The sequence below is a fragment of the Salmonella sp. SG203 genome, from assembly GCF_013350575.1.
GTDB classification, from domain to species: domain Bacteria; phylum Pseudomonadota; class Gammaproteobacteria; order Enterobacterales; family Enterobacteriaceae; genus Salmonella; species Salmonella enterica.
In genome coordinates, this window is record NZ_SNMT01000002.1 from 227,715 (window position 1) to 285,385 (window position 57,671).

Genomic DNA, 57,671 nt, shown 5'->3' on the forward strand with positions numbered 1-57,671 from the left:
ATCGACCAGATGGCCTATCGGACGCTCTTTCATACGCGGTTCGCCGGTTAACACTATCTCATTTTGCCCCAGACATAGCGCTGCCGCTAACGGACGCATCGCGGTTCCGGCATTACCGAGAAACAGTTCCAGAGCGCCTGGCGCACGTAATGCGCCGCCATTACCCGTAATGTCACAGCGGGTGCGATCGGCAGAAAGGGTGTAATTGATCCCCAACGCGCTCAGGGCATTGAGCATATGGCGGACGTCATCGCTATCCAGCAGATTCGTCAGAACGGTTTTACCACAAGCTAAAGCCCCCAAGAGCAAAGCACGGTTTGAAACACTTTTGGAGCCAGGTAAATTAATGGCGCCGTCGACCCGCGCGATGGGTTGTAACGTCAGGGATTCCATGAAACTCAACTCTCAAAAAACAGAAATAAAAACCCCACAGACTGGCCGTGGGGATGAAAAAAGAAACGTATTAGCCGTGGCGACGCTCAAAATCGATCATGAAATCGGTCAGCGCTTTCACCCCTTCAATCGGCATGGCGTTATAGATAGAGGCGCGCATACCGCCAACAACACGGTGCCCTTTTAAGGCGTGCAGACCGGCGGCGAAAGACTCTTCCAGAAAGACCTTGTCCAGCGCATTGTCCGCTAACTGGAACGGAACGTTCATCCGCGAACGGTTGGCCTGTGCGACATCGTTACGGTAGAAATCGCTGTTATCAATCACACCGTACAGCAACTCCGCTTTTTGCTGATTGATTTTGTGCATCGCCGCCACGCCGCCCTGCGCTTTCAACCATTTGAACACCAGACCGGAAAGATACCAGGCGAAAGTCGGCGGCGTATTAAACATCGAGTCGTTATCACTCAGGACGGTGTAGTCGAGGATGGACGGGCAGCTCTCATGCGCCTTGCCTAACAGATCCTCCCGGACGATAACCAGCGTCAGTCCTGCCGGACCGATATTCTTCTGCGCGCCAGCATAAATTACGCCATAGCGAGAGACGTCCAGCGGCGCAGACAGGATGGTAGAAGAAAAGTCCGCCGTGACGACCACCTCCGGGCCAAAATCCGGCGTTTCATCGATGGCGATGCCGTCAATGGTCTCATTCGGGCAATAGTGTAAATAAGCGGCGTTATCGGAAAGCTGCCACTCGCGCATCGGTTTCACGGCACGTTTGCCGTCCACGGTGATTTTGGCGTCGATAATCTGCGGCGCACAGTATTTTTTGGCTTCTTTGATGGCGCTCGCCGCCCAGTAACCAGCATCGACATAATCCGCCGTGGTTTTATCGCCCAGCAGATTGAGCGGCACGCCAGCAAACTGCCCGCGACCGCCGCCGTGACAAAATAAAACTTTATAGTTGGAGGGGATATTAAGGAGATCGCGAAAATCCTGCTCCGCCTCTTCAGCGACCTGGATAAACTCTTTGCCTCGATGGCTAATTTCCATTACCGACGTACCAAGACCGTGCCAGTCACGCAGCTCCTGTTGCGCCAGTTTAAGTACTTCCGCCGGTAGCATCGCCGGACCTGAACTAAAATTAAAGACCTGAGCCATTTCCCCTCACCACGCTGCATTGTTTCCTGCCTGATAGACATCAGGCAAACGTTATTCATGTGAATATCGGTTTTATCATTCAGTGACACGCGCCGCAATGGGTAAAACAATGCGAGGAGAAAATGCGGCATGTGTCACACAACAGAATCTTCCGGATTAACCGTATAAATCCGATATTTTCGCTGTTAAACAACGCGTTTAGCCCGGCTTGCCTTCGTCCATTCTGGATTTGCGCAGCGCGGACATAATTGCTTTTCCCCGGCGTTCATGCGTATCACTTCACTGCAACGTACGCAGGCATAGTCGCCAGCCTCCGGCGCCACGATAAAGCGTGGCGTACAGTGCTCAGGAAGAATGCTTAACCCCGGCTTAACGTCTTTATTTTCAAAGAAATAGACGCTGATTTGTCCGTTTGTCTCCAGAATGGCCAGTCTGACCTGCCCCAGTTGCTCAACGCCATTCAAGCGAAGCTCCATAAAAAACTCAAACTCCGTCATGTTCGAGCGCTGCAGTTTTTCCCACGCCAGTTCGCCGTCTTCAACAATGACCACCGACTTGCCTTCCAGCAGATCTTCCAACTTTTCACTATGCGCCATCAGCCACATGACCAGGCGATAGAGCAGCGCCAGGGTGATGAATACCACCAGAACAGGGAGCATCGGAACGTCATCATAAAACGCGACGTCGCCTGCCGCCGATCCCAATGTCAAAATGATCAGCACTTCAAAAAGCGACATTTGCCGTACGCCGCGTCGTCCTGTCACCTTTAAGAAAAGAAACACCAGAACAAAGGTGTAAAAGCTACGCAGCGCCACTTCCCCCAAAAACGCTACCGGCACGTTATCCAGCGCCATTCGTTGCAAATCAAATGCTTTCATTTTTTATGCTCTTCCTGTGAATGCCAGTGTAAAAGCATAGCCAATACTTTTATTTCCGCCGATGTCCCGGCGAGATAGCGCCCGTCACATAAAACCCGTATCATTGCGCGCTTTCCGTACGACAAAAGTGATTTTCATGACGCAAACATTTATTCCCGGCAAAGACGCCGCGCTGGAAGACTCCATCGCCCGCTTCCAGCAAAAGTTACTCGACCTCGGCTTTCACATCGAAGAGGCCTCCTGGCTGAACCCGGTGCCAAACGTCTGGTCAGTGCATATTCGCGATAAAGAGTGCGCGTTATGCTTTACCAACGGAAAAGGCGCGACCAAAAAAGCGGCGCTGGCCTCGGCGCTGGGCGAATACTTCGAGCGTCTGTCAACCAACTACTTCTTTGCTGATTTCTGGCTTGGCGAAACGGTCGCCAATGGGCCATTCGTGCATTACCCGAACGAAAAGTGGTTCCCGCTGACTGAAAATGACGACGTACCGGAAGGCTTGCTTGATGCCCGTCTGCGCGCGTTTTACGATCCGGAAAATGAACTCACCGGAAGCCAGTTAATTGATCTTCAGTCCGGCAATGAAGCTCGCGGCGTCTGCGGCCTGCCATTTACCCGTCAGTCCGATAACCAGACCGTGTATATTCCGATGAATATCATCGGCAACCTGTACGTCTCTAACGGAATGTCCGCCGGCAATACGCGTAATGAAGCCCGCGTTCAGGGACTGTCGGAAGTCTTCGAGCGTTATGTGAAAAATCGCATCATTGCGGAAAGTATCAGTCTGCCGGAGATTCCCGCAGAGGTGATGGCGCGTTATCCGGCGGTAATGGAGTCAATCGCCACGCTGGAAGCCGAGGGTTTCCCGATTTTCGCCTATGACGGCTCGCTGGGCGGTAAGTATCCGGTTATCTGCGTCGTGCTGTTCAACCCGGCTAACGGTACCTGCTTTGCTTCTTTTGGCGCCCATCCTGACTTTGGCGTTGCGCTGGAGCGTACAGTGACCGAGCTACTCCAGGGACGCGGTCTGAAAGATCTTGATGTCTTCACGCCACCAACGTTCGATGATGAAGAAGTCGCGGAGCACACTAATCTGGAGACCCACTTCATCGACTCCAGCGGCCTGATTTCCTGGGATCTGTTCAAACAGGACGCCGATTACCCGTTCACGGACTGGAGTTTTTCCGGCACTACCGAAGAAGAATTCGCCACGCTGATGGCCATCTTCGCTGCTGAAGATAAAGAAGTTTACATTGCCGATTACGAGCATCTCGGCGTATACGCCTGTCGTATTATCGTACCGGGAATGTCTGATATTTATCCTGCCGAAGATCTGTGGCTGGCCAACAACAATATGGGTAGCCATCTTCGTGAGACTCTGCTTTCGCTGCCCGGTAGCGCCTGGAATAAAGAAGATTATCTCAATCTGATTGAACAATTGGATGAAGAAGGTTTTGACGATTTCACCCGCGTGCGTGAACTGTTGGGTCTGGCGACCGGAGCGGACAATGGTTGGTATACACTGCGCGTCGGCGAATTAAAAGCAATGTTAGCGTTAGCGGGCGGCGATTTGGAGCAGGCGCTAATCTGGACAGAATGGACGATGGAGTTCAATTCGTCGGTCTTTAGTCCGGCACGCGCAAACTATTACCGTTGCCTGCAAACTCTGCTGCTCCTGTCGCAAGAAGATGCGCGTCAGCCACTGCAATATCTCAATGCTTTTATAAAAATGTATGGCGCAGAGGCTGTAGAAGCCGCCAGCGCCGCGCTTAGCGGTGAAGCGGCTTTTTATGGACTACCGGCTGTCGACCACGATCTACAAGCGTTCCCGGCGCATCAGTCCTTGTTAAAAGCGTATGATAAATTACAGCGCGCGAAAGCGGCATACTGGTCAAAATAAGGCCATATGAGTGACTTAGGGTAGGTTTACCCTCTCGGCTGCGTTATATTACGGGGCGCCTTTGCGGCCCCGTTTTATTTATTTTCGCTAAACGGCGAAAAATGTAATAACAAGGTTAAATATTGGTTGTTGATATTAAATTAATTGACATAGTGATGTTACTTTATTTGTTGATTACTCCATATTAATTAACCGTGCAGCAGGAGGAGTCAGGAAAAAATTCAACTCTATTTATAATTTTTAAAATTTATTTTTATTAGGATAATCAAAAAGTTACACCGTAATTGCATAAAAGCCATGCGACTTACGGGCCTATAAGCCAGGCGAGATATGATCTATATCAAATTCTCATCTATAATGCTTTGTTAGTATCTCGTCGCCGACTTAATAAAGAGAGAGTTAGTGTGAAAGCTGACAACCCTTTTGACCTTTTACTCCCTGCAGCAATGGCCAAAGTGGCTGAAGAAGCAGGCGTCTATAAAGCAACGAAACATCCGCTTAAGACTTTCTATCTGGCGATTACCGCCGGCGTATTCATTTCAATTGCCTTTGTTTTTTATATTACTGCGACAACCGGTACTGGCGCGATGCCTTATGGCATGGCGAAACTTATCGGGGGTATCTGTTTCTCTTTGGGACTGATTCTCTGTGTTATTTGCGGCGCTGATCTTTTCACCTCTACTGTTCTGATCGTTGTAGCTAAAGCTAGCGGTCGCATCACCTGGGGGCAACTGGCTAAAAACTGGTTAAACGTCTATTTTGGTAACCTGATTGGCGCTCTGCTTTTCGTGTTACTGATGTGGCTTTCCGGCGAGTATATGACTGCCAACGGTCAATGGGGACTTAACGTCCTGCAAACCGCCGACCACAAAATGCACCACACTTTTATTGAAGCTGTCTGCCTCGGTATTCTGGCGAACCTGATGGTTTGTCTGGCCGTGTGGATGAGCTACTCAGGTCGTAGCCTGATGGACAAAGCGTTCATCATGGTACTGCCCGTCGCCATGTTTGTCGCCAGCGGTTTTGAGCACAGTATCGCAAACATGTTTATGATTCCTATGGGTATTGTAATACGCGATTTCGCTACACCGGAGTTTTGGACCGCGGTTGGTTCGTCTCCGGAAAGTTTTTCTCACCTGACCGTGATGAGCTTCATCACTGATAACCTGATTCCGGTCACGATCGGTAATATTATCGGCGGCGGTTTGTTGGTCGGGTTGACATACTGGGTCATTTACCTGCGTGGTAACGAGCATCATTAATCTGTTGATGCCCATTACACGCAGTAAATAAAAAATCCACTTAAGAAGGTAGGTGTTACATGTCCGAGCTTAATGAAAAGTTAGCCACAGCCTGGGAAGGTTTTACCAAAGGTGACTGGCAGAATGAAGTAAACGTCCGTGACTTCATTCAGAAAAACTACACTCCGTATGAGGGTGACGAGTCCTTCCTGGCTGGCGCTACTGACGCGACCACCAAGCTGTGGGACAGCGTAATGGAAGGCGTTAAACAGGAAAACCGCACTCACGCGCCTGTTGACTTTGACACCTCCGTTGCTTCCACCATCACTTCTCACGACGCTGGCTACATCAACAAAGCGCTTGAGAAAATTGTTGGTCTGCAGACTGAAGCTCCGCTGAAGCGTGCGATTATCCCGTTCGGCGGCATCAAAATGGTTGAAGGTTCCTGCAAAGCGTACAATCGCGAGCTGGACCCAATGATCAAAAAAATCTTCACCGAATACCGTAAGACTCACAACCAGGGCGTGTTCGACGTTTATACTCCGGACATCCTGCGTTGCCGTAAATCCGGCGTTCTGACCGGTCTGCCGGATGCGTATGGCCGTGGCCGTATCATCGGTGACTACCGTCGCGTAGCGCTGTACGGTATCGACTACCTGATGAAAGACAAATTCGCACAGTTTACGTCTCTGCAATCCGATCTGGAAAACGGCGTAAATCTGGAAGCGACTATCCGTCTGCGTGAAGAAATCGCTGAACAGCACCGCGCTCTGGGTCAGATCAAAGAAATGGCAGCTAAATACGGCTGCGATATCTCTGGTCCGGCGACTAACGCTCAGGAAGCAATCCAGTGGACTTACTTCGGTTACCTGGCTGCGGTTAAATCTCAGAACGGCGCAGCAATGTCCTTCGGTCGTGTATCCACCTTCCTGGATGCGTACATCGAACGTGACCTGAAAGCAGGCAAAATCACCGAGCAAGACGCACAGGAAATGATTGACCACCTGGTCATGAAACTGCGTATGGTTCGCTTCCTGCGTACTCCTGAATATGATGAACTGTTCTCCGGCGACCCGATTTGGGCAACCGAATCTATCGGCGGTATGGGCGTTGATGGCCGTACTCTGGTCACCAAAAACAGCTTCCGTTTCCTGAACACCCTGTACACCATGGGGCCGTCTCCGGAGCCGAACATCACCGTTCTGTGGTCTGAAAAACTGCCGCTGAACTTCAAGAAATTCGCCGCTAAAGTCTCCATCGACACCTCTTCTCTGCAGTACGAGAACGATGACCTGATGCGTCCGGACTTCAACAACGATGACTACGCTATCGCATGCTGCGTAAGCCCGATGATCGTTGGTAAACAAATGCAGTTCTTCGGCGCGCGTGCAAACCTGGCGAAAACCATGCTGTACGCTATCAACGGCGGCGTTGATGAAAAACTGAAAATGCAGGTTGGTCCGAAATCCGAACCGATCAAAGGCGATGTTCTGAACTTCGACGAAGTGATGGATCGCATGGATCACTTCATGGACTGGCTGGCTAAACAGTATGTCACCGCGCTGAACGTTATCCACTACATGCACGACAAGTACAGCTACGAAGCCTCTCTGATGGCGCTGCACGACCGTGACGTTATCCGCACCATGGCGTGTGGTATCGCAGGTCTGTCCGTTGCTGCTGACTCCCTGTCTGCCATCAAATATGCGAAAGTTAAACCGATTCGTGACGAAGATGGTCTGGCTATCGACTTCGAAATCGAAGGCGAATACCCGCAGTTTGGTAACAACGACGCTCGTGTAGATGACATGGCGGTTGACCTGGTAGAACGTTTCATGAAGAAAATTCAGAAACTGACCACCTACCGTGGCGCTATCCCGACACAGTCTGTTCTGACCATTACTTCTAACGTTGTGTATGGTAAGAAAACCGGTAACACCCCGGATGGTCGTCGCGCTGGCGCGCCGTTCGGACCAGGTGCTAACCCGATGCACGGTCGTGACCAGAAAGGCGCTGTCGCTTCTCTGACCTCCGTTGCTAAACTGCCATTTGCTTACGCGAAAGATGGTATTTCTTATACCTTCTCTATCGTTCCGAACGCACTGGGTAAAGACGACGAAGTTCGTAAGACTAACCTGGCAGGTCTGATGGATGGTTACTTCCACCACGAAGCGTCCATCGAAGGCGGTCAGCACCTGAACGTCAACGTCATGAACCGTGAAATGCTGCTGGACGCGATGGAACATCCGGAAAAATATCCGCAGCTGACCATCCGTGTATCTGGTTACGCAGTACGTTTTAACTCCCTGACGAAAGAACAGCAGCAGGACGTTATTACTCGTACCTTCACGCAGACCATGTAATGGGTTTGACTGAAATTACGCCATAAAAAGCGTACAAAAAAGGCTCCATATCAGTGGGGCCTTTTTAATGACTTTTTATATAAGCATATTGCGACAACTCGACTTTTCACTTATAAATAAAGTGTTATTATGTGATCTATATATTCTTCTTAGAATAGCATCAATTTCTCTTTTATTATTTTGATAATCATCATAATCCTTATTTAATACATCAGAAAACAGCATGGTGTTAGTTTCTATTAAATCAGATGACAATGACGGTTTATATGCTTGTAGCAGATAGCTAAGTGTTGGATGAACCATATCAAACAGGACTTCCCCCTCTAATTCCCAGTAACCTATTTTAAAAAATTGGGTAGTAATATTAAAAGACCCCATTTGAAGACAGCGTAGTTTATTCTTCTCCTCTTCAGTAAGAGTACCATTCCATTCAACACATTCCATTTTTCGATCTTCTCCAGATCGCATAAGCTTATAAACTTCATCCTTAACGTCATCATCCTCATTAACTGCATCTTTAAGTTTATTAGCAAATCCTTCTAATAATTCTGGATAGCGGGCAATTTTTTCTCCATACTTAATACATACTTTAAAAAACAACTCTTCTTCATCTTCTTCCATCACTTTAAAAATACAGTTTTCTGAAACATTGAGGAGACGATGCAAATTACATTTATCAATAACCTTGCCATCAATCTCAAATAAAACTTGTGTCTGATTCATATCAAAACGCATAACAAAGCGGTCTTGTTGAGATGGATTAGCATATTCTTTTAATTGTGTAAAGGCATGTATCTTCTCCATGCCGGTTATATCAACATTAAGTTCAGCTTGATTTTCACGTTCACATCCATGGATGAGTGTATATAATACCTCCAGCACCTCTTGTTTTTTGTGTGTTCTGAAGCAGTCCTTAAATCTATCCCATACCCCCATGTATAGCGCTTCTTCTTTATCAGGACTCATCAAACGGGCTAGCCGTGAATGATTAATTTCATAGTTATGACGATTACCAAAACTTAACGTAACTGGCATAATAACTCCCTTGATTATTTACCGCGAAAGCAAGATCCAATCCGTTGCTCTCATTTTTTGATTAAAACCACACTCTATTTAAGAGATTGAATCAGCCTGGGTTTAGAAATGACATCAGATTTACACCTGATTGCGCGTTGAATGCGACGCCAGGCGCTGGACAGCGCATAACGTTCTTTGGACACATCTGAATTATGTTGAGAATTATTTTCGTTCTGACCACAACAAAACGGCGCCAACCATTCGAAAAAAGAGGCGGATCATAAACAGTAAAACCAAGGCGCTATGGATGATACACTTGCAGTATGTATTGCGGTTGAGGCGTTACGAGCTGATGAATGAGCCAGAATTTCTGGCGGTGCGAGTTATGCAGCATAGATTTGCCGTATATTTTATACTGAATAGAGGTAAAATAGCTCCATTGCAGCACATTCTGGAACAGCCACACATTCTGTAGTCCAAAATTTACGCTCGCAGTACCGCTTTTTTACAGGATGCACCCCCCTTACCAGGGTGCTCAACATGCCCGGAATGTGTCCATAAACCCCATGTTATTTAGAGCTAGCCGAAGCGATATGAGTAACTTAACCAATTGTATTACAAATGAAAGTGTTGCAGTAACTGCTGATAAAAAGCCGGTTATTGGTCGCATTCACTCCTTTGAGTCCTGTGGCACCGTTGATGGCCCAGGCATCCGCTTTATTACCTTTTTTCAGGGCTGCCTGATGCGCTGCCTGTATTGCCATAACCGCGACACATGGGATACGCATGGCGGTAAAGAAATCACCGTTGAAGACTTAATGAAAGAGGTGGTGACCTATCGGCATTTTATGAATGCTTCTGGCGGCGGCGTGACGGCATCCGGCGGCGAGGCCATTTTGCAGGCAGAATTTGTACGCGACTGGTTTCGCGCCTGTAAAAAAGAAGGTATCCACACCTGTCTCGACACCAACGGCTTTGTGCGCCGTTATGACCCGGTGATTGATGAACTGTTGGACGTTACCGATCTGGTGATGCTCGATCTCAAGCAGATGAATGATGAGATCCACCAGAATCTGGTCGGTGTCTCTAATCACCGGACGCTGGAATTCGCGCAGTATTTATCAAAGAAAAATGTGAAGGTCTGGATCCGTTACGTTGTCGTTCCCGGCTGGTCTGACGACGATGATTCCGCGCATCGCCTGGGCGAGTTTACCCGCGATATGGGTAATGTCGAAAAAATCGAACTGTTGCCCTATCATGAGCTGGGCAAACATAAATGGGTGGCAATGGGCGAAGAATATAAACTGGATGGCGTGAAGCCGCCTAAAAAAGAGACCATGGAGCGTGTAAAGGGTATTCTTGAGCAGTATGGTCATAAAGTGATGTATTAATCGCCTGCTATCTTACCGCTTTTAAACGGCTACCCATGACGGTAGCCGTTTTGCTGTCTGGATAACGCTCTTACCGCTAAAATACCCGACCCCGCCATCAGACAGGCATGGTTAACAATATTGCGCTAACCAGGTATTAAATACAGAGTCGCTTATCTGCTGCTGGGTTGAAGGTCTGACAACTATTGCTGCCCCCGGCGCCTGTTAATACCGTGGTCTCCGCCTGGAACCCAGGCACCTGTAACCTTAAAAGGCGCTCGCCTGACAGGAGCGCCGTGGAAAAGAGCGTCGTTATGTGTTTCTACGCGCCAGCAGTGGGAAAATTAATCCCAACCCGACCAGGACAAAAGGCGTCACGATGTTCAACGTCAGCTGGAATGTCCACTCCGGCGTGAACGCCTCCATTTTGGGGAAAATACCGGTAAGGCAGGCAAACGCGGTGAAGGCAAAACACCATATTCCCACAGTTAACGCCAACGCCCTGTTGCGAATAAACACATATTCGGGTTTGTACTTTTGCGCCAGTCGAATGACGGCAATAAAGGCGACGAATACCCACAGATAGCGCAGCGGCATGACGACTGAGTTGAGATTAAGCAGCCATTTGTACAGGTTGTTCATATCGCCGATGCCAAGCGTTGGCAACATAATCAAGATAGCGACCAACACTAATGTCAGCAAATAACCGTTAACAGGCGTACCTGAAGCGTTAGTACGACATAAGCGCTGCGGGATATATTTAGTGTCTGCATCACCCAGTAAAACTTTCAGTGGCGCATCAATAGAAAACACCAGCGCGGCGATTTGCCCCAGAGTATTGGCAATGGCATAAATCACCATTAATGAATTACCCATATGGTAATACTCACCCAATTTCTGGAATGCATAATATTGCCCATTGGTCATTAAATCGTCAGGTATATGCCGGGAATCAAACATCATTCCCATCGCCAACGAACCGAGGATAGCGCAGACCGCAACCATGACGGCTAAAAAGAGCATCCCCTTCGGAAATTCTTTTCCTGGATTCCGCGTCTGGTTGACATAAGGCGAGATCTTCTCTGCCCCACCAACCGCAAAGACCAACATAGAGATGGTGGTGATATAGGTAAAATCGATATGAGGAATAAATGACTGCCAGGTGATGTTAGTGGTCGCAATTTCAACGTTTGTAATTGCTGGCGCGGTCACTGCCATCACAACATATAAAATTGACATGATAAACATGGCAATTCCGGCCACAGACCCAACAACCTTTAGCGATTTCATCCCCCGGGAAGCAACCCACATAAAGAAAACAAACAATGCCAGCGTCAGCCCCTGCAAGGCAACGACGGTATATTCTTTTATCAACGAGCCGTCGCCTTTTAAAGCCCATCCCAATGCAATGAGTATCGCCTGCGGCTTTTGCGCCAGGTAGGGAATATGCACGACCCAATAAGTCCATGCCGCAAGGTAAGCCAACCCCGGCCCCATCGTATGCTTAATCCAGGTACTGACGCCCCCTTTTCCCTCTTTGAAGGTTGAGCCCAGTTGCCCCACGATTAAGGCATAAGGAATAAAATAGAGCGCAAAAATAAACACCCAGGAGAAGACAACCACTAACCCCTGGTTAGCATAGTTATTGACAACATTGCCGAATCCCCAAACGGTAATAAACGACATCAAGGCGATGTTGTACCATCGCAACTGTTTTTCCTGCACATTCGGCATAACGCGATCCTTCGTGAACACAATGCTATTACTATAAATGAAGCGGGGGATTATGCGCGGTAAAGACGAAGAGAGAAAATAGAGGAGCGCAAAATTATAACCTTCGGCACATTTTATTTTTCAGTAAAGCAAGAAAATTATGCAGGTCAATTATTTTACGTAAAACATAAACAAAGAGTATGCAAGACTCACGTCCTGCATACGATTCAGAGAACAGTCAGATGTGGGCGACAGGATTAGGCGTCTGGCCGGCGTTACGTAACAGCATCAGCAGATAAATAAACGATACGCTGGCGATCATAATAAACAGCAGATTATCTGAATAATTCTGCATTAACATCGCAGCAAAAGACGGCCCCAACAGGCTCCCTACCGTATAACTTAACAACAGCGCCTGGTTCATTGCCACAAGCTGGTGGTGTTCGACTTTTTCACAGGCCCAGGCCATTGCAACGGGATAAAGCGTAAAACCCGCCGCCCCCAGAATAAACAGAGCTGGCGCCATCGCCGCCTGGGTTAACATGGCAATACTACCGAGTATGACAACGAATACCTGTACGCGTAACACCAGCAAGCGACCAAATTTGTCCGCCAGACGTCCCATTGGCCATTGCCCCAAAATGCCGGCGCTCACCAGCACCGCCATCCAGAAACCGATGCTGGCGTTAGCCATCCCCTGATGCTTCAGATATAACGGCATCAGGCCATATAATGAACCAAGAACAATGCCGGAAATAATACAACCATTCACGCCAAGACGCGCCTGGCGTAGCTTCAGCATGGCGCTAATGGAAGAGGAATGACGTGTCTGCGTTTGCTGATTTACAATTCGGGTAAAGAGTAGCGGCAGAATTCCCGCCAGAATCATTCCGGTCACCCAGGGAAGGACGTGCAGCAATTCACCAGATACTTTACTGACCAATAATTGTCCAAGGAAGGTCCCCATGTAATAGACCATCATATAGGCAGCCAGCAGGCGCCCGCGATTATGCGAGGTTCCGCTGCACATCAACGCGCTTTCGACAACCACCCAAATCATGGCGCAGCCGATACCGGCAATAAAACGCCAGCTCATCCAGCTCCAGAACCCCACCATCACCCCCAATCCGACACAACCCGCGGCGAAGATCAGCGAGGCAAGATAATAGCTACGGTTAAACCCAATGCGTTTAATTAAATACCCGGTAAATAACGTCCCGACCAGATTGCCGGTAAAATAAGACGAGCTGACCATCCCCACCTGCCAGGTCGGAAGGTTTGCCTGAGCAAGCCACAGCGGCACAAGCGTATTCAGTACCGCAATGGCCAGAGTCAACAAAAGTAGCCCGCACAGCAAAAGCATGACGGGACGGGTATAGGTGGACATGAATAAAAACCGTGAGGAAGTTCAAATTTCATGCGCATCATGCCATCGCCAAAAACATTGTCAATCGGCTCCGCATGGGCGATCCGCAAGTTTTGAGACTATCGATTTGATTTACTTATTCTGCACGTGAATATATTGAAAGGCTAAAAATTCATCCCCTTGTTTTTATTGATCTGACCTGCAAAATCGGCGTTTTGTTCAGTCGAAAAATTTCATGGTTCCTTTAGCTTCGTTTTCTTCTCTATAGATTTATATGCGCCTTCTCCGCCCCGGTTATATTCCTTAGATTGATGGCGGCTAAAGGCGAATTCGGCCTGCACGTTCTGCAGGCCGAATGCGCGTCAACGCGTTAGCTGGCTACCGCCATGCCCACGGTCATATGCAGCCCATAGAATACGCCGCGGCCAATCAATTCCCCCGCCAGCATCAGAATGAAGGCGACAGAGAGCAACGGTACCGCAGGTTGATACCCTTTTAACTGTGGCACAATCCAGCAGCACAACGCCGCCGCAAGCAGCACCATACGCCAGGCCATCAGCGAACCATAATCCGGCACCAGAGCAGACGCCTGCTGAATGGAACTATGAATCGTCGCCAGTTCCGCGCCCTGCATGGCCACCATAATGGCAATAACCACCAGCGCCAGCACCGAAACCGCAGGCAACAAACGCATCGCCCAACCGTTCACGCCCGCGATGCGCAGCAGCAGATAACCCAGTAGCGGGCCACCCATAAAGAGCGTCAGGAAGAAGCCCAGCGGCGTCCAGACGCTATACCAGGTCGGTACTGTATCGATGCTGTTATAGACGCGTACCATCATCCAGACGAAGACGACGCCCAGTACCATCGTGATAATCAGCCAGAGTGTGCGCAGTGCCGGCGGCAGCTTTTTCAGTACCGCCAGCAGCCAGCCAATCCCGCCGACCGCAAAAAACACCGAGCCGCTGGCAATTTCATTGCTCAGTGCGGAAGCACCTACGCGGTTAAGCGAGTTAAACGCGCGCATCGGCGAGCCCAGATGCAGCATCGAGGCGATAAAGCCAATCCCCATCAGCACCCACAGACCAAACATACAGGCGATCACCCGCTGCTGCGTTTCCGCGCGCAGGTCGCCCTTCATCAGCGCCAGAGCCAGAACAATAAAACCACCGGCCACGCACTGACCAAAGACCGTGAAGATCATCAACGGCCATTCATGCCATCCACTTCCCATCTTATACCTCCTTCGGATTGGCCAGATAACCGGTGGTGTCCCCGGTCGGGCGGCTGTTGGCGTTGGGTTTAATCACAATATTCGGCTTCGTGAAATGCGCGCGCGGCAACGGCGCGACGGCAGCCAGCTCACCGTGTTTTTTGCGCAGTTCGTCTATCGGGCCGAAATCCAGCGCCCGCAGCGGGCAGGATTCGACGCAGATCGGCTTTTTGCCTTCCGCCACCCGGTCATAACAGCCGTCGCACTTGGTCATATGACCTTTGGCCGCGTTGTACTGCGGCGCGCCGTACGGGCAGGCCATGTGGCAGTAGCGGCAGCCGATACAGACCTCTTCGTTCACCACCACAAAACCGTCATCGCGCTTGTGCATCGCGCCGCTCGGACAGACTTTGGTACAGGCCGGGTCTTCGCAGTGGTTACAGGAGATGGAGAGATAGTAGGCAAAGACGTTCTGGTGCCAGACGCCGTTATCTTCCTGCCAGTCGCCACCCGCATACTCATAAATGCGGCGGAAGCTGACATCCGGGGTCAAATCTTTGTAGTCCTTGCAGGCCAGTTCGCAGGTTTTGCAACCGGTGCAACGGCTGGAATCAATAAAAAATCCATACTGGGTTGTCATCGGTTACTCCTTACGCCTTTTCAACCTGAACGAGGTTCGTATGTGACGGGTTCCCCTTCGCCAGCGGAGAAGGACGTTGGGTCGTCAGTACGTTAATACATCCGCCCTGATCCACGCGTTTTGCATCCGGGTCATACCATGCGCCTTCTCCCAGGGCGACCACGCCCGGCATCATGCGCGGCGTCACTTTAGCCTCGATGTGTACTTCGCCGCGATCGTTGAAGATGCGGACTTTATCACCATTGTTGATACCGCGTTTCTGCGCATCCATTGGGTTAATCCACATTTCCTGGCGACAGGCGGCTTTCAGTACGTCTACGTTGCCATAAGTGGAATGCACACGCGCTTTATAGTGGAAACCCGTCAACTGCAGCGGGAATTTATCCGTTAGCGGATCGTTATAGTTTTCAAAACCTGGCGTGTAGATCGGTAATGGATCGATCACGTCGCCTTCCGGCAGCTCCCAGGTAGCGGCGATATCCGCCAACGCCTGTGAATAGATTTCAATCTTGCCCGATGGCGTTGTAAGTGGATTCGCTTGCGGATCTTCGCGGAAGTCTTTATAGGCGACATGGTGGCCTTCGGGGTCACGCTGTTTGAAGATGCCTTGCTTACGGAACTCCTCAAAGGTGGGCAGATTCGGAATGGATTTACGCGACTGTTCGTACAGATGACGCATCCACTCTTCTTGCGTCCGTCCTTCGGTAAACTGTTGTTCCACGCCAAGACGTTTCGCCAGTTCGCTGGTCATCTCATAAATCGTCTTACACTCGAAGCGCGGTTTAATCGCCTGGTCAGTGAAGATAACGTAAGACATGTTTCCGCAGGAGGCATCCAGCGCAAAGTCCATCTGCTCAGAAGCAGTGCAATCCGGTAACAGAATATCGGCGTATTTTGCCGACGAGGTCATATGACAGTCGATAACGACGATCATTTCGCATTTCTTGTCATCCTGCAGGATTTCGTGGGTGCGGTTAATCTCAGAGTGCTGGTTAATCAAACAGTTGCCAGCATAGTTCCAGATCATTTTGATCGGCACGTCCAGCTTATCTTTCCCCCGCACGCCATCACGCAACGCTGTCATTTCCGGGCCGCGTTCAATGGCATCGGTCCACATAAACATGGAGATGCTGGTTTCAACCGGGTTTTCTAACGTGGGCATACGTTCAAATGGCAGGGCATAAGACCCTTCGCGCGCGCCGCTGTTACCGCCGTTAATCCCAACATTACCCGTCAGGATCGCCAGCATCGAGATGGCGCGCGTGGCGATTTCTCCATTAGCATGACGTTGTGGCCCCCACCCCTGGCAAATATAGGCGGGTTTAGCGCTGCCGATTTCTCGCGCCAGCTTAATAATGCGATCCGCCGGGATACCGGTAATTTGCGCCGCCCACTCCGGCGTCTTCGCAATACCGTCTTTACCCTGGCCCAGAATATAGGCTTTGTAGTGACCGTTTTTCGGCGCGCTGGCAGGCAAGGTTTTTTCGTCATAACCGACGCAATATTTATCCAGGAACGGCTGATCGACCATGTTCTCGGTGATTAAGACATATGCCAGACCATTGACCAACGCCGCATCGGTACCTGGACGAATCGGAATCCACTCATCTTCGCGACCGGCGCCGGTGTCGGTGTAACGAGGATCGATAATGATCATCCGCGCGTTTGATTTCTGCCGCGCCTGTTCAAGATAATACGTTACACCGCCCCCGCTCATGCGGGTTTCGCCAGGGTTATTACCAAACAACACCACCAGCTTACTGTTTTCAATGTCGGATGGACTATTGCCATCCGCCCAGCCGCCATAGGTGTAATTCAGACCCGCTGCGATTTGCGCGGAAGAGTAATCACCGTAGTGGTTCAGATAACCGCCACAGCAGTTCATCAGACGAGCGACCAGCGTTTTTCCCGGCGGCCATGAACGTGTCAAAGTGCCGCCCAGCGTTCCCGTGCCATAGTTCAGATAAATGGACTCGTTGCCATACTCTTTGATAAGACGCTGCATATTGGTGGCAATGATATCGTAGGCTTCATCCCAGCTAATACGCTCAAATTTACCTTCGCCGCGCGCGCCGACGCGCTTCATCGGATACTTGAGCCGATCCGGGTTATAGACGCGACGACGCATAGAACGACCGCGCAGGCAGGCGCGAACCTGGTGCAGGCCATCGTAATCATCGTTTCCGGTATTATCCGTTTCTACATATTTGATTTCGCCATCCACAACATGCATACGTAGCGGACAACGGCTGCCACAGTTTACCGTACAGGCGCTCCAGACGACTTTCTCGCCGGTTTTCGTCGGGCTTATCGCCTCTGCGGCGTTAGCGATGCGGGTAAATGGCAGGGTAAATGCGCTACTGGCCATCGCCAGGCCGCCTATCGCGGTGGTTTTGACTAAACCACGACGGCTCACCTCGGCTGCCAGCACGGCATCAGGGATCTTAGTTTTCATAAGGGCTCACTCTGCTGCTCACAATAAAAAAAACAATAAAACGATGTATAGAATTTTATATAGCGATAGCATCGCTATAAAGTCTGATATATATCGAAAAAGTAGAAAAATAGCGTTAAAAACTGACCTTCATTCGAAATCAGTATTACCCCTAATAGGGTAGGGATTATTGTCCGGTATCAAACTGGCATAAAAAAAGCGCCCGAAGGCGCTTTTTAGAAGAGGAGAAAGCGAGGATTAGCCGATATATTCCAGTCCGTTCATGTACGGACGTAATACTTCCGGCACTTCAATGCGGCCATCAGCCTGCTGATAGTTTTCCATCACGGCCACCAGGGTACGACCTACCGCCAGACCAGAACCATTCAGGGTATGGACCAGACGGGTCTTTTTGTCGGACTTGCTGCGACAGCGTGCCTGCATACGACGCGCCTGGAAGTCCCAGACGTTAGAGCAGGAAGAGATCTCGCGGTAGGTATTCTGCGCCGGAACCCAGACTTCGAGGTCATAGGTTTTGCAGGCGCCGAAGCCCATATCGCCAGTGCACAGAATGATTTTACGGTACGGCAGTCCCAGTAGCTGGAGCACTTTTTCCGCGTGGCCGGTCATCTCTTCCAACGCAGCCATAGAATCTTCCGGGCGAACGATCTGCACCATCTCAACTTTGTCAAACTGATGCATACGAATCAGGCCACGGGTATCACGACCATAAGAACCTGCTTCAGAACGGAAACAAGGCGTATGCGCCGTCATTTTAATCGGCAGTTGATCTTCGTCGATGATTTCATCGCGTACCAGATTGGTCAGCGGAACCTCCGCCGTCGGGATCAAAGCATAGTTGCTGCTGTCTGCTTCTTCTTCCAGCGGACGGGTATGGAACAAGTCGCCTGCGAATTTCGGCAGTTGACCGGTGCCATACAGCGTGTCGTGGTTAACCAGATACGGCACGTAGTTTTCGCTATAGCCGTGCTGTTCCGTATGCAGATCCAACATGAACTGCGACAATGCGCGATGCATACGCGCAATCTGTCCTTTCATCACCACAAAACGGGAGCCGGTCAGCTTAACCGCGGCGGCAAAGTCGAGGCCGGAGTGCATTTCCCCTAAGGTGACGTGATCGCGGATTTCAAAATCAAACTCACGCGGGGTACCCCAGCGGCTGACTTCAACGTTGTCGTTTTCATCTTTACCTACCGGCACTTCATCCGCAGGCAGGTTTGGGATGGTCAGTGCGATATCGCGGATCTCCGCCAGCAAGGTATCCAGCTCGGCTTTCGCCGCATCCAGCTCTTCGCCCAGTTTATTCACTTCCAGGCGTAAAGGCTCGATATCTTCCCCGCGCGCTTTCGCCTGGCCGATGGATTTCGATCGAGAATTACGCTCCGCCTGCAGGTTTTCCGTGTTGACCTGCAAAACTTTACGACGCTCTTCAAGAGCGCGCAGCTTATCTACATCCAGCTTAAAGCCCCGGCGTGCCAGTTTTTCAGCGACTGCGTCTGGCTCATTACGCAGCAGATTGGGATCGAGCATGCTTATCCTGTGCTTATCGAATAATAAAAGGAAACGCGATCAATTGATGATCGCCTCTGATTGTATTGATGAACGTAAACCGCGTTTACGTAATAGCGACGTTTTCGCCTTACCTGACCGACGACAGCAACAACGCATCCATTGCGCTATACCCGCGGACCTCATAAGCAACGTGCTATCAGGCATAACGAGATTCATCATCAACGCCATGATACCTGGAGCATCATATTTAGAGATAACCTTACCGCAACGTTTACACTAGCGGTAGCGTTTTGTGGGGCTATTTTGATCCTGTTCAGCCAGCCAGGCGAGCTTTTCGCCAATCTTGCCTTCCAGACCACGATTTGTCGGATGATAATAGCGCGTTTGCGCGATTTCCGGCGGGAAGTACACTTCACCCGCAGCATAGGCATTGGGCTCATCGTGGGCATAGCGGTACTCCTGGCCATAGCCCATCTCTTTCATCAGTTTGGTTGGCGCATTACGCAGATGGACAGGAACGTCATAATCAGGACGTTCGCGCGCGTCGGCCAGCGCAGCCTTAAAGGCGGTATAGACGGCGTTGCTCTTCGGCGCGCAGGCGAGATAAACGATAGCCTGCGCGATCGCCCTTTCGCCTTCAGCCGGGCCAACGCGGGTAAAACAATCCCATGCGGCAATGGCGACCTGCATCGCGCGCGGATCGGCATTACCCACATCTTCCGAGGCAATCGCCAGGCAGCGACGCGCCACGTACAGCGGATCGCCTCCCGCGGTAATGATACGGGCATACCAATAGAGGGCGGCATCCGGCGCGCTGCCGCGCACTGATTTATGTAAGGCGGAAATAAGATCGTAGAAGCGATCGCCTTTGTTATCAAAACGCGCGCTGCGCTCGCCGGCGATCTCGGTCAACAAGGCGGGCAATAAAACGCGTTTGCCGCTGTCATCCGCCTCCGCCATATCAGCCATCATTTCCAGCGTATTTAAGGCGCGCCGCGCGTCGCCATTGACCAACTCAGCAATCGCTCGCCGTGTCTCATCTGGTAACACGATATCCTGATCGCCGTAACCACGCGTTTTGTCCTGCATCGCCTGGTCCAGTACTTGCTCAATATCGTCAGTGGTCAACGATTTCAGCAGATAGACCCGCGCTCGCGACAATAGCGCCGAGTTCAGCTCAAAAGAGGGATTTTCCGTGGTCGCGCCGATAAAGGTGATAGTGCCATCTTCGATATGCGGTAAAAAGGCGTCCTGTTGGCTTTTGTTAAAGCGATGCACTTCATCGACAAACAGGATGGTACGGCGTCCGGCATTACGATTCTGGCGGGCGCGCTCAATAGCTTCGCGAATCTCTTTTACCCCAGAAGTGACGGCGGAAATACGCTCGACATCGGCGCTGGCGTAGCGGGCGATCACTTCAGCGAGCGTGGTTTTCCCCGTCCCTGGCGGCCCCCATAAAATCATGGAGTGCAGATGCCCGGCCTCAATAGCGCGAGGCAACGGTTTACCTGCGGCCAGCAAATGCTGCTGGCCGATATACTGTGCTAAATTTTCCGGCCGCATTCGCGCGGCCAGCGGTTGAAACGTATTATCAGAAAAATCGAGCGACAGATTGCTCACTCATCGCCTCTACTTACGTTGGTCGTCTATCGTTACCCCTTGCGGCGGAGTAAACGTAAATTTTGACGGATCAACCGCGCCGTTTTGCTGGGATTTTAGCTGATAGGCGCTACGCTGATCGTCTTGTTCTACGGCGCTAAACTGGTGGATAGTCCCGTCGCGTCCCACATTGATGGTGAACTGTTTCAGATTGCCGTTGCTGGCTTTCGGCGTCAGCACAAAATTATCGCCATCCTGCTTAATATTATACTGCTGCCAGTCGCTGGCCTGGTTGCGGGCAATCAGCATAAACGGTGTATTTCCGGTGGCATCTTTCAACCACGTGGCGGTAGCCTGTTCTACAAACGGGTTATAGAACCATAACGTTTTGCCGTCAGAAACCAGAATACTCTCGTCAGGTTGCGTCATATGCCAGTTGAATAGATTTGGCCGCTTAACCCATAAATCACCCTGTCCCTCCTGCACCGCGGCACCGCTGCCATCGGTGACTTTTTGAGTAAAGGTGGCATGAAAGCTGCTCACTTTATCCAGACGGCTTTTCAGAGAGCTGGCGGCGTCAGCCCATACGCTGCTGGCTACAACGCTTGAAAGTAATGCACAGGCGATTGCCATTTTTTTCATCATTATTCCTCAGGTTTCGACACTCCCGACCAGGAGCTCCTTTTGCTTTCTATTCCAGGCCAAAAATCAGCATGAGGAAAGAAGAAAATACTGAATTTTGTTACCGGATGGCAGCCTGAACAGCGCTATCCGGTTTACAGGTTTACTCAAAAGGCGGCGGAGCCAACACTTCGCGATTACCGTTATGCCCCTGAGCGCTGACAATACCCTGCGCTTCCATCTGTTCGATAATACGCGCCGCACGGTTATAGCCGATGCGGAACTGACGCTGAACGCCGGAAATGGACGCTTTACGCTTCTGGGTGACGAAATTAACGGCCTGATCGAATAGCGCATCTAATTCTTCGCCGCCGTCAAAACCGCCACCGCCACCTTCGCTTTCGCTGTCGGAGGTAATGCCATCCACATATTGCGGACGACCGCGCGCTTTCCAGTCCTGCACCACCGCATGGACTTCCTGGTCACGCACAAACGCCCCATGGACACGTACCGGCATGGTGGAGTTTGGTCCGGAGTAGAGCATGTCCCCCATACCTAACAGCGACTCAGCGCCACCCTGATCAAGAATGGTGCGGGAGTCGATCTTGCTGGATACGGTAAAAGCGATACGGGTTGGAATGTTGGCTTTAATTAAACCAGTAATCACATCGACCGACGGACGCTGCGTCGCCAGTACCAGGTGAATCCCCGCAGCGCGCGCTTTCTGCGCCAGACGCGCGATCAACTCTTCAACTTTTTTACCGACGGTCATCATCAGGTCGGCAAATTCATCAACCAGTACCACGATATACGGCAGTTTTTCCAGAACCGGATGCTGAACATCCATACTGTCGCCCGGCTTCCAGTACGGGTCCGGAATCGGGCGTCCCATGCGGGCCGCTTCGGCGATTTTCTCGTTATAACCAGCCAGATTACGCACGCCGAGCGCGGACATCAGCTTATAGCGACGCTCCATCTCATTGACGCTCCAGCGTAACGCGTTAGCCGCGTCTTTCATGTCGGTAACAACTTCCGTCAGCAGATGCGGTATACCTTCATAGACCGAAAGTTCTAACATTTTCGGGTCGATCATGATAAAGCGAACGTCTTCCGGCTGCGCTTTATACAGCATACTGAGGATCATGGCGTTAACCCCGACCGACTTACCGGAACCGGTCGTACCGGCCACCAGCAGGTGAGGCATTTTCGCCAGATCCGCCACTACCGGATCGCCCGCGATATCCTTACCTAACACCACGGTAAGCGGCGACGGATTCTCGCGGAATTTGGCGTTATCCAACACTTCGCGCAGATAAACGGTTTGCCGTTTCTTGTTCGGCAATTCCAACCCTACGTAAGGTTTGCCTGGAATGACTTCCACAACACGTACGGCTACCGTTGACAAGGAGCGCGCCAGATCCCGGGAAAGGTTGGAGATACGCGCCGCTTTAACGCCCGGGGCCAGATTCAGTTCAAAGCGAGTAATGACCGGGCCTGGCGAATAGTTCACCACATCAGCTTTAATGCGGAAATCCGCCAGACGCGCTTCAACCAGACGCGCCATTTGTTCCAGCGCAAAGGTATCTACCGGTTCAACTTCGCTCGGCGGCGGCGTCAGAAGATCTAACGAAGGCAGCGGCGTCGTCGGACGCTGTAATGGACGACTGTCGCCGTTACGCATCAACAGCGGGTGGATCAGGCTGTCTTGCGGCGCTGTCGGCTGTTGCGGCTGCTGATACTGCGGCTGCGGCGCTACCGGCTGTTGCGGCTGCTGATACTGCGGCTGAGGCGCTACCAGCTGTTGCGGCTGCTGATACTGTGGCTGCGGCGCGACCGGCTGCTGCGGCTGTTGATACTGCGGCTGCGGCGCTACCGGCTGTTGCGGCTGCTGATACTGCGGCTGTGGCGCTACAGGTTGCTGCGGCTGTTGATACTGTGGCTGTGGCGCTACTGGCTGTTGCGGCTGCGGCGCTACCGGTTGCTGGACAGGCGTTGACTCGGGCATGACACCCGGCGTGAACAGCGGTTCGTGCGGGCCTTCATCAACCAATACTTTCATTGGCGAGAAATCCAGATCGTCCAGTGAGAACGGCTGTGCGCCAGCGGGTTGCTCGCCGGAATAGCGCTGCTGTTGCGAAGCGGCAAACTGGCGGGCTAATTCAGCTTCCGCAGCGGTATCGTCATCTTCTGCCTGTTGAGTATCGTGCTGATACGCCTCACCATAACGATGCTGCTGCGACTGCGCAAACTGACGGGCTAACTCGTCCTGATGCATTGCATCTATTTCTTCATCGGTTAGCTGCGCGCCCGTCTCGTACTGATTGCGCTCCGCCTCGCGGGCTTTTTCTTCTGCAATCCTCTGTGACGGCAGCTTAATACCGTACGATGCCAGTTCCCGTCGGGTCGGCACGCGAACGCGGTTCGGACGCGGCAGTTGCGGACCAATCCCCTCTTTCACCTGCGGACGCGGCGCGCCGCCGGTAGCCAGACTAAATGCAGGCGCAGCGGCCGCGGCGCCAGCTGCCAGGGCGCCACTCTTAATACCTGCGTCAAGCGACGCTGCGGCGGCTACCGCTTCCACTGGCGGTATGGACGGCGCGACAGATACCGTAGGTTTGACCGCCACGTTCTCTTTTACCGGCTCCGGAATCGGTTGATACCATGCCGCCAGTTGTTCGCGCTCACGGGCGCGTTTCTCTTCCACCTCTTCAAAATAGTAAAGCGGAGGACGGGCGGGTCTGGTCTCTTCTGTGTCAGGTTCAGGCTCGGTGGCAACCGGCTGTTCGATAACCGGCGGCGGCATGTGGGAAGGTTCAGCCGCTATCGGCTCCGGCTGATAAACCGGCGTCGGCTGATGGGTCGGCTCCGGCTGCCATTGCGGCTGTGTTTCCTGCGGCGCAAGAGAGTCATATTCTGCTGCGGTCGCTGGCGTCGCGGCGTATTGCGGCGCGGAAGCGACAGGCACAGGTTGCTGCCACGGCGCACTTTGCGCCTCCTGCGGTTGAGCATATTGCGGATGCGGCTGATACCCCTCCGGCGCAGGCGCGATAACCGGTTCGCCGGTTTGCGGTCCCGGTACGGGCTGCCACTCCACGGTCGGTTGCGCGACAACCGGCTCAGCCCCCGGCATGGGCGGCGTTTGCATTATGGGATCGGCGGACGCTGCCCACGTCTGGGTGACGGCGGTTGCAGCCGCAGCGGCGGCGACCGGTTCGGTGACAGAATGGCCGTTTAACAGCGGATCATATTCATCATATTCCGGCTGCGTCGCACGGTTGCCCGAAAACAGAACGTCGTCCGGATCGGCAGCGACGCCGCGCGCGCTATACTGAATATCCTCGTCATCATCCATCCGTTTGCCGGAAAAGAGCGCGGCATCGGTCTGACGGCCCCGTGGATTGCTGAATTTTTCAGCCAGCCGCTTACGACGCGCCAACGCGCCGCGCAAAATACGCGCCCGGCGAGATTCACGCTGCACGCCGTCGGTTTCTTCATCGTATTCGTCATCATACTCTTCGTCGTCAACCCACGTATCATCACGCCGGGTACGGTTGCTGGCGAAGGTCAGTATATTAAGCAGCCAGCCGCCTAATTTTTCGGCGATACTGACCCAGGACCAGCCGGTAAAGAGCGTCAGCCCGGCAGCCCAAATACAGAGAAGCATTATCGTTCCGCCGCTGCTATGCAACAACGGCTGCAGCGTGGTGCTTAACAGGCTGCCAATTACGCCGCCGGAGGCGAAATACCAGATATCGTCGGCATTAATGGCCGCCAGACCGCAGGAAGTGAGAATCAGCGCCAGCACGCCAATAAGGCGTAGCGACACAGCAAAATAGTCGATGTAATCATCCGTAGACTGATGACGCCACGCAAACCAACACCCGCCGACAATAATGACAGGGATGGTGTAGGCCATTACGCCAAAAATAAAGAACAGTGTATCGGCCAGCCACGCGCCCGGCGCGCCACCTAAATTATGGATGGGTTCATGCCAGGCGGTTTGCGACCAACTGGGGTCCGAAGGGTTAAAGCTCAACAAGGCCGCCATCAACCAGACGGCAAAAAGGGCAATAAGTATCAACAACGCTTCCAGAAGTCGGCGCCCGCTGCTTAACTTCGTCAATGTGACGTCTTTGTCTTCAGTATATTCCTGGCTCAAAAAAGGCTCTCCAGGTTCCAGGCTTTTCCCGCCCGATGCTAAAACGGACAACAGCACCGGGTTGCCCCGGCACTGTTGCTGTATGGATTAACAGGAGTGTAATCAAACTACGGCGATTTTGCACCTGTTCCGTGTTAGCGTGTCTTAATAACCAGACGATTACTCTGTTTTACCTCTTCCATCACTACGTAAGTTCGGGTGTCGTTCACACCTGGCAAGCGCAGCAACGTCTCTCCCAATAGTTTTCGATACGCTGACATATCCGGTACACGGGTTTTCAACAGGTAGTCGAAATCGCCGGAAACCAAATGACACTCCTGAATCTCTTCAAGCTTTTGCACGGCGGCATTAAACTGTTCAAACACATCCGGCGCGCCGCGATTTAAGGTAATCTCAACGAATACCAGAAGTGACGCATCCAGATAATGCGGGTTCAACAGCGCCGTATAGCCCTGGATAAACCCCTGTCGCTCCAGCCGACGCACACGCTCAAGGCAAGGTGTCGGCGAAAGTCCTACTCGTTTAGAAAGCTCGACGTTGGAAATACGCCCATCCTTTTGCAGTTCATTAAGAATGTTACGATCGATACGGTCGAGATCTTTGCCAGGGCGCTTCTTGCTATCTACCATTATTATTGTCTCTCTGTATTCCTTCCCTACTCCTGCCTGACTCTACTCACATCACTGTTCAGAGTCGCTGCCCATCACAATAGACCGAAACCCAGAGGGATTAACGGCGCGCAATGCCTGGTCTATGGTGAGAAGACCGTTGCCTCACGGCAGCTATCGACATCACGAATGGCGTCTGTCCACGCCATGCGTAGATTTCACTAGCCCGGTAAACATGGTATTTACATGCATGATTATGCAGCACATACATAACACAGTTTTTTTCTTCCTCGAATGTTTTCGCAAAACAGCAGGTGATTGTCAAAGCAAAACATCGATTTTTAGTACAACATGCCAGTTATTCATTAGAGAGGGCGGTAAACTGTCATTTCGTCACCTTATAAGTTACCGATTTTAATTAAAATTTGTGATGATAACGTCGCTGTCGCGGTCGTTCATCGGTTCATGCTATTACACATATTGTTAACAAAATCGTTATGCTCTTTTTTTACGTCTGTAAATTCCCTACAATTCTGCTCATTGTCTGCCAACAACTATGGGGATCTCATGGGCACGACCAAACACAGTAAGCTGCTTATTCTGGGCTCAGGACCGGCGGGATATACCGCGGCGGTGTATGCCGCACGCGCAAATTTACAGCCGGTACTTATTACCGGTATGGAAAAAGGCGGTCAACTGACTACCACGACGGAAGTGGAAAACTGGCCCGGCGATCCAAACGATTTGACCGGCCCGCTGCTAATGGAACGCATGCATGAACATGCGGCAAAATTTGAAACCGAGATAATCTTTGATCACATCAACAAAGTGGATCTGCAAAATCGTCCGTTCCGTCTGACAGGTGACAGCGCAGAGTACACTTGTGATGCGTTGATCATTGCGACCGGCGCTTCCGCGCGCTATCTGGGGCTGCCATCGGAAGAAGCCTTTAAAGGGCGCGGCGTTTCCGCCTGCGCAACCTGCGACGGTTTCTTCTACCGCAATCAGAAAGTGGCGGTGATCGGCGGCGGCAACACCGCGGTTGAAGAAGCGCTTTATCTGTCCAACATCGCTTCGGAAGTGCACCTTATCCATCGCCGTGACGGTTTCCGCGCTGAAAAAATCCTCATTAAGCGCCTGATGGATAAAGTCGAAAATGGCAATATCATTCTGCACACCAACCGGACGCTGGAAGAAGTGACCGGCGATCAGATGGGCGTTACTGGTCTGCGTCTTCGCGACACGCAGCAGAGCGATAATATCGAGACGCTGGACATCGCCGGACTTTTCGTAGCCATCGGTCATAGCCCAAACACGGCGCTCTTCGAAGGCCAGCTTGAGCTGGAAAATGGTTATATCAAAGTTCAGTCCGGTACCCATGGCAACGCCACACAAACCAGCATCCCTGGCGTATTCGCGGCGGGTGACGTCATGGATCATATTTACCGTCAGGCGATCACCTCTGCAGGCACGGGTTGTATGGCGGCGCTGGATGCTGAACGCTATCTCGATGGTCTGGTCGACGCGAGTAAATAGTTTTTACAAATCAGTAACAAAAGTAAAAAAGGCGACTATAAGTCGCCTTTATTTTTGCGTCGTTGTAACATTGCCCTGCCTGAAATTCCAATAACTCACCTGCTAAGCGTGCAATGAATAAAACCCGTCAAAAAGAGCTGACCCGCTGGTTAAAACAGCAAAGCGTAATCTCCCAACGGTGGTTGAATATTTCCCGCCTGTTGGGGTTCATGAGTGGCGTATTAATTGTCGCTCAGGCCTGGATCATGGCGCGTATCCTGCAACATATGATCATGGAGAACATTCCACGGGAAGCGCTGTTGCTCCCTTTTATCCTGCTGATACTGGTCTTTGTCCTCCGCGCCTGGGTGGTGTGGTTGCGCGAGCGCGTCGGTTTTCATGCCGGACAACATATTCGCTTTGAGATCCGCCGTCAGGTGTTGGATCGTCTGCAGCAAGCCGGCCCAGCCTGGATTCAGGGCAAGCCCGCCGGTAGCTGGGCGACGCTGGTGTTAGAACAGATTGACGATATGCATGACTATTATGCGCGCTATCTGCCGCAAATGGCGCTTGCCGTTTGCGTACCGCTCTTAATCGTGGCGGCGATTTTCCCGTCAAACTGGGCGGCGGCGCTGATTCTGCTGGGCACCGCCCCGCTCATTCCCCTATTTATGGCGATGGTGGGGATGGGCGCGGCTGACGCCAACCGCCGCAATTTCCTGGCGCTTGCCCGGCTAAGCGGCCATTTTCTTGACCGTCTGCGCGGGATGGAAACGCTGCGAATTTTCGGTCGTGGAGAAGCGGAAACCGAGAGCATTCGCGCAGCATCGCAGGATTTTCGTCAGCGCACGATGGAAGTACTGCGCCTCGCCTTTTTATCTTCCGGCGTGCTGGAATTTTTCACCTCGCTTTCTATTGCGCTGGTCGCCGTTTATTTTGGCTTCTCTTACCTGGGCGAGCTGAACTTTGGTCATTACGGTACCGGTGTGACGCTCGCCGCCGGGTTCCTCGCCTTGATCCTCGCGCCGGAGTTTTTCCAGCCATTACGCGACCTCGGCACGTTTTATCATGCTAAGGCGCAGGCGGTTGGCGCGGCGGATAGTCTGAAGACATTTCTGGAAACACCCCTTGCCCACCCGGCGCGCGGCGAAGTTGAGCTGGCGGAAAACGAACCTGTAACCATTGACGCAGTCAATCTTATTATCACCTCGCCAGAAGGCAAAACGCTTGCCGGGCCGCTGAATTTCTCATTAGCGGCAGGAGAACGCGCCGTCCTGGTAGGACGCAGCGGTTCCGGTAAAAGCTCTCTGTTGAATGTATTATCCGGTTTTCTCTCCTATCAGGGATCTTTGCGTATTAACGGTGTCGAGCTTCGCGATCTCTCGCCGGAATCCTGGCGCCAGCATCTCTCCTGGGTTGGGCAAAACCCGCAATTACCTGCGGCGACGCTACGCGAAAATGTATTACTGGCGCGCCCGGACGCCAGCGAGCAGGAACTTTATGCCGCGCTTGACGCCGCATGGGTAAGCGAGTTTTTACCGCTGCTGCCGCAGGGAGTAGACACCCCGCTCGGCAATCATGCCAGCAGACTTTCCGTCGGCCAGGCACAGCGTGTAGCGGTCGCCCGCGCGCTACTTAATCCCTGTCAACTGCTACTGCTGGATGAACCGGCGGCAAGCCTGGACGCTCACAGCGAGCAACGCGTCATGCAGGCGTTAAAAGCGGCGTCAAAACGCCAGACCACATTAATGGTGACGCATCAGTTGGAAGATCTCGCCGACTGGGACGCTATCTGGGTTATGCAAGATGGCGCGATTGTCGAACAAGGCAGTTATGCCGAACTTAGCGCCGCCAACGGCGCTTTTGCGACGTTATTGGCTCACCGTCAGGAGGATATTTAAATGCGCGCGCTACTCCCTTATCTGACGCTTTATAAACGCCACAAATGGATGCTAACGCTGGGAATTGCGCTGGCAATCCTGACCCTGCTTGCCAGTATCGGGCTGCTGACGCTTTCCGGCTGGTTCCTGTCCGCGTCCGCTATCGCAGGCTTCGCGGGAATTTACAGTTTTAACTATATGCTCCCGGCGGCCGGCGTGCGCGGCGCGGCCATTACCCGTACCGCTGGTCGTTATTTTGAACGTCTGGTAAGTCATGACGCCACGTTCCGCGTGCTGCAACATCTGCGTATTTACACCTTCAGCAAACTTCTACCGCTCTCCCCCGCGGGTCTGGCGCGATATCAGCAAGGTGAACTGCTGAACCGCATCGTTGCCGACGTCGACACGCTGGATCATCTCTATTTACGCGTCATCTCCCCGCTGGTCGGTGCTTTTGTAGTGATTATGATTGTCACCCTGGGGCTTAGCGTTCTCGACGTGACGCTGGCGATCACGCTGGGCGGCATTATGCTGTTGACGCTGTTTATTATGCCGCCGGTGTTTTATCGCGCCGGCAAAAATACCGGCCAAAATCTGACGCATCTACGCGGTCAGTATCGCCAGCAGCTCACGTCATGGTTACAGGGCCAGGCGGAACTCACCATTTTTGGCGCCAGCAAACGCTATCGGGCGCAAATGGAAGCCACCGAATTACAATGGCATGAGGCCCAACGCCGACAGTCTGAACTCACCGCCTTATCGCAGGCGTTAATGCTGCTGATTGGCGCGCTGGCGGTGATGTTAATGTTGTGGATGGCCTCCGGCGGCGTTGGCGGCAATACGCAGCCCGGCGCGCTCATCGCGCTGTTTGTCTTCTGCGCGCTGGCGGCTTTCGAGGCGCTTGCGCCCGTTACCGGCGCATTCCAGCATCTGGGGCAGGTTATCGCCTCTGCGCTTCGTATCACTGAATTAACGGAGCAAAAACCGGAGGTGACCTTTCCGCAGGCAGAAACTCCCGCGCCGGAAAAGGTCACACTCACCCTGCGGGACGTTTCGTTTCGTTATCCCGACCAGCCGATTAATGCGCTCAATGCCCTCTCATTACAGGCTAATCCTGGCGAGCATGTCGCTATTCTGGGGCGTACCGGCTGCGGAAAATCAACGCTGTTGCAGCTACTCACCCGCGCCTGGGACCCGCAACAAGGCGAAATTCTGCTCAACGATCTTCCGCTATCCTCGCTGAGCGAGTCCGCCTTACGCCGGACTATCAGCGTGGTGCCGCAGCGTGTCCACCTGTTCAGCGCCACGCTGCGTGATAATTTATTACTGGCGGCGCCCAATGCCAGCGACGAAGCCCTTTCCGACATGCTGCGTCGCGTCGGCCTCGAAAATCTGCTCGAAGATAGTGGGCTTAATAGCTGGCTCGGCGAAGGCGGTCGCCTGCTATCCGGCGGCGAACTTCGTCGTCTGGCCATCGCCCGCGCGCTGTTGCATGATGCTCCGTTAATGCTGTTGGATGAGCCCACTGAGGGGCTGGATGCGACCACCGAGAGCGAAATGCTGGAATTACTTGCCGATGTGATGCGCGAGAAAACCGTCCTGATGGTGACTCACCGTTTGCGCGGCCTGGCCCGTTTTGATCAAATCATCGTAATGGACGACGGGCGCATCATTGAGCGAGGCACTCATGCAGAATTGTTAGCCGGACAAGGGCGCTATTATCAGTTTAAACAACGTCTGTAAGCTATTATTGAACGATCCGACTTGCGTACTGGAGTTTCGCCGTCATGCGTCTGGTTCAGCTTTCCCGACATTCTATCGCCTTCCCTTCGCCGGAAGGCGCTTTACGCGAGCCTAACGGTTTACTGGCGCTGGGCGGCGATCTCAGCCCTGCCCGGTTGTTAATGGCCTACCAGCACGGGATTTTCCCGTGGTTTTCGCCGGGCGACCCGATTCTGTGGTGGTCGCCCGATCCGCGCGCCGTGCTGTGGCCTGAAAAGTTTCACCTCAGTCGCAGCATGAAGCGTTTTCACAACGCATCCCCTTACCGCGTGACGCTCAATTACGCTTTCGATCGGGTCATTGATGGATGCGCCAATCACCGTGACGAAGGCACCTGGATAACGCGTGGTATTGAGGAAGCCTATCGCCGATTACATGAATTGGGCCACGCGCACTCCATTGAAGTGTGGCGCGATCGGGAACTGGTCGGCGGGATGTATGGCGTCTCGCAGGGGGCGCTGTTTTGCGGCGAATCGATGTTTAGCCGCCAGGAGAATGCCTCTAAAACCGCACTGCTGGTTTTTTGCGCTGAATTTATCCGTCACGGCGGTAAACTTATTGATTGTCAGGTACTTAATAGTCATACCGCCTCGCTCGGCGCCATTGAAATTCCACGTCGTGACTACCTCGATCACCTCGCGGCCTTACGCCAACAGCCGCTGGCCTCCCGTTTTTGGGTGCCGCGGACATTATTTTTGCCCCGGAAGTGAATGTTTTCGGCACATTTTTTATTGGGGTGTTATAATTGCTGCCGCAGAATTGGTTTAGCTCATTATCCCGCAGCCCGTTGTCAGGTAACGCCCATCGTTTATTTCACCGTTCCCTTATATGTTGCGCTTATGTCGATACATCAGGCGGTAGTATCAGGGAAAAAGTGTATAACGCGGCGTTGTCGTGTGTCGCGGAATCATGTGCTAAACCTGGTTTGCTGTGTTTTAAACGCACAAATCTTTACTTATCAAAAGAAGTTCGGCATTATCTTGCCGGTTCAAATTATGGTAGTGATACCCCAGAGGATTAGATGGCCAAAGAAGACAATATTGAAATGCAAGGTACCGTTCTCGAAACGTTACCTAATACCATGTTCCGCGTAGAGTTAGAAAACGGTCACGTGGTTACTGCACACATCTCCGGTAAAATGCGTAAGAACTACATCCGCATCCTGACGGGCGACAAAGTGACCGTTGAGCTGACCCCGTACGACCTGAGCAAAGGCCGCATTGTCTTCCGTAGTCGCTAATTGTCTCCTCACGCCCTGAAGGGCGGCTGGATAAAAGGTCGGTTTAACCGGCCTTTTTTGCGTCCATTAAGTCGATGAATGACGAGCAGGTTACTCTTCCACCATCCGCGCATACTCTTCCGTCAAAAAATCGACCAACGCGCGTACGGAAGGTAATAATCCTCGCCGGGATGGGAACACAGCATGAATAACCTCCCGCCGGGGCTCCCACTCTTCCAGCACCGCGACCAGTTCACCGGCGGCCAGTTGTTCTTTCACCATTAAGACAGGTAACTGCACAAGCCCCACGCCCGCCATCGCCGCCTCGCGTAGCGCCAACATGTCGGTGGTAATCATACGCGGGGTAAAATGGACTTCCGCACGCGCGCCCTGCGGGCCGTAAAGTTCCCAGCGGTGGATATGCTTGCCGGATGCAAGACTTAGCCCTGGCCAATGGCTCAACTCCGCCGGCGCGGAAGGGATTCCCATCCGTGCGATAAGATCCGGGCTGGCAAACAGGCGATGCCCTCTGTCAGCCAGGACGCGCATCACCAGGTCGCTATCCTCAAACGGGCGCGGCCTGACGCGAATCGCCACATCCACCCCCTCCCCTACGACGTCCACCCGACGATTGGTCGCTTCAAGCTGTAGCGAAACATCAGGATAACGCGCCATAAACTTCGCCAGCATTGGGCCGATGTGTACATGCAGCAGCGTTACCGGGCAGGTTAGCTTCACGATACCGCGAGGTTCTACCTGCAATGCGGCAATGGCATCCTGCGCCGCCTGAGCTTCCACCAGCATCGCTTTACAGTGCTCATAGAATGTTTGTCCCACTTCGGTAACGTTAAACTGCCGGGTGGTTCGCTGAATCAATCGCACGCCCAGCCGTTCCTCCAGTTGCGCAATACGCCGGCTCAGTTTTGATTTTGGTTCATCAAGCGCACGCCCCGCCGCGGCAAACCCACCCTCTTCGACCACATGCACAAACCACGCAAAATCATTGAGATCCGTTTTTATCATTACATTGTCCTATTAATGGAACGGTATGAGCCATTTTAGCCACTACCGAAGCTTTTGTCATGAATATAAGCTTATTCACATCAAGACAACGCCACTGAGGAGAACACCATGAAACAGATTACAGGCGTCTATACCGCACCTCGCCCGCACTGGGTTGGCGATGGATTTCCGGTTCGTTCACTCTTTTCTTATCAGTCACATGCGCAGCAGTTGAGTCCCTTCCTGCTGCTGGATTATGCCGGGCCGCACACATTTACGCCGGGTAATGAAAAACGCGGCGTTGGGGAGCATCCACACCGCGGTTTCGAGACCGTGACGATTGTTTATAGTGGCGAAGTCGAGCATCGGGACTCTACCGGTCGCGGCGGCGTTATCGGCCCGGGCGACGTTCAGTGGATGACCGCAGGCGCAGGCATTTTGCATGAAGAGTTCCACTCCGACGCGTTTACCCGTCGGGGCGGCGAACTGGAAATGGTGCAGTTGTGGGTTAACCTTCCCATGAAGGACAAAATGACCACCCCGGGTTATCAAAGCATTACCCACGATGTTATCCCGACCGTTACGTTGCCGGATGACGCCGGAGTCGTGCGGGTCATCGCAGGGCGTTATGAAGAGACAAAAGGCCCAGCGCACACTTTCTCGCCGCTCAATGTCTGGGATATGCGCCTGCAACGCAATCGCCAGCTTACATTGGCACAGCCGGAAGGATGGAGCACCGCGCTGGTGGTACTGAAAGGCAATATCACGGTGAACGGCACGACGCCGGTCAACGAAGCGCAACTGGTGGTATTGAGCCAGCAAGGGAAAACGCTGCACCTTGAGGCCAGCAGCGACGCCAGCGTATTGCTGTTATCAGGCGAGCCACTGAACGAACCGATTGTGGGTTACGGCCCATTTGTTATGAACACGAAACAAGAGATCGCAGAAGCAGTCCGCGATTTCAACTCCGGCCGTTTTGGCCAAATCTGAAAACATGAAGGAGAACACGATGTCAAGTCCTGCTAATTTTAATGGTTTGCGCCCGGTAATTGATGTTAACGATTCCGTGATGCTTTTAATCGATCATCAAAGCGGTCTTTTCCAGACCGTAGGCGATATGCCAATGCCGGAATTACGCGCTCGCGCCGCGGCGTTGGCGAAGATGGCGACGTTAGCGAAAATGCCGGTCATTACCACGGCATCCGTACCGCAAGGTCCGAACGGCCCGCTGATCCCGGAGATCCACGCTAATGCGCCACATGCGCAGTACATTGCGCGCAAAGGTGAAATTAACGCCTGGGATAACGAAGATTTCGTTAAGGCGGTAAAAGCGACGGGTCGTAAGACGCTGATCATTGCCGGGACGATTACCAGCGTGTGCATGGCATTCCCGGCCATTAGCGCGGTAGCGGAAGGCTATAAGGTATTTGCCGTGATCGACGCATCCGGCACCTACAGTAAGATGGCGCAGGAGATCACCCTGGCGCGTATCGTACAGGCTGGCGTCGTACCGATGGATACTGCCGCAGTCGCCTCTGAGCTGCAAGGCACCTGGAACCGTGAAGACGCCGCCGCGTGGGCCGACGTTTATACTCAGGTATTCCCGGCCTATCAACTGCTGATCGAAAGCTACAGCAAAGCGCAGGATGTGGTGAAAAACAACGAAATGTTGGATTCACAGCGTTAATTTGCCTCCCCGCGCCAGTTTGGGCGGGGATTATGTCTATTGCATGAGCAAACGACAGTGAATATGTAAATTCTGCTTGACCGTTTTAGCGCAACTCCCTATAGTAGCGCCCCGTTGCCCCCCAAGTGGTCAGGCAGCAATACAATATGGTGAGGTGTCCGAGTGGCTGAAGGAGCACGCCTGGAAAGTGTGTATACGGCAACGTATCGGGGGTTCGAATCCCCCCCTCACCGCCATATTTAAGTTGAGAGCCTGTACAGAAGTACGGGCTTTTTGCTTATATGCATCCCCCAAACCAAGGGGGGATGAGAACCACCGACCGGGGTTCGACAACTGGCGCAGCCAGTTGGACAGACCGGGCGCGCAGCGAACGGGCTGCCCGAAGGGCGAGCGCAGCGAGTCAATCCCCCCCTCACCGCCATATTCAAGTTGAGAGCCTGTACAGAAGTACAGGCTTTTTGCTTATATGCATCCCCCAAACCAAGGGGGGATGAGAACCACCGACCGGGGTTCGACAACTGGCGCAGCCAGTTGGACAGACCGGCCGCACAGCGAACGGGCTGCCCCGAAGGGCGAGCGCAGCGAGTCAATCCCCCCTCACCGCCATATTCAAGTTGAGAGCCTGTACAGAAGTACGGGCTTTTTGCTTATATGTATCCCCCAAACCAAGGGGGGATGAGAACCACCGACCGGGGTTCGACACAAAAACGCCGGGAGCGTTTTTGAACAGAGCTTGATCTGGCCCCGAAGGGGCGAGGCCCAGGGATGGGCTGAGTAGCGGCGCAGCCAGTTGGACAGACCGGGCGCGCAGCGAACGGGCTGCCCCAAAGGGGCGAGCAAAGCGAGTCAATCCCCCCTCACCGCCATATTCAAGAAAGAGCTCGTACGAAAGTACGGGCTTTTGTATCTAAACTTCTTGTTTTTACTGTGATTTTCCTGATGAAAGGTTTGTTTTTGGACCTTTGGTTGCTACACCAAACTTACTATAGATTGTGTAAAACAGCCCCAGTCCCCTACCTAAAACGCTTTAGAAAAGTTTGCATAAGTATCTCTCGGTAGTAAAAAAGCACCGAGTTCCTCTTTCTGATTCTGCCGTTGCTTTATTAGAAGGCTTACCGCGTTTGAAAAATAACAATCATGTATTCCCTGCCCCTCGCGCTGAAACACTTTCTGATATGTCGTTATTGGCTGTATTGAAACGAATGGAATATACCGACTTAACGCCGCATGGCTTCCGTTCTACTTTCCGTGAGTGGGCTGGTGAAACAACGGACTATCAACGTGAGGTTATTGAACATGCGTTGGCACACCAGTTGGCAGATAAGGCTGAAGCAGCGTATCAGCGTGGGACGTTATGGCCTAAACGAGTGGCGCTGATGGATGACTGGACGGGGTATAGCACTGCCAACAGCTAAGCTACCTGTACGAAAGCATTATCGTTGATAACAACGTAGAAAGTGTGATGCTAATAGCATTCGCTTTCGAAAATGTGATAAGGAATAATTTCACGATGAACTATTTCTTATATGATTATTATCATGGTTTGCAAATTACATAAACCACTCAAGGAGAGGTTATGCCCGGACTGATAGGCTACTGGAAGCAACTTCCCACCAAAGATGAATATATTAAAAAACACAATATGAGCAAAATATCCTGCTACAGTTGTGGTCACGAGAAATTCAGCGATGTTGGTTTGATACAGGTATGGGATAATCACAGAAGAATTCTTTGTGCTAAGTGTAAGACTACTCTTTTCAGAGAAGAGGATTAGTTTTTTTGGCATTGGTAACAGCGGCTTCAGCATCCCTTTTCACGCAGCGGGTCGGGCTTTTTTTCGCATTTGACCCGTCGATTACCGGATGATGGCGCAATTTACAAGCGCCTTATCCGCCTACCGCGAGCACAACACCATCAGGCTAACTATTAGCCGGCATAAAAAAACCGGGCGCTAAGGCCCGGTTTGTACGGCAGTGAAACGAAGATTAGTGCGCGGCTTCCGGCTTGTGCTTTTGCGCACTCTGGAAGTCATACGTCAACGCATTTTTCTCTTTATCCAGCGCGACGGTGACCTGTCCGCCGTCAACCAGCGATCCAAACAGCAACTCATTGGCCAGTGGTTTTTTCAGGTTATCCTGGATCACACGTGCCATTGGTCGTGCGCCCATCGCCCGGTCATAGCCCTTTTCCGCCAGCCAGTCGCGCGCTTCCTGACTGACTTCCAGGGAGACGCCTTTCTGATCCAACTGAGCCTGCAACTCGACGATAAACTTATCGACAACCTGATGAATCACCTCGCCAGACAGATGATCGAACCAAATAATGTTGTCGAGACGGTTACGGAACTCAGGCGTAAACACTTTCTTGATCTCGCCCATCGCATCGGTACTGTTGTCCTGATGAATAAGACCAATAGATTTACGTTCGGTTTCTCGCACGCCGGCGTTGGTGGTCATCACCAGCACCACGTTGCGGAAATCCGCCTTGCGGCCGTTGTTATCGGTCAGCGTACCGTTATCCATCACCTGCAGCAGCAGGTTAAAGACATCCGGGTGCGCTTTTTCGATCTCATCCAGCAACAGCACCGCATGAGGATGCTTAATCACCGCATCCGTCAGCAGCCCGCCCTGGTCGAAACCGACGTATCCCGGAGGCGCGCCGATCAAACGGCTCACCGTATGGCGCTCCATATATTCGGACATATCGAAGCGCAACAACTCAATACCCAGCGCTTTTGAAAGCTGTACCGTAACTTCAGTTTTCCCTACGCCAGTTGGCCCGGCGAACAAGAATGAGCCGACAGGTTTATGCTCATGGCCCAACCCCGCACGACTCATCTTAATAGCTTCGGTCAGCGCCTCAATCGCGTTATCCTGGCCGAAGACCAGCATTTTCAGACGATCGCCCAGGTTCTTCAGCGTATCGCGATCGCTCTGCGAGACGCTCTTTTCAGGAATTCGCGCAATTCGCGCCACTACGGACTCAATATCCGCCACGTTGACCGTTTTCTTACGTTTGCTCACCGGCATCAGACGCGCCCGAGCGCCCGCTTCGTCAATCACGTCAATGGCTTTATCCGGTAGATGGCGGTCATTGATATATTTTACCGCCAGCTCGACCGCCGCACGCACCGCTTTCGCGGTATAACGCACGTCGTGGTGCGCTTCGTACTTAGGTTTCAAGCCGTTGATAATTTGCACCGTCTCTTCCACCGAAGGCTCGGTAATATCAATTTTCTGGAAACGGCGTGCTAATGCGCGGTCTTTCTCAAAAATATTGCTGAATTCCTGATAGGTCGTTGAGCCGATCACCCGGATCTTACCGCTGGAAAGCAGCGGTTTAATCAGATTTGCCGCATCCACCTGTCCGCCCGACGCCGCGCCAGCGCCGATAATGGTATGGATTTCATCGATAAACAGGATGCTGTTGGTATCCTGCTCAAGCTGTTTCAGCAACGCCTTAAACCGTTTTTCAAAATCGCCGCGGTATTTGGTGCCCGCCAGCAGCGAACCGATATCCAGCGAGTAAATGGTGCAATCGGCCATCACTTCCGGCACATCGCCCTGCACGATACGCCAGGCCAGCCCTTCGGCAATCGCCGTTTTGCCAACGCCGGATTCCCCCACCAGCAGCGGGTTATTTTTACGGCGACGACACAAGACCTGGATCGCGCGCTCCAGTTCTTTTTCACGACCAATCAGCGGATCGATGCCGCCCACGCGAGCAAGTTGGTTAAGATTCGTCGTGAAGTTTTCCATACGTTCCTCCCCGCCAGCTTGTTCGTCGCCAGTTGGCTGATTGCCGAGATCGGAAGATTGGCTCGGTTCGTCTTTTCGCGTCCCGTGAGAAATAAAGTTCACGATATCCAGACGGCTCACTTCATGCTTACGCAGCAGATAAGCCGCCTGTGATTCCTGCTCGCTAAAGATAGCCACCAGCACATTCGCGCCAGTCACTTCACTACGCCCGGAAGACTGAACGTGGAAGACGGCACGTTGCAGGACACGCTGGAAACTTAACGTCGGCTGCGTATCACGCTCTTCTTCACTGGCAGGCAGTACGGGTGTGGTTTGTTCAATGAAGGCTTCGAGTTCCTGACGGAGCGCCACCAGATCCACGGAGCATGCTTCCAGCGCTTCGCGAGCCGATGGGTTGCTGAGCAGCGCCAGCAACAGATGCTCGACGGTCATAAACTCATGACGGTGCTCGCGCGCTCTGGCGAAAGCCATGTTTAAACTGAGTTCCAGTTCTTGATTGAGCATAGGCACCTCCCCCAATTTTTATACCTGCATTCAGGCTTTTTCCAGCGTACACAGCAACGGATGCTCGTTCTCCCTTGCATACTTGTTCACCATCGCCACTTTGGTTTCCGCCACCTCGGCGGTAAACACGCCGCAGATAGCTTTGCCTTGATAGTGAACTGCAAGCATCAATTGCGTTGCACGTTCTACATCATAAGAAAAGAATTTTTGTAACACGTCAATAACAAACTCCATCGGAGTGTAGTCATCATTGACTAATATCACTTTATACATAGATGGCGGTTTTAGCGCGTCGCGCACGCTATCTTCCACCAACTGGTCAAAATCCAGCCAATCGTTCGTCTTACCCATTGTCAGTCGTCATTATCGGTTACGGTTGTCGGCAGGAAAATCTGCCGCTGACCAGAGTCTATGCACACAATCAATCTACCTCAATTGATAGATAACTAACATCTATCAGTACCATCCGCGACATCTGTCACATTCCCGGCAATAGCGTTAACTGCTTCAAATTTTTGATTCATTTTTACCCGATCCCCCCTGCCTGATGCTTGACGCCTCGCCTGATTTCTCTAAATTGTAATGTCGAGAGTTGGTGAGGTTTTGAACAGCCCCCACTCCGTCACCGGTTCATTCCATCTTACTTATATAAGATTTACGAAGGATGTCGAAGCATGGAAACGGGTACTGTAAAGTGGTTCAACAATGCCAAAGGGTTTGGTTTCATCTGCCCTGAAGGCGGCGGCGAGGATATTTTCGCCCATTATTCCACCATTCAAATGGATGGTTACAGAACGCTTAAAGCCGGACAGTCTGTCCGGTTTGATGTCCACCAGGGGCCAAAAGGCAATCACGCCAGCGTCATCGTGCCCATCGAAGCAGAGGCCGTTGCATAGCTCCTCTGTCTCATTGTGTACATCCAGGAGGCAAAATGCCAGCCCGATCGGCTGGCATTTTTATTTAACGCCAGTGCCTGGTGGCAACACTGTTGCATCTTATCAGGCCGACAAATGACGTCAGCAAGATTACTCCCTTGCCAGCGCATCCACCGGGTCCAGTCGCGCCGCGTTTCTCGCCGGTAGCCAGCCAAACAATATCCCGGTAAATGTCGAACATAAAAACGCGCTCGCCAGCGCAGTCAGTGAAAAGCCGATCTCCCAGCCGGGCAGGAAAAGCTGTAGCATAAATGCGATGAACATCGACAAGCTAATCCCCAGCGCTCCACCAACCAGGCAAACCAGCACCGCTTCAATAAGAAACTGCTGTAGCACATCGCTGGCGCGCGCGCCTACCGCCATACGGATGCCGATTTCACGCGTTCGCTCGGTGACGGAAACCAGCATAATATTCATGACGCCGATGCCGCCGACAACCAGCGAAATGACGGCCACCAGCGTCAGAAATAACTGAAGAGTATAGGTGGTTTTTTCAGCTGTTTTCAGGACGCTGTCCATATTCCAGGTGAAGAAGTCTTTTTTACCGTGGCGTAAGGTGAGCAGGCGGGTAAGCTGCTGTTCAGCCTGATCGCTATCAACGCCATCTTTCACACGAACGGTGATCGAGTTAAGCCATGACTGACCCATTATGCGATCTGACATCGTGCTATAGGGCAACCAAACTTGCAACAGATTGCTATTGCCGTACATGGACGGTTTCTCTTCCGCCACGCCAATAACAATAACCGGCATATTACCCACCAGCACCACTTCCCCTACGACATTCGCTTTATTTGGAAATAGCTGGCGTCGCGTGTTGGCATCCAGCACCACCACCTGCGCGCGATCCTGTTGCTGTACAGCATTGAAGGTGTTCCCCTCCCTAAAGGACATGCCGTAAACGTTAAAATAATCGCCACTGACGCCATTAGCATTTACGGCAATATCAATATTGCCATAGCGAAGACGTAGGCTCTTTGAAACGCTGGGCGTCGCAGAGTTAACCCACGGCTGTTTCTGAATAGCGACCAGATCGTCATATTTCAGCGCCTGTCGATACTGCGGGTTGTCGTCGCCAAAATCTTTGCCTGGATGAATATCAATCGTGTTAGTGCCCATAGCGCGGATATCCGCCAGTACCATCTGTTTTGCGGCGTCGCCGACCACCACAATCGACACCACCGACGCAATACCGATAATAATTCCCAGCATGGTCAGTAAAGTACGCATTTTGTTAGCGGCCATCGCTAACCACGCCATCGACAGCGCTTCGCGAAAGCTGCTGGCAAATTGCCGCCAGCCGGGAGCCGTATTAGCTACGGCAGCGTCAACGCCCTGTTCGCGTTTATTTTCCTGCGCAGGCGGATTATGGACAATCTTGCCATCGTGAATTTCAATAATCCGCTCCGCCTGGGCGGCAATCAGCGGATCGTGCGTCACAATGATCACCGTATGTCCGCGATCGCGCAGTTGGCGCAAAATCGCCATCACCTCTTCGCCGGAATGGCTATCCAGCGCGCCAGTCGGCTCATCCGCCAGAATCACCTGTCCGCCGTTCATCAGCGCGCGGGCAATACTGACACGCTGCTGCTGTCCGCCAGAAAGCTGTGAAGGTGGGTAATCGACGCGATCGCTTAATCCCAGCCGCAAAAGCAACTCTCTGGCGCGCGCCTGGCGTTTTTTGCGTTCAATGCCGGCGTAGACGGCGGGGATTTCAACATTTTGCGCTGCCGTTAAATGCGACAACAGATGGTAGCGCTGAAAGATAAAGCCAAAATGCTCACGCCGCAGCTGCGCCAGCGCGTCCGGGTCCAGCGTCGAGACGTCCCGCCCCGCCACCCGATAAGTGCCGCTGGTCGGTTTATCCAGGCACCCGAGGATATTCATCAGCGTTGATTTTCCAGAACCGGAAACGCCGACGATCGCCACCATCTCCCCGGCGTGGATTTGCAGGGAGATATCTTTCAACACCGCCACCTGCTCTTCTCCGGAGGGGTAGCTGCGACTCACATTGCACAGTTCAAGCAATGCCGTCATGGCGTCGCTCCTGGCCTGCTCTCGCCGATGATCACCTCATCGCCCGCTTCCAGACCTTTAACCACTTCCACGTCTGTATCGTTACGCTCGCCAATGATCACTTCGCGCTCACGTTTTTCGCCGTTACGCAACAGCGCCACTTTATAACGATTGCCGCCCACCGGTTCGCCAAGTGCGGCGAGAGGAATAATCAGTACATTTTTGACATCCATGAGTTGAATATAAACCTGTGCGGTCATATCAAGACGCAAGATTCTTTTGGGATTCGGCACTTCAAACCGGGCGTAATAAAAAATAGCGTCGTTGATCTTTTCCGGCGTCGGCAGAATATCTTTTAAAACGCCTTCATAGCGCGTTTGCGGATCGCCTGCAATGGTGAACCATGCTTTCTGCCCCGCCCGAAGATGGATCACGTCCGCTTCCGAGACCTGCGCTTTTACCAGCATGGTGCTCATATCCGCCAGCGTCAGAATATTGGGCGCCTGCTGAGCTGCAATCACCGTTTGTCCTTGCAGGGTAGTGATTTGCGTCACTTCCCCCGCCATGGGGGCGACAATACGGGTATATTCCAGGTTGGTTTTCGCGGTGTCCAACGAGGCCCGATTACGTTTGATCTGGGCATCTATGGTGCCAATACGCGCCTGTTTAACCGCCAACTCCGTCGCCGCAGTATCCAGATCCTGTTGCGATACCGCCTGAGTCTTAGCTAACTGCTGCTGGCGCGCCAGTGTAACCCGCGCCAGCTTTAACTCAGCGGCTGCCTGCTGACGCTCCGCGTTCAGCTCCATCAGGGTGGCCTCGACCTCTTTTATCTGGTTCTCCGCCTGATCTGGGTCAATCACGCCGAGTAGCTGATCTTTTTTAACGTTATCGCCAATGGAGACCAGCAGCGTTTTCAACTGGCCGCTCACCTGCGCGCCGACATCCACTTTACGCAACGCGTCCAGTTTTCCAGTCGCCAGTACACTCTGTTCAAGATCGCCTGGCCGCACGATTAATGTCTGATAAGTTGGCAGCGGCGCATTTATCATTCGCCAGCTAACCATCCCCCCCACTAAAAGAATTAAAATAATGACCAGATAACGCTTTTTAAATTTCTTTCCCTTAGCACGCATAGAAACCCTGACGGCAAAATTTTAACCAGAAAGTAAACCGTATCTAAACAAACCTGACGCAATAAAGATAGCGCCGGCTGTATTGACGATTGGTTAATGTTTCCTGTGGTTCAATCTCGACAATCTTATGTCGCGGATTACGATCATGACACAGCTTACAGATAATACCTGGTACACTTCAGATTACATCTCTCCTTTACAATTATTTATTCGTCTGACGCGCGGGCAATTACAGCCAGGAAAATTCTGGCGTAAAGCCAGCTTTCGTCGCAAGTTTTTAATCCGCTCATTAGTCATGCCGCGTGCGACCAGCCAATTACTGACCAATCTCACCCAATGGCCGGAGTTAAATACGTTACTTGCTCGTCAGCCGCGTTTGCCTATTCGGCTACATCGTCCTTATATGGCTGTAAATATTAAACGCGATTTCGCCTTAGATGCGCTGTGTTTTCATTATCAACAGATGCGCCAACTTTTATCGCGGGAACAACAAGTTAGCTATTTAAGTCAGTATGGCCTGAATCTTGCTAAATTTGAAACTAAAACCGGCGAGTTGTTTCAACTTGATTTAGTCAGTCTGGTCTCACTGGATAAAGAAGGTGAAAGCACTATTGTTGTTCGCGACGCACAGTTACGTATTCTGGCAGAGATCACATTTACCCTGTGTCGCTTTAACCAACAACGCACACTATTTATCGGCGGATTACAGGGCGCGGCAAACGACGTCCCTCACGAAATTATCCAGCAGGCGACCAAAGCCTGCCATGGTCTTTTTCCCAAACGCATCGTGATGGAGGCTCTCTGTCAGTTTGCGCAAGTCTTTCAGGCAGAAAAGATTATAGCTGTGAGTAACGATGCGCACGTTTACCGTAGCTGGCGATACATGGATAAAAAGACGCAAATGCATGCCGACTATGACGCGTTTTGGGAATCGTTAGGCGGTGAAAGAATTAAAGGAAATTACTATGCGCTGCCGCTGGCGATCGCCCGAAAAAGCGAAGCGGAGATCGCCAGTAAAAAACGGGCCGAGTATCGCCGCCGCTATGCATTACTCGATAGCGTCGTCGAACAGGTTCCGGCCACATTCAAACGCTAATCCGCCCGGCCCCGCGCCAGCCAAACCACGCGCGAGAACATCTTTCTGAACAGCGGCGGCACGGCGTCAATTCCCCGCCGCCCGGCTTCCATCGCGACTTCAATCGCCAAATCCGGCTTTGACGAGCGGTGGATAGCTTTAGTGATAATTTTCCGGGTATTCATCGGCACATTAGGCGGAAGCTGTGCAACCCGGTGAAAAACATCGGCAAAGCCCTGACGATACATAAAATGTTCCATATCCAGCGCAGGCAACGCCGTGAGATGTTCGCGTTCTTCTTCCCGATCGTTATTAAGCAGGCTGCGGACCGTCGCGGCATATTTTTTCCCCGCTTCGTCGCCATCCACCAGGACATGCCACTCGATTCCCATACGGCGGGCGAACTTCACCAGCGGTTTCAGGCCAGACTGAGCAAACTCAATGACTTTAATGCCCTCCGCATCAAAATGATGTCCACACTGACGCGCCAGCTCATTAATAACCCAGGTTTCCGTCTCGCCTTCCACCAGTAGCCAGCAACGCGCAAACAGCGACGACGCGCGATTAAAGCGGATATGAAAGGCGATGCGCCGTCCATCTTCCGCGCTTAACCCGCCCGGGCCCAGACGCCAGGCGGCGACGCGGGAAGATTCGCGCACCAGCCGTACGACATGCTCCACCGGCGTTAGCGAGAGCAGTTCGCCTGAGTTGGTTGTCGCTATCCGCTGTAGCGGTAACAGATTGAGCAATTGCCAGGCGACTGAAAGCATAATGGGATGTAAACGGGTTTCCGGATCTTCCACCAGCAGTAATGGTCGCGCGTCTTTATGTAACCGCAGCGTCCCTTTCGCCTGTAACAGCGTGGAGAAAAGCCCCAGCAGGATCACCCGATGCGACCGGCTGCCCGGTTTGTCGATCATCCGATTAATAATATCCAGATAGCGCCAGCTACGCTGCTCATTTTGCGAACGTCGGCGCATGAGTCGGTGACGCGCCTGTCCTGCGCCCTGCTCTGAGAAATAGTGTTCAAGCAGTTGCACCATCGCGGACAGTCCCTGGCGAATCTGCCCGTCGGTTAAATTTTGCGGCCGGGTCGCCAGCTCACGCGCCAGAAAATCCAGTTGCCGGGCCGTGACTTCAACATCCGGCACATTAGGCACCGTACCGTTGCGAATACGTCGCATAAAGCGCGCATCGCGCAAACGTAGCACTGGCATCAGACGAACCAGGTGGCGCACCTGATCGTTAATATTTTCCACCGGCAATGGCTGCCCATCGCTATTGAGAAAACTGCGCAACGTCATCACGCTGCCATCGGCGCCGCATTCGCCCTCTAGCCGATAAAAAATACGGTGAAAATCATCCTCGCAAGGCGACCAGCATGCTTCCAGCGCTCGATAACGACGTACCCGATGCCGCCCTGGCTGCGTTTCGCGAAAAGTCAGAATAATATGCAGGTGATGCTCGCGTCCTTTTATGTCGCCAGGCGGAAACCAGAAATCCTCACGGACAAAATGGTAGAGATCGAGTTCCGGCGACAATAACAGAGTCAGCGCATCCAGCAGGCTGGATTTGCCCCAGGCGTTTTCCCCAATCAGCACGTTGTTTTGCTCCAGCATCAACGATAGTCGGTTGATACCGCGAAATCCTACTATTTCAACGCGTTCGAGAATCATGCTTCCTCCAGAAAAACGTCACCACTCCATTAAACTCACCGCAGTATAACGGCAAATGCTTCCGCCTGGCGTGATATTCCCCCCTTTGCCTGGGGCAACTGTCTGATAAATGTACGGCTGACGGTGTCGCTTTACTGATAGTCTGGAATTCGGTAGTGTCATGTACGCTATTCAAACAATAAAAAAGGGCCCGGCTGTTCATGTTTTCAGGACTTTTAATCATTCTGGTTCCACTGATTGTGGGCTATCTCATTCCACTGCGACATAAAGCCGCATTACAACTTATTAACCGGCTACTGAGCTGGATCGTGTACCTTATTCTCTTTTTTATGGGAATAAGCCTGGCGTTTTTGGATAACCTCGCCAGTAATCTGGTGGCGATTTTTCATTATTCCGCCGTCAGTATTACGATTATTTTATTGTGTAATATCGCCGCCTTATTGTGGCTGGAACGTATCCTCCCGTGGCGTCACCATCATCAGCAGGAAAAACTGCCTTCGCGTATTGCCATGGCACTGGAGTCGCTGCAACTGTGCGGCGTAGTGGTATTGGGGTTTGTCATCGGCCTGAGCGGACTCTCTGTTTTACAGCACGCCACCGAAGCCAGTGAATATACGCTGATCTTTTTATTGTTCCTGGTGGGGATTCAGCTACGAAATAGCGGCATGACCTTAAAGCAAATTGTGCTTAACCGCCGGGGAATGATGGTCGCGGTCGTTGTCGTGGCAAGCTCATTACTGGGCGGCGTGATTAATGCGTTTATCCTGGACTTACCGCTAAAAACCGCCCTGGCGATGGCGTCAGGTTTCGGCTGGTACTCTCTTTCCGGTATTTTGCTGACGGAGTCGTTTGGACCGGTTATCGGCAGCGCGGCATTTTTTAACGATCTGGCCCGCGAACTTTTGGCCATTATGCTTATTCCCGGTCTGATTCGCCGCAGCCGTTCAACGGCGTTGGGCCTGTGCGGAGCGACCTCAATGGACTTTACGTTGCCGGTATTACAGCGCTCCGGCGGCGTAGAGATTGTTCCGGCGGCTATCGTACATGGCTTTATCCTCAGCCTGCTGGTCCCCCTCTTAATGGCGTTCTTCTCGGCCTGATACCTCTTTGGCGGTAGGCATCTGCCGCCAAAATTGCGCTAAATCAATCTCCTTGCACATTATGGCAGAAATCCCTTTTATCCCTTTGTTCACAGGCATAACCTTAAACATGTATATTAAATATAACTTTAAAAGGTGTGACCATGTTTTGTGTGCAATGTGAACAAACCATCCGTACACCAGCCGGAAACGGCTGCTCCTACGCGCAGGGAATGTGCGGTAAAACAGCTGAAACGTCCGATCTGCAGGATCTGCTGATTGCGGCTTTGCAAGGTTTGTCTGCCTGGGCGGTGAAGGCCCGTGAATATGGCATCATTAATCACGACGTTGATAACTTTGCGCCGCGCGCGTTTTTCTCCACGCTGACCAACGTTAACTTCGACTCTCCGCGTATCGTCGGCTACGCCCGTGAAGCGATTGCCTTGCGTGAAGCGTTGAAAGCGCAGTGCCTGAGCGTGGATGCCAATGCGCATTGCGACAATCCGATGGCCGATCTGCAACTGGTTAGCGACGATCTGGGCGAACTGCAACGTCAGGCGGCGGAATTTACCCCGAATAAAGACAAAGCCGCCATTGGCGAGAACATCCTCGGCCTGCGTCTGCTGTGCCTGTACGGTCTGAAAGGCGCGGCGGCGTATATGGAGCACGCGCACGTTCTCGGTCAATACGACAACGACATTTACGCGCAGTACCACAAAATCATGGCCTGGCTGGGCACCTGGCCTGCTGACATGAACGCGCTGCTGGAGTGCGCAATGGAAATCGGCCAGATGAACTTCAAAGTGATGAGCATTCTGGATGCCGGTGAAACCACCAAATACGGTCACCCAACGCCGACTCAGGTCAACGTCAAAGCGACTGAAGGCAAGTGCATTCTGATCTCCGGTCACGATCTGAAAGATCTCTACAACCTGCTGGAGCAGACCGAAGGCACCGGCGTTAACGTCTACACTCACGGTGAAATGCTGCCCGCACACGGCTATCCGGAACTGCGTAAATTCAAGCATCTGGTCGGTAACTACGGCAGCGGCTGGCAGAATCAGCAGGTCGAATTCGCCCGCTTCCCTGGCCCAATCGTGATGACCTCTAACTGCATTATCGACCCGACCGTAGGCAGCTATGACGACCGTATCTGGACCCGTAGCATCGTCGGCTGGCCGGGCGTTAGCCATCTTGAAGGCGATGACTTCGGGCCGGTCATTGCCCAGGCGCAGCAAATGGCGGGCTTCCCGTATAGCGAAATTCCGCATCTCATCACCGTCGGTTTTGGCCGTCAGACCCTGCTCGGCGCTGCCGATACGCTCATCGATCTGGTCAGCCGTGAAAAACTGCGCCACATCTTCCTGGTCGGCGGCTGTGACGGCGCGCGCGGCGAGCGTAACTACTTTACCGATTTCGCCACCAGCGTACCGGATGACTGCCTGATCCTGACCCTGGCGTGCGGTAAATACCGTTTCAACAAACTGGAGTTCGGCGACATCGAAGGGCTGCCGCGTCTGGTCGATGCCGGTCAGTGTAATGATGCTTACTCCGCGATTATCCTGGCGGTGACACTGGCGGAAAAACTGGGCTGCGGCGTCAACGATCTGCCGCTATCGCTGGTGCTCTCCTGGTTTGAGCAGAAAGCGATCGTGATTCTGCTGACGCTGCTGTCATTAGGCGTGAAAAATATTGTCACCGGGCCGACCGCGCCGGGCTTCTTCACGCCGGATCTGCTGGCTATCCTCAACGAGAAGTTCGGCCTGCGCTCCGTGACCACCGTTGAAGAAGACATGAAGCAATTGCTGAGCGCGTAAGGAGGTCAATGATGACGATGCCAACCTCACAATGTCCCTGGCGAATGCAGGTGCATCACATCCGTCAGGAGACGCCGGATGTATGGACAATTGCGCTATTATGCCATGACTACTACCCTTATCGCGCCGGGCAGTATGCGCTGGTGAGCGTGCGTAATTCAGCGGAAACGCTGCGCGCCTACACCCTTTCGTCTACGCCGGGCGTCAGTGAATATATCACGCTGACCGTTCGTCGGATTGAAGATGGCACGGGTTCACAGTGGTTGACCCATGACATCAAGCGCGGCGATTACATCTGGCTGTCTGATGCAATGGGCGATTTTACCTGTGACGATAAAACAGAAGATAAGTTTCTGCTGCTCGCCGCCGGTTGTGGCGTAACGCCAATCATGTCGATGCGTCGCTGGCTGGCAAAATACCGCCCACAGGCCGATGTGCAGGTCATCTTTAACGTACGTTCGCCGGATGATGTGATTTTTGCCGACGAGTGGCGACAGTATCCGGTCACGCTAGTGGCGGAAAATCATGCCACGGAAGGTTTTGTCGCGGGCCGTCTGACCACGGAATTATTACAGCGCGTACCGGATTTGGCATCGCGCACCGTGATGACCTGCGGCCCGGCGCCCTATATGGATTTCGTCGAACAGGGAGTGAAAGCGCTTGGCGTAACGCGCTTCTTTAAAGAGAAGTTCTTCACGCCGGTGGCGGAAACGGCAACCAGCGGCCTGAAATTCACCAAGCTACAGCCAGCGCAGGAATTTTATGCCCCGATCGGTACGACACTGTTGGAGGCGCTGGAGAGTAATAAAGTACCGGTTGCCGCTGCCTGTCGGGCAGGTGTTTGCGGCTGCTGTAAAACCAAAGTCGTTTCCGGCGACTATACGGTGAGTAGCACCATGACGCTGAGCGAGGCGGAGATTGCCGAAGGTTACGTACTGGCCTGCTCCTGCCATCCGCAGGGCGATCTTGTTCTCGCATAATCGGTAAACGTTCCATCATAGGCCCGGTAAGCGTCAGCGCTACCGGGCGATTTGCCGCTCGCTTCATCCTTTCGCCCCTCTCTTCGCCAAAGAAAAACGTCATCGTCATCTTCAACTAAACTTGTAACCGTTATCACATTTAAGGAGATGGAGAACCATGAAACAAACCGTTGCTGCTTTTATCGCCAAAACGCTGGAACAGGCTGGCGTAAAACAAATCTGGGGCGTCACTGGCGATTCCCTGAACGGCCTGAGCGATAGTCTTAATCGTATGGGAACCATTGAATGGATGCCAACCCGCCACGAAGAGGTCGCCGCTTTCGCCGCCGGCGCACAAGCGCAGCTTACCGGCGAGCTGGCAGTGTGCGCCGGTTCATGTGGACCGGGCAACCTGCACCTGATCAATGGCCTGTTTGATTGCCACCGTAACCACGTCCCTGTTCTGGCGATCGCCGCCCATATTCCGTCCAGTGAAATCGGCAGCGGTTATTTCCAGGAGACCCACCCGCAGGAGTTGTTCCGTGAATGCAGCCACTATTGCGAGTTGGTTTCCAGCCCGGAGCAGATCCCGCAGGTACTCGCCATCGCCATGCGCAAAGCGGTACTAAACCGCGGCGTCTCCGTGGTCGTACTTCCGGGTGACGTGGCGCTGAAACCCGCGCCTGAAAACGCCGTCACCCATTGGTACCATGCCCCGCTCCCCGTCGTTACGCCGGCGGAGGAAGAGCTGAAAAAACTGGCGCAACTGCTGCGCTACTCCAGCAATATCGCATTGATGTGCGGTAGCGGCTGCGCGGGCGCGCATGAGGAGTTGGTCGCGTTGGCGGCAAAACTAAAAGCGCCAATCGTTCATGCCCTGCGCGGCAAAGAGCACGTTGAGTACGATAACCCTTATGATGTGGGAATGACCGGCCTGATTGGCTTCTCTTCTGGCTTCCACACCATGATGAACGCCGATACGCTGATCCTGCTCGGCACCCAGTTCCCCTATCGCGCCTTTTATCCGAGCGATGCCAAAATCATTCAGATTGACATCAACCCGGGCAGTATTGGCGCGCACAGCAAAGTCGACATGGCGCTGGTGGGCGATATTAAAGCCACGCTTCGCGCCCTGCTGCCGCTGGTGGAAGAAAAAAGCAATCGTAAATTCCTCGATAAAGCTCTGGAGCACTATCGGGACGCCCGTAAGGGACTTGATGACTTAGCCAAACTCAGCGATAAAGCCATCCACCCACAATATCTGGCGCAACAAATTAGTCATTTCGCCGCTGACGACGCTATTTTTACCTGCGATGTCGGCACGCCGACCGTCTGGGCGGCCCGCTATCTAAAAATGAACGGCAAGCGCCGCCTGCTGGGCTCGTTTAACCACGGGTCAATGGCCAACGCTATGCCGCAGGCGCTCGGCGCTCAGGCTACCGCGCCGGGTCGGCAGGTTATCGCGATGTGCGGTGATGGCGGCTTCAGTATGCTGATGGGCGATTTTCTCTCGGTGGTACAGATGAAGCTGCCGATAAAAATCGTCGTCTTTAATAACAGCGTGCTGGGCTTTGTGGCGATGGAAATGAAAGCCGGCGGCTACCTTACCGACGGTACCGAACTGCACGACACCAATTTCGCGCGTATCGCCGAAGCCTGCGGCATTACCGGTATTCGCGTGGAAAAAGCCGCAGACGTGGACGGTGCGCTACAGCGCGCGTTTTCCATTGACGGCCCGGTACTGGTTGACGTGGTCGTGGCAAAAGAAGAGCTGGCGATCCCGCCGCAGATCAAACTGGAACAAGCGAAAGGCTTTAGCCTGTACATGCTACGCGCCATTATTAGCGGCCGCGGCGATGAAGTGATCGAACTGGCGAAAACGAACTGGCTAAGGTAAAACAGTGCACATCACCTTTTAAAATCCAGGGATGTGCCATGATTGATTTACGCAGTGATACCGTTACCCGACCGGGTCGCGCCATGCTCGAGGCGATGATGACCGCCCCGGTCGGGGACGACGTATACGGCGATGACCCTACTGTTAACGCCCTTCAGCGCTACGCCGCCGACCTTTCCGGTAAAGAAGCGGCGCTTTTTTTACCCACCGGCACCCAGGCCAATCTGGTCGCGCTGCTTAGCCATTGTGAACGCGGCGAAGAGTATATCGTCGGTCAGGGCGCGCATAATTATCTCTATGAAGCTGGCGGCGCGGCGGTGCTCGGCAGCATTCAGCCGCAGCCCATCGACGCCGCCGCGGACGGTACGCTGCCGCTGGAGAACGTGGCGGCGAAGATTAAAGCGGATGACATCCACTTCGCGCGTACGCGCTTGCTCAGTCTGGAAAATACGCATAACGGGAAAGTGCTGCCGCGCGCGTATCTGAAAGACGCCTGGACGTTTACCCGCGAACGTGGACTGGCGCTGCACGTTGACGGCGCCCGAATTTTTAACGCGGTGGTTGCCTACGGCTGTGAGTTAAAAGAGATTACGCAGTATTGCGACTCTTTTACCATCTGCCTGTCAAAAGGTCTCGGAACGCCGGTCGGTTCGCTGCTGGTCGGCAACCGCGATTACATTAAACGCGCGACGCGCTGGCGTAAAATGGTCGGCGGCGGAATGCGTCAGGCCGGGATTCTGGCAGCGGCCGGACTGTATGCGCTGAAGCATAACGTGGCGCGTCTGCAAGAGGATCATGACAACGCCGCCTGGCTGGCGCAGCAGCTTCGCGAAGCGGGCGCGGAGGTCATGCGCCACGAAACGAATATGCTGTTTGTTCGCGTTGGCGAAGCACAGGCCGCCGCGCTTGGCGACTATTTGCGGGAACGGAATATCCTGATTAACGCCGCGCCGATTGTGCGTCTGGTGACGCATCTGGATGTCTCTCGCGAACAGCTTGCCGATGTCGTCGCCCACTGGCGCGCCTTTTTAGCCCGCTAAGGAGAGCAACGTGGCGCAACGCATTCTGGTTCTCGGCGCCAGCGGCTATATCGGCCAGCACCTGGTCTTTGCGCTAAGTCAGCAAGGGCATCAGGTGCGGGCGGCGGCGCGGCGCGTGGAACGTCTGGAAAAACAGCGCCTCGCCAACGTCAGTTGTCATAAGGTCGATCTGCACTGGCCGGAAAATTTACCCGCGCTGCTTCGCGACATTGATACCGTTTACTATCTGGTACACGGTATGGGCGAAGGCGGCGATTTTATCGCCCATGAGCGTCAGGCGGCGCTCAACGTGCGAGACGCGCTGCGCCAGACGCCGGTTAAACAACTTATTTTCCTCAGTTCATTGCAGGCGCCGACGCATGAGCAATCCGATCACCTGCGCGCCCGCCAGCTTACGGCTGATACGCTGCGCGACGCAGGCGTGCCGGTGACGGAATTACGCGCCGGGATCATCGTCGGCGCAGGCTCCGCCGCCTTCGAAGTCATGCGTGACATGGTTTACAACCTGCCAATACTCACGCCGCCGCGCTGGGTGCGTTCGCGCACCACGCCCATCGCTCTGGAAAATTTACTCTACTACCTGGTCGGCTTGCTGGACCACCCTGCGCACAAGCATCGTATTCTGGAAGCCGCCGGGCCGCAGGTATTAAGCTATCAGCAGCAGTTTGAACGTTTTATGGCCGTCAGCGGTAAACGGCGTCCGCTGATCCCGGTGCCTTTTCCGACCCGCTGGATTTCGGTCTGGTTTTTAAACGTCATTACCTCCGTGCCGCCGACTACCGCAAAAGCCTTAATCCAGGGGTTAAGGCACGATTTGCTGGCCGATGACGCCGCGTTAAAAAAGTTGATCCCCCAAACGCTTATCACCTTTGACGACGCCGTTCGCCGCACGCTGAAAGAAGAAGAAAAACTGGTGAACTCCAGCGACTGGGGCTACGACGCGCTGGCCTTCGCCCGCTGGCGTCCCGAATACGGCTATTTTCCAAAGCAGGCGGGCTTTACCGCGCAGACCCCGGCCAGCCTATCGGCGCTCTGGCAGGTCGTAAATCGGCTGGGTGGCAAAGAGGGCTATTTTTTCGGCAATATTTTGTGGCAGACGCGCGCCGCGATGGACCGTCTGGTGGGGCATAAACTGGCGAAAGGCCGCCCGTCGCATACTTTGCTCAAGCCTGGCGATACGGTAGATAGCTGGAAAGTGATCATTGTCGAGCCAGAAAAACAGCTCACGCTCTTGTTTGGCATGAAAGCGCCGGGTCTGGGGCGGCTTAGCTTCACGCTGCACGATAAAGGTCGCTACCGCGAAATTGACGTGCGCGCCTGGTGGCATCCACACGGAATGCCGGGCCTGATTTACTGGCTACTGATGATCCCGGCGCACCTGTTTATTTTCCGGGGAATGGCAAGGCGTATTGCCCGACTTGCAGAACGAATCACAGAAAAATGAGAAAAAGTTGCTGTATTCTTTCGTGTTTCCCATTGCATACCGACGTAATTCACGGAAGAATGCGCACGACGGTTTATTAAACACAGTGGATTGATATGAAGGTACTGGTTACCGGCGCCACCAGCGGCTTAGGTCGAAACGCGGTTGAATTTTTGCGCAATAAAGGCATCAGCGTCAGAGCGACGGGTCGCAATGAAGCGATGGGCAAGCTGCTTGAAAAAATGGGCGCGGAATTCGTCCATGCGGATTTAACCGAACTGGTCTCCTCGCAGGCTAAAGTGATGCTCGCCGGGATCGACACGTTGTGGCACTGCTCCAGCTTTACCTCGCCCTGGGGAACCCAACAAGCTTTCGATCTGGCGAATGTTCGCGCCACCCGCCGCCTGGGAGAATGGGCGGTCGCCTGGGGCGTGCGCAATTTTATTCATATCTCCTCTCCCTCGCTCTATTTTGATTACCACCATCACCGTGATATCAAAGAAGATTTCCGCCCGCATCGGTTTGCCAATGAGTTCGCCCGCAGTAAAGCCGCCGGCGAAGAGGTGATTAATCTGTTGGCGCAGGCCAATCCGCAAACACGTTTTACGGTATTGCGTCCACAAAGCCTGTTTGGCCCGCACGATAAAGTATTTATCCCACGTCTGGCGCATATGATGCACCATTACGGTAGCGTCTTATTACCGCACGGGGGCAGCGCGCTGGTCGATATGACCTACTATGAAAATGCGATCCACGCCATGTGGCTGGCCAGCCAGCCGGGCTGCGATCATCTGCCTTCTGGCCGCGCTTATAACATCACTAACGGCGAAAACCGCACCTTACGCAGCATCGTACAAAAGTTAATTGATGAATTGACTATCGACTGCCGCATTCGCTCTGTGCCTTACCCGATGCTGGATATGATCGCCCGCAGTATGGAGCGCTTCGGCAAAAAATCCGCCAAAGAGCCCCCGCTAACGCATTACGGCGTGTCAAAACTGAATTTTGATTTTACGCTCGATACGACTCGCGCGCAGGAAGAGCTGGGCTACCAGCCCATCGTCACGCTGGACGAAGGCATTGAGCGCACCGCCGCCTGGCTGCGCGATCACGGAAATTTACCGCGTTAATCCTGGCCGTACTTCTCCAGTAATGCTTCGGCAATCGCCTGCGTTTCGGCATCTGCGATACCGTTCCATTGCGCCGGACGGAAGTGCATCTGGAACGCCATAATCACCCGCTGCTGCTCGCGTGCCGTCATATCGGCTTTGACTTCATAGCCATAGCGCGAGAGTAACGCAAGCACCGTTGCGGTATCGACTGGCGTATACGGCGCGCGTCCAGCCAGATAAAACGCCACACGCGGGGCGTCAGGCCAGGCGCCAATCCCCTGCGCCGCCAGCTCGCGCCACGGGAAGCGCGGGCCGGGATCGTCTTTACGCTGCGGCGCGATATCCGCATGGGCCACCACATTCTGCGGTTTGATGTCATAGCGCGCGATAATGTCCTTCGCTAACGGAATCAATGCCTGAATTTGCGCGGATTCAAACGGCGCGAAAGATTTCACCCCGCCGGACATTCGCCAGCCGCGATTTTCCAGCTCAATGCCAATAGACGTATCATTGAGACGCGTGGCGCCTCGCCAGAAACTGACGCCCGCATGCCAGGCCTGATCCTGTTCCGGCACCAGTTGCCAGATGCGCGGTTTACCGCCATATAATGGCGGGGTTGCGGGAATCAGGTAATGCGAACTGACGTTGCGACCCGTTAACGTCGCCAGCGAAACGTCAAAGTTTTCCGCCGTATAGTGAATCACCAGGACTTTAATGCGCGGATAGGCCGCCTGCGCCCGATGTCGGGTATCAAGCTGATATCCCTCTTTATCGATAATTCCTTTTTCGCTCGCGCAGCCAGTTAACAGCAACGCGAGACCAACCAGCCACAGTAGCGCTCTCATCGGCGCGTTTTCACCGCCGTTCCGCTGACGCTGACCATCAGCATACTGCCATCCTTGCCGACAGTTTCGTAATCAATATCGATGCCTACCACCGCATCGGCGCCCAACGCTTTAGCCTGCTCGCCAAGTTCCTGAAAAGCGATTTCACGCGCTTTACGCAGCTCTTTCTCATACGCGCCGGAACGTCCGCCGACGATATCCCGAATGCCGGCGAAAAAATCGCGGAAAATATTGGCGCCTAAAATGGCTTCGCCCGTCACCACACCGCAATACTCCACGATGCTTTGTCCTTCCAGCGTTGGGGTTGTTGAAAACTGCATAGTGAATCTCCCGGGTTAGCTAAGCACACGATCTCAAACGCATTATCAAGCTGATACGCTATCATTGAAAGGATATAATTGATTATCGTAGATCGGTTTTTGCTCGATCGCCTATAAGGAAATCATCATGCGCTATTCTAAACTCTCTTTGCTCATCCCGTGCGCGCTTCTGCTTAGCGCCTGTACGGCCGTCACTCCCGCCTACAAAGATAATGGCCCGCGTATCGGCGCGTGTGTGGAAGGCGGCCCGGACAGCGTGGCTCAACAATTTTACGACTACCGTATTCAACACCACAGCAATGATATCGCCGCGCTTCGCCCCTACTTGAGTGATAACCTGGCGAAATTGTTGACCGACGCCAGCCGCGATACGGAGCACCGCCAGTTGATGAGCGGCGATCTGTTCTCCAGCCGCGCTACGCTGCCGGATAGCGCCAACGTCGCCAGCGCATCAACCATTCCGAACCGAGATGCGCGCAACATTCCTCTGCGGGTGGCGTTAAAACAGGGCGATCAAAGCTGGCAGGATGAAGTGCTTATGATTCACGAAGGCTCATGCTGGGTGATTGACGACGTTCGCTATCTGGGCGGAGATGTCCATGCCCCTGCCGGTACGCTGCGCCAGTCAATAGAAAACCGTTAACAGACAGTATTCCCCCGCTTTTGCACCCATAACCCCGTAAATTGTCTGGCATTCTGCCCGGGATGCCGACAATTCTTCTTACCTACTATTCCTCCTGCTATTTTGTGCTATGTTTAGGGAAGAATGTGGGATATATTTAACTTTTAA

The 57,671-nt window shown here is 53.0% G+C and carries 47 protein-coding genes, 1 tRNA gene, 1 other RNA gene and 1 pseudogene (1 of these 50 only partly in view); 27 read left to right on the forward strand and 23 right to left on the reverse strand.

The genetic code is table 11. From position 1 onward, the window contains the following. From aroA to HV477_RS04250, 3 genes are all read right to left on the reverse strand, one after another. A protein-coding gene (gene aroA / locus HV477_RS04240; RefSeq protein WP_079899235.1) for a 3-phosphoshikimate 1-carboxyvinyltransferase crosses the window boundary here: on the reverse strand, positions 1–393 show its 5' end (the start). The gene continues 891 nt to the left of window position 1, outside the view; only the first 393 of its 1,284 coding nucleotides appear in the window; the start codon lies at positions 391–393; its stop codon lies beyond the left edge, outside the window. A gap of 70 nt (positions 394–463) precedes the next feature. Beyond that, complete coding sequence (serC, locus tag HV477_RS04245; protein WP_000079592.1) at positions 464–1,552, reverse strand: 3-phosphoserine/phosphohydroxythreonine transaminase; 1,089 nt, start codon at positions 1,550–1,552, stop codon at positions 464–466. A 185-nt stretch (positions 1,553–1,737) separates the two neighbouring features. Beyond that, positions 1,738–2,430, reverse strand: coding sequence for a DUF421 domain-containing protein (locus tag HV477_RS04250; protein ID WP_000642866.1), 693 nt, complete (start codon positions 2,428–2,430; stop codon positions 1,738–1,740). A 136-nt stretch (positions 2,431–2,566) separates the two neighbouring features. Here HV477_RS04250 and ycaO point away from each other — a divergent pair, with 136 nt between their 5' ends. The 3 genes from ycaO (at position 2,567) to pflB (ending at position 7,931) form a co-directional block, all read left to right on the forward strand. After that, positions 2,567–4,327 carry a 30S ribosomal protein S12 methylthiotransferase accessory factor YcaO gene (gene ycaO, locus HV477_RS04255; protein ID WP_000194822.1) on the forward strand — a complete coding sequence of 587 codons (1,761 nt, stop codon included), beginning with the start codon at positions 2,567–2,569 and terminating at the stop codon, positions 4,325–4,327. A gap of 404 nt (positions 4,328–4,731) precedes the next feature. Beyond that, on the forward strand, positions 4,732–5,589 hold the full coding sequence (gene focA, locus HV477_RS04260) for a formate transporter FocA (protein ID WP_000642539.1): 858 nt from the start codon (positions 4,732–4,734) through the stop codon (positions 5,587–5,589). 59 nt (positions 5,590–5,648) lie between these two features. Beyond that, positions 5,649–7,931, forward strand: coding sequence for a formate C-acetyltransferase (pflB, locus tag HV477_RS04265; RefSeq protein WP_001292799.1), 2,283 nt, complete (start codon positions 5,649–5,651; stop codon positions 7,929–7,931). 75 nt (positions 7,932–8,006) lie between these two features. Here pflB and sopD2 read toward each other — a convergent pair whose 3' ends face one another. Beyond that, positions 8,007–8,966, reverse strand: a complete 960-nt coding sequence (sopD2, locus tag HV477_RS04270; RefSeq protein ID WP_001659495.1) for an SPI-2 type III secretion system effector SopD2 — start codon at positions 8,964–8,966, stop codon at positions 8,007–8,009. A 130-nt stretch (positions 8,967–9,096) separates the two neighbouring features. On the opposite strand from sopD2, the gene HV477_RS04275 reads away from it, so the two are divergent. Both HV477_RS04275 and pflA read left to right on the forward strand, forming a co-directional pair. Then, positions 9,097–9,423 carry a cytoplasmic protein gene (locus tag HV477_RS04275; RefSeq protein ID WP_079899234.1) on the forward strand — a complete coding sequence of 109 codons (327 nt, stop codon included), beginning with the start codon at positions 9,097–9,099 and terminating at the stop codon, positions 9,421–9,423. 118 nt (positions 9,424–9,541) lie between these two features. Next, positions 9,542–10,339: a pyruvate formate lyase 1-activating protein gene (gene pflA, locus HV477_RS04280; RefSeq protein WP_000067973.1), complete on the forward strand. Its 798-nt coding sequence runs from the start codon at positions 9,542–9,544 to the stop codon at positions 10,337–10,339. A 291-nt stretch (positions 10,340–10,630) separates the two neighbouring features. Here pflA and HV477_RS04285 read toward each other — a convergent pair whose 3' ends face one another. The 10 genes from HV477_RS04285 to lrp form a co-directional block, all read right to left on the reverse strand. Then, on the reverse strand, positions 10,631–12,052 hold the full coding sequence (locus HV477_RS04285; RefSeq protein WP_001134268.1) for an APC family permease: 1,422 nt from the start codon (positions 12,050–12,052) through the stop codon (positions 10,631–10,633). 217 nt (positions 12,053–12,269) lie between these two features. After that, positions 12,270–13,418, reverse strand: coding sequence for an MFS transporter (locus HV477_RS04290; RefSeq protein ID WP_000109274.1), 1,149 nt, complete (start codon positions 13,416–13,418; stop codon positions 12,270–12,272). Positions 13,419–13,767: 349 nt separating this feature from the next. Beyond that, positions 13,768–14,631, reverse strand: a complete 864-nt coding sequence (locus HV477_RS04295) for a dimethyl sulfoxide reductase anchor subunit family protein (protein WP_000534681.1) — start codon at positions 14,629–14,631, stop codon at positions 13,768–13,770. Between the two features lies 1 nt (position 14,632). Further along, positions 14,633–15,250, reverse strand: coding sequence for a dimethylsulfoxide reductase iron-sulfur subunit DmsB (gene dmsB, locus HV477_RS04300; RefSeq protein ID WP_000213069.1), 618 nt, complete (start codon positions 15,248–15,250; stop codon positions 14,633–14,635). A gap of 10 nt (positions 15,251–15,260) precedes the next feature. After that, positions 15,261–17,705: a dimethylsulfoxide reductase subunit A gene (gene dmsA, locus HV477_RS04305; RefSeq protein ID WP_023209544.1), complete on the reverse strand. Its 2,445-nt coding sequence runs from the start codon at positions 17,703–17,705 to the stop codon at positions 15,261–15,263. Between the two features lie 237 nt (positions 17,706–17,942). Next, on the reverse strand, positions 17,943–19,235 hold the full coding sequence (gene serS / locus HV477_RS04310; protein ID WP_000886697.1) for a serine--tRNA ligase: 1,293 nt from the start codon (positions 19,233–19,235) through the stop codon (positions 17,943–17,945). A gap of 258 nt (positions 19,236–19,493) precedes the next feature. After that, the gene (gene rarA, locus HV477_RS04315; RefSeq protein WP_000067785.1) at positions 19,494–20,837 is read right to left on the reverse strand and encodes a replication-associated recombination protein RarA; all 1,344 of its coding nucleotides are present in this window, start codon (positions 20,835–20,837) and stop codon (positions 19,494–19,496) included. Positions 20,838–20,846: 9 nt separating this feature from the next. Beyond that, positions 20,847–21,458, reverse strand: a complete 612-nt coding sequence (gene lolA, locus HV477_RS04320) for an outer membrane lipoprotein chaperone LolA (RefSeq protein WP_001519746.1) — start codon at positions 21,456–21,458, stop codon at positions 20,847–20,849. A gap of 142 nt (positions 21,459–21,600) precedes the next feature. Further along, positions 21,601–25,596, reverse strand: a complete 3,996-nt coding sequence (gene ftsK, locus HV477_RS04325) for a DNA translocase FtsK (RefSeq protein WP_079899247.1) — start codon at positions 25,594–25,596, stop codon at positions 21,601–21,603. Between the two features lie 134 nt (positions 25,597–25,730). Continuing rightward, positions 25,731–26,225, reverse strand: a complete 495-nt coding sequence (lrp, locus tag HV477_RS04330) for a leucine-responsive transcriptional regulator Lrp (protein WP_000228469.1) — start codon at positions 26,223–26,225, stop codon at positions 25,731–25,733. Between the two features lie 546 nt (positions 26,226–26,771). Between lrp and trxB the strand changes: the two genes are divergently transcribed. The 6 genes from trxB to infA all read left to right on the forward strand — a co-directional run bounded on the left by trxB (position 26,772) and on the right by infA (position 32,621). After that, positions 26,772–27,740, forward strand: coding sequence for a thioredoxin-disulfide reductase (gene trxB, locus HV477_RS04335; RefSeq protein ID WP_079899233.1), 969 nt, complete (start codon positions 26,772–26,774; stop codon positions 27,738–27,740). 113 nt (positions 27,741–27,853) lie between these two features. Further along, on the forward strand, positions 27,854–29,620 hold the full coding sequence (gene cydD, locus HV477_RS04340) for a cysteine/glutathione ABC transporter permease/ATP-binding protein CydD (protein ID WP_001044541.1): 1,767 nt from the start codon (positions 27,854–27,856) through the stop codon (positions 29,618–29,620). Further along, positions 29,621–31,342, forward strand: coding sequence for a cysteine/glutathione ABC transporter ATP-binding protein/permease CydC (cydC, locus tag HV477_RS04345; RefSeq protein WP_001202257.1), 1,722 nt, complete (start codon positions 29,621–29,623; stop codon positions 31,340–31,342). A 44-nt stretch (positions 31,343–31,386) separates the two neighbouring features. Beyond that, the gene (gene aat, locus HV477_RS04350) at positions 31,387–32,091 is read left to right on the forward strand and encodes a leucyl/phenylalanyl-tRNA--protein transferase (protein ID WP_001241649.1); all 705 of its coding nucleotides are present in this window, start codon (positions 31,387–31,389) and stop codon (positions 32,089–32,091) included. Further along, positions 32,092–32,475 (forward strand): membrane protein, encoded by a 384-nt coding sequence (locus HV477_RS04355; protein WP_001578948.1) that lies wholly within the window; start codon positions 32,092–32,094, stop codon positions 32,473–32,475. Beyond that, positions 32,403–32,621, forward strand: coding sequence for a translation initiation factor IF-1 (infA, locus tag HV477_RS04360; protein ID WP_001040187.1), 219 nt, complete (start codon positions 32,403–32,405; stop codon positions 32,619–32,621). Before HV477_RS04355 ends, infA begins: the two co-directional genes overlap by 73 nt. Before the next feature lie 90 nt (positions 32,622–32,711). On the opposite strand, the gene HV477_RS04365 is transcribed toward infA, so the two are convergent. Then, positions 32,712–33,623, reverse strand: coding sequence for a LysR family transcriptional regulator (locus HV477_RS04365; RefSeq protein ID WP_000597928.1), 912 nt, complete (start codon positions 33,621–33,623; stop codon positions 32,712–32,714). A gap of 108 nt (positions 33,624–33,731) precedes the next feature. Here HV477_RS04365 and HV477_RS04370 point away from each other — a divergent pair, with 108 nt between their 5' ends. From HV477_RS04370 to HV477_RS04395, 6 genes and pseudogenes are all read left to right on the forward strand, one after another. Then, positions 33,732–34,592, forward strand: a complete 861-nt coding sequence (locus HV477_RS04370) for a pirin family protein (protein ID WP_000809969.1) — start codon at positions 33,732–33,734, stop codon at positions 34,590–34,592. A gap of 19 nt (positions 34,593–34,611) precedes the next feature. After that, positions 34,612–35,289, forward strand: coding sequence for a hydrolase (locus HV477_RS04375; protein WP_000097893.1), 678 nt, complete (start codon positions 34,612–34,614; stop codon positions 35,287–35,289). Positions 35,290–35,437: 148 nt separating this feature from the next. Next, positions 35,438–35,525: transfer RNA gene (locus HV477_RS04380), tRNA-Ser, on the forward strand. A 234-nt stretch (positions 35,526–35,759) separates the two neighbouring features. Beyond that, positions 35,760–35,895: non-coding RNA, RtT sRNA (locus tag HV477_RS04385), on the forward strand. A gap of 455 nt (positions 35,896–36,350) precedes the next feature. Then, positions 36,351–36,704: pseudogene (locus tag HV477_RS04390) on the forward strand (tyrosine-type recombinase/integrase); the annotation flags it as partial. Between the two features lie 161 nt (positions 36,705–36,865). Beyond that, positions 36,866–37,063 (forward strand): hypothetical protein, encoded by a 198-nt coding sequence (locus HV477_RS04395; protein ID WP_001117984.1) that lies wholly within the window; start codon positions 36,866–36,868, stop codon positions 37,061–37,063. Positions 37,064–37,274: 211 nt separating this feature from the next. Here HV477_RS04395 and clpA read toward each other — a convergent pair whose 3' ends face one another. The 3 genes from clpA to HV477_RS28190 form a co-directional block, all read right to left on the reverse strand. Continuing rightward, complete coding sequence (gene clpA / locus HV477_RS04400) at positions 37,275–39,551, reverse strand: ATP-dependent Clp protease ATP-binding subunit ClpA (RefSeq protein WP_000934063.1); 2,277 nt, start codon at positions 39,549–39,551, stop codon at positions 37,275–37,277. A gap of 30 nt (positions 39,552–39,581) precedes the next feature. Continuing rightward, positions 39,582–39,902: an ATP-dependent Clp protease adapter ClpS gene (gene clpS / locus HV477_RS04405; protein ID WP_000520789.1), complete on the reverse strand. Its 321-nt coding sequence runs from the start codon at positions 39,900–39,902 to the stop codon at positions 39,582–39,584. 95 nt (positions 39,903–39,997) lie between these two features. Next, entirely contained in the window at positions 39,998–40,075 is a 78-nt protein-coding gene (locus tag HV477_RS28190; protein ID WP_212742690.1) for a hypothetical protein, read from the reverse strand. Positions 40,076–40,225: 150 nt separating this feature from the next. Between HV477_RS28190 and cspD the strand changes: the two genes are divergently transcribed. Then, positions 40,226–40,447, forward strand: a complete 222-nt coding sequence (gene cspD / locus HV477_RS04410) for a cold shock-like protein CspD (RefSeq protein ID WP_000447499.1) — start codon at positions 40,226–40,228, stop codon at positions 40,445–40,447. Between the two features lie 129 nt (positions 40,448–40,576). Here cspD and macB read toward each other — a convergent pair whose 3' ends face one another. Both macB and macA read right to left on the reverse strand, forming a co-directional pair. Then, positions 40,577–42,523 (reverse strand): macrolide ABC transporter ATP-binding protein/permease MacB, encoded by a 1,947-nt coding sequence (gene macB / locus HV477_RS04415; protein WP_000125881.1) that lies wholly within the window; start codon positions 42,521–42,523, stop codon positions 40,577–40,579. After that, positions 42,520–43,638: a macrolide transporter subunit MacA gene (macA, locus tag HV477_RS04420; RefSeq protein ID WP_023227176.1), complete on the reverse strand. Its 1,119-nt coding sequence runs from the start codon at positions 43,636–43,638 to the stop codon at positions 42,520–42,522. Before macA ends, macB begins: the two co-directional genes overlap by 4 nt. A 145-nt stretch (positions 43,639–43,783) precedes the next feature. Between macA and HV477_RS04425 the strand changes: the two genes are divergently transcribed. Further along, positions 43,784–44,734, forward strand: a complete 951-nt coding sequence (locus HV477_RS04425) for a VirK/YbjX family protein (protein WP_001537300.1) — start codon at positions 43,784–43,786, stop codon at positions 44,732–44,734. Here HV477_RS04425 and HV477_RS04430 read toward each other — a convergent pair. Beyond that, entirely contained in the window at positions 44,731–46,389 is a 1,659-nt protein-coding gene (locus tag HV477_RS04430) for an ATP-dependent endonuclease (RefSeq protein ID WP_000599770.1), read from the reverse strand. The two genes, HV477_RS04425 and HV477_RS04430, sit on opposite strands and share 4 nt — an antisense overlap. Before the next feature lie 200 nt (positions 46,390–46,589). On the opposite strand from HV477_RS04430, the gene HV477_RS04435 reads away from it, so the two are divergent. The 7 genes from HV477_RS04435 (at position 46,590) to HV477_RS04465 (ending at position 55,734) form a co-directional block, all read left to right on the forward strand. Then, positions 46,590–47,489, forward strand: coding sequence for a lysine exporter LysO family protein (locus HV477_RS04435; RefSeq protein WP_001648559.1), 900 nt, complete (start codon positions 46,590–46,592; stop codon positions 47,487–47,489). A gap of 143 nt (positions 47,490–47,632) precedes the next feature. Further along, entirely contained in the window at positions 47,633–49,285 is a 1,653-nt protein-coding gene (hcp, locus tag HV477_RS04440; RefSeq protein WP_000458785.1) for a hydroxylamine reductase, read from the forward strand. 11 nt (positions 49,286–49,296) lie between these two features. Then, a complete protein-coding gene (gene hcr / locus HV477_RS04445) occupies positions 49,297–50,265 on the forward strand; it encodes an NADH oxidoreductase (RefSeq protein WP_094914251.1) in 969 nt (322 codons plus the stop codon). Between the two features lie 157 nt (positions 50,266–50,422). Next, positions 50,423–52,141 (forward strand): ubiquinone-dependent pyruvate dehydrogenase, encoded by a 1,719-nt coding sequence (gene poxB, locus HV477_RS04450; RefSeq protein WP_000815313.1) that lies wholly within the window; start codon positions 50,423–50,425, stop codon positions 52,139–52,141. A 38-nt stretch (positions 52,142–52,179) separates the two neighbouring features. Then, positions 52,180–53,181 (forward strand): low-specificity L-threonine aldolase, encoded by a 1,002-nt coding sequence (gene ltaE / locus HV477_RS04455; protein ID WP_000566346.1) that lies wholly within the window; start codon positions 52,180–52,182, stop codon positions 53,179–53,181. 10 nt (positions 53,182–53,191) lie between these two features. Next, positions 53,192–54,625, forward strand: a complete 1,434-nt coding sequence (locus tag HV477_RS04460) for an SDR family oxidoreductase (protein WP_131535300.1) — start codon at positions 53,192–53,194, stop codon at positions 54,623–54,625. Between the two features lie 95 nt (positions 54,626–54,720). Continuing rightward, the gene (locus HV477_RS04465) at positions 54,721–55,734 is read left to right on the forward strand and encodes an NAD(P)-dependent oxidoreductase (RefSeq protein WP_000866907.1); all 1,014 of its coding nucleotides are present in this window, start codon (positions 54,721–54,723) and stop codon (positions 55,732–55,734) included. Here the strand turns inward: HV477_RS04465 and HV477_RS04470 are convergent. Together HV477_RS04470 and HV477_RS04475 are read right to left on the reverse strand one after the other, a co-directional pair. Then, positions 55,731–56,561, reverse strand: a complete 831-nt coding sequence (locus tag HV477_RS04470; protein WP_023259025.1) for an N-acetylmuramoyl-L-alanine amidase — start codon at positions 56,559–56,561, stop codon at positions 55,731–55,733. The two genes, HV477_RS04465 and HV477_RS04470, sit on opposite strands and share 4 nt — an antisense overlap. Beyond that, positions 56,558–56,881 carry a heavy metal-binding domain-containing protein gene (locus tag HV477_RS04475; RefSeq protein WP_001160725.1) on the reverse strand — a complete coding sequence of 108 codons (324 nt, stop codon included), beginning with the start codon at positions 56,879–56,881 and terminating at the stop codon, positions 56,558–56,560. Before HV477_RS04475 ends, HV477_RS04470 begins: the two co-directional genes overlap by 4 nt. A 127-nt stretch (positions 56,882–57,008) precedes the next feature. Between HV477_RS04475 and HV477_RS04480 the strand changes: the two genes are divergently transcribed. Then, the gene (locus tag HV477_RS04480; RefSeq protein ID WP_079899362.1) at positions 57,009–57,524 is read left to right on the forward strand and encodes a lipoprotein; all 516 of its coding nucleotides are present in this window, start codon (positions 57,009–57,011) and stop codon (positions 57,522–57,524) included. Positions 57,525–57,671 lie beyond the last annotated feature (147 nt).

Excerpts from the sequence above, each read along its gene's own strand:
- HV477_RS04395 (WP_001117984.1), top strand. The coding sequence starts at position 36,866 with ATGCCCGGACTGATAGGCTACTGGAAGCAACTTCCCACCAAAGATGAA.
- hcp (WP_000458785.1), top strand. The coding sequence starts at position 47,633 with ATGTTTTGTGTGCAATGTGAACAAACCATCCGTACACCAGCCGGAAAC.
- poxB (WP_000815313.1), top strand. The coding sequence starts at position 50,423 with ATGAAACAAACCGTTGCTGCTTTTATCGCCAAAACGCTGGAACAGGCT.
- HV477_RS04375 (WP_000097893.1), top strand. The coding sequence starts at position 34,612 with ATGTCAAGTCCTGCTAATTTTAATGGTTTGCGCCCGGTAATTGATGTT.
- serS (WP_000886697.1), bottom strand. The coding sequence starts at position 19,235 with ATGCTCGATCCCAATCTGCTGCGTAATGAGCCAGACGCAGTCGCTGAA.
- HV477_RS04425 (WP_001537300.1), top strand. The coding sequence starts at position 43,784 with ATGACACAGCTTACAGATAATACCTGGTACACTTCAGATTACATCTCT.
- trxB (WP_079899233.1), top strand. The coding sequence starts at position 26,772 with ATGGGCACGACCAAACACAGTAAGCTGCTTATTCTGGGCTCAGGACCG.
- HV477_RS04295 (WP_000534681.1), bottom strand. The coding sequence starts at position 14,631 with ATGGGAAGTGGATGGCATGAATGGCCGTTGATGATCTTCACGGTCTTT.
- pflA (WP_000067973.1), top strand. The coding sequence starts at position 9,542 with ATGAGTAACTTAACCAATTGTATTACAAATGAAAGTGTTGCAGTAACT.
- ltaE (WP_000566346.1), top strand. The coding sequence starts at position 52,180 with ATGATTGATTTACGCAGTGATACCGTTACCCGACCGGGTCGCGCCATG.
- clpS (WP_000520789.1), bottom strand. The coding sequence starts at position 39,902 with ATGGGTAAGACGAACGATTGGCTGGATTTTGACCAGTTGGTGGAAGAT.
- ycaO (WP_000194822.1), top strand. The coding sequence starts at position 2,567 with ATGACGCAAACATTTATTCCCGGCAAAGACGCCGCGCTGGAAGACTCC.
- cydD (WP_001044541.1), top strand. The coding sequence starts at position 27,854 with ATGAATAAAACCCGTCAAAAAGAGCTGACCCGCTGGTTAAAACAGCAA.
- cydC (WP_001202257.1), top strand. The coding sequence starts at position 29,621 with ATGCGCGCGCTACTCCCTTATCTGACGCTTTATAAACGCCACAAATGG.
- macA (WP_023227176.1), bottom strand. The coding sequence starts at position 43,638 with ATGCGTGCTAAGGGAAAGAAATTTAAAAAGCGTTATCTGGTCATTATT.
- infA (WP_001040187.1), top strand. The coding sequence starts at position 32,403 with ATGGCCAAAGAAGACAATATTGAAATGCAAGGTACCGTTCTCGAAACG.
- HV477_RS04470 (WP_023259025.1), bottom strand. The coding sequence starts at position 56,561 with ATGAGAGCGCTACTGTGGCTGGTTGGTCTCGCGTTGCTGTTAACTGGC.
- lolA (WP_001519746.1), bottom strand. The coding sequence starts at position 21,458 with ATGAAAAAAATGGCAATCGCCTGTGCATTACTTTCAAGCGTTGTAGCC.
- HV477_RS04285 (WP_001134268.1), bottom strand. The coding sequence starts at position 12,052 with ATGCCGAATGTGCAGGAAAAACAGTTGCGATGGTACAACATCGCCTTG.
- HV477_RS28190 (WP_212742690.1), bottom strand. The coding sequence starts at position 40,075 with ATGAATCAAAAATTTGAAGCAGTTAACGCTATTGCCGGGAATGTGACA.
- serC (WP_000079592.1), bottom strand. The coding sequence starts at position 1,552 with ATGGCTCAGGTCTTTAATTTTAGTTCAGGTCCGGCGATGCTACCGGCG.
- macB (WP_000125881.1), bottom strand. The coding sequence starts at position 42,523 with ATGACGGCATTGCTTGAACTGTGCAATGTGAGTCGCAGCTACCCCTCC.
- HV477_RS04475 (WP_001160725.1), bottom strand. The coding sequence starts at position 56,881 with ATGCAGTTTTCAACAACCCCAACGCTGGAAGGACAAAGCATCGTGGAG.
- pflB (WP_001292799.1), top strand. The coding sequence starts at position 5,649 with ATGTCCGAGCTTAATGAAAAGTTAGCCACAGCCTGGGAAGGTTTTACC.
- dmsA (WP_023209544.1), bottom strand. The coding sequence starts at position 17,705 with ATGAAAACTAAGATCCCTGATGCCGTGCTGGCAGCCGAGGTGAGCCGT.
- clpA (WP_000934063.1), bottom strand. The coding sequence starts at position 39,551 with ATGCTCAATCAAGAACTGGAACTCAGTTTAAACATGGCTTTCGCCAGA.
- sopD2 (WP_001659495.1), bottom strand. The coding sequence starts at position 8,966 with ATGCCAGTTACGTTAAGTTTTGGTAATCGTCATAACTATGAAATTAAT.
- HV477_RS04250 (WP_000642866.1), bottom strand. The coding sequence starts at position 2,430 with ATGAAAGCATTTGATTTGCAACGAATGGCGCTGGATAACGTGCCGGTA.
- HV477_RS04435 (WP_001648559.1), top strand. The coding sequence starts at position 46,590 with ATGTTTTCAGGACTTTTAATCATTCTGGTTCCACTGATTGTGGGCTAT.
- cspD (WP_000447499.1), top strand. The coding sequence starts at position 40,226 with ATGGAAACGGGTACTGTAAAGTGGTTCAACAATGCCAAAGGGTTTGGT.
- HV477_RS04480 (WP_079899362.1), top strand. The coding sequence starts at position 57,009 with ATGCGCTATTCTAAACTCTCTTTGCTCATCCCGTGCGCGCTTCTGCTT.
- HV477_RS04465 (WP_000866907.1), top strand. The coding sequence starts at position 54,721 with ATGAAGGTACTGGTTACCGGCGCCACCAGCGGCTTAGGTCGAAACGCG.
- HV477_RS04290 (WP_000109274.1), bottom strand. The coding sequence starts at position 13,418 with ATGTCCACCTATACCCGTCCCGTCATGCTTTTGCTGTGCGGGCTACTT.
- HV477_RS04430 (WP_000599770.1), bottom strand. The coding sequence starts at position 46,389 with ATGATTCTCGAACGCGTTGAAATAGTAGGATTTCGCGGTATCAACCGA.
- lrp (WP_000228469.1), bottom strand. The coding sequence starts at position 26,225 with ATGGTAGATAGCAAGAAGCGCCCTGGCAAAGATCTCGACCGTATCGAT.
- aat (WP_001241649.1), top strand. The coding sequence starts at position 31,387 with ATGCGTCTGGTTCAGCTTTCCCGACATTCTATCGCCTTCCCTTCGCCG.
- HV477_RS04370 (WP_000809969.1), top strand. The coding sequence starts at position 33,732 with ATGAAACAGATTACAGGCGTCTATACCGCACCTCGCCCGCACTGGGTT.
- dmsB (WP_000213069.1), bottom strand. The coding sequence starts at position 15,250 with ATGACAACCCAGTATGGATTTTTTATTGATTCCAGCCGTTGCACCGGT.
- HV477_RS04355 (WP_001578948.1), top strand. The coding sequence starts at position 32,092 with ATGTTTTCGGCACATTTTTTATTGGGGTGTTATAATTGCTGCCGCAGA.
- HV477_RS04365 (WP_000597928.1), bottom strand. The coding sequence starts at position 33,623 with ATGATAAAAACGGATCTCAATGATTTTGCGTGGTTTGTGCATGTGGTC.
- hcr (WP_094914251.1), top strand. The coding sequence starts at position 49,297 with ATGACGATGCCAACCTCACAATGTCCCTGGCGAATGCAGGTGCATCAC.